This is a genomic window from Lentzea pudingi (assembly GCF_014646255.1).
In the GTDB taxonomy this organism is placed as follows: Bacteria; Actinomycetota; Actinomycetes; order Mycobacteriales; family Pseudonocardiaceae; genus Lentzea; species Lentzea pudingi.
In genome coordinates this window covers 1,157,971-1,215,641 of sequence record NZ_BMNC01000001.1, presented here as the reverse complement: position 1 = coordinate 1,215,641, position 57,671 = coordinate 1,157,971, and the positions used below count along the sequence as shown (strand labels likewise).

The following is a 57,671-nucleotide window of genomic DNA, read 5'->3' as shown; positions in this document are numbered from 1 at the left end:
GGAGAACGAGTCCGTCACCGTCAACGGCCGCAACGTGCTCGCGTTCGACAGCACGCTCCAGTGGGACATCAACCGCACCGAGGGCGCCTCGATGCTCAGCGGCGGCCTGTTCAACACGACGTTCACGGGCACCGGCGCTCTGGCCGTCACCGCCTACGGGACGCCGGTCGTGCTGAACGTGGACGTGCCGACGTTCGTCGACATGCAGTCCGCGGTCCTGTGGTCGACCTCGCTGCAGTCGTCGGTCCGCAAGACGGCCAAGATGGGCGCCATGATCGGGCGCGGGTCGGGCGAGGCGTACCAGCTCGCGTTGCAGGGCAACGGCATCGTGGTCGTGCAGGCGTCGGAAGGGCACCCGGTGCCGACCGCGCAGTGACGCCCGCCGAACCGTCCGGGCGGCCTTCGCCCGGACGGTTCTCCGTCCTCAGCGGACCAGCCGGTGCCGGCCAGCGGCGAGCACGCGCCGGACCTCGGCCGCCGTCTGCTCCGCGTCGAGACCCCCGCTGTCGACCACGTGCCCTTCGAGGTCGCCGAGGTCCGCGAACGCGGTGTGCAGGCCGGTGATCGCCTCGACGTTCTTCAACTCGTCGCCTACGCGTTCCCGCGCTCGCGCCAGCGTGATGTCCAGGTTCGGCCTGAGCACGACGTACGACACCGCGAACTCGTCCGCCAGCGCACAGAACGGCGGCAGGAACCACGGCCCCACGATGCCGTCGACCACGACGTCGTACCCGCCGCGCGCGAACGTCGCGGCCGTTGCCACGATCGCGTCGACGACGACCTCGTTCTGCCCGTGCGCCTCCGGCAGGAACGGCAGCACGAAACCCGTGCGGATCGAGCGGTAGAACTGGTCGGTCACGAGGTGCACCGTCGGCACGTCGGCACCAGTGGCGAGAAGCCCGGCCACCGACGTCTTCCCCGCCGCGGGCGGCCCGGTCAGGATGATCACTTGGCCAGTCACGGCCCGGAAGGTAGCGACGGCCCGGCCGGACGGACAAGTCCTGTGTTCGCGGCGCGGCAGGACGCCGTAAATCGACCGCAGGAGCATGATCCTCCCGCCGGGACCGATGAGTTCGCACGGCCACCGCGGTCCACCTCTCGACCAAGAGTGGAAGGAAGCTCCATGACCCAGCTGGTGAAGGTGCAGAACTTCGTCGTGTCCCAGGACGGGTTCGGCGCCGGTGAGGACCAGACCCTCGAGAGGCCGTTCGGGCACGCCGACCCCGGCGCCCTGTTCGCGTGGGCGGGCGCCACGGCGAGCTGGCCCAACCGCACCGACCCCGGCGGCACGCGCGGGCTCGACGACTACCTGACCCGCGACTTCGCGCACAACATCGGCGCGGAGATCATGGGCGCCAACAAGTTCAGCCCGCACCGCGGCCCTTGGGAGAACCACGACTGGCAGGGCTGGTGGGGTGACGAACCGCCGTTCCACACGCCGGTCTTCGTCCTGACCCACCACGAACGGCCGTCGTTCACCCTCTCCGACACGACGTTCCACTTCGTGAACGGCGCCCCGGCGGACGTCCTGCGGCGCGCGAAGGAGGCCGCGCGGGGCAAGGACGTGCGGATCGGCGGCGGCGCCACCACGATCCGGTCGTTCCTCGACGCCGATCTCATCGACACGATGCACGTCGCGGTGTCGCCGGTGGAACTCGGGCACGGGGTGCCGTTGTGGAAGTCGCCCGACGAGCTGCTCGACCGGTTCTACGCCGATGTCGTGCCCAGTTCGAGCGGCGTGACCCACCACCTGTTCTGGCGGAAGTGACAGCGGAGGAGGGCTGACGTCCGTCTGGTGGACGGACAGCACCGGGTTGGCGAAGGTGATCTTTTTCGGTCTCGCCGCGGTCAGCTCTCCAGTTCGAACCCGGCCGCCATCCAGGTGGTTTCCCTGCGCCCAACCAGGAGCGGAGTTGGTTGGTCGTTGACAGACGCGGCGGGACCTCGACACGCTGCACCTCCCTGTGATCGAAAGGTGCGCCTGTCATGAAACTCCGTTTCGTCTTACCGGTGCTGGCCCTGCTGTCCGGCATCGTCACCGCCGCTCCTGCCGCGGCGCAGGCGGATCCCTCGGCGGCGGACGCCTGCTACACGTGGGGCCGCACGCTCTCCCAGGGGGCGTCGGGCGAGGACGTGCGCCAGCTGCAGATCCGGGTCGCGGGTTACCCGGGCTACGGCGCGGTGCTCGGGCTCGACGGGCAGTTCGGGGCCGGCACGAAGGCCGCGGTGACCCGGTTCCAGCAGGCCTACGGTCTCGGGGCCGACGGCATCGCCGGGCCCGCGACGTTCGCGAAGATCTACGCGTTGCAGGACAACGACTGCACGCCGGTCAACTTCACCTACGACGAGCTGAACAACTGCAACTCGGACTGGTCGGGCGGCAACGTGTCGGCGGCGACCGCTCGTGCCAACGCCCTGGTGTCGATGTGGAAGCTGCAGGCCATGCGGCACGCCATGGGCGACCGGCCGATCGACGTCAACGGCGGCTTCCGCAGCGTGTCGTGCAACAACGCCGTCGGCGGCGCGGCCGGCAGCCGGCACCTCTACGGCGACGCCGTCGACCTGGGCGCCGGTCCGCAGGGCTTCTGCGCGCTCGCGAAGCAGGCGCGCAACCACGGTTTCAACGAGATCCTCGGTCCGGGCTACACCGGGCACAACGACCACGTGCACGTCGCCCACAAGTCGTCGCGCTTCTGGTCCGCGCCGAGCTGCGGCATCTGAGGTGCTGACCGCGTCGGGGGCGGCGGCCCCCGACGCGGTCAGCGGGCTTCGAGCGGCAGCACGCGGGCCAGCACGGGCACCGTGGCCGCGGCGACGACGGTGTGCATCGCGATCAGCGCGAGCGAGTTCACGAGGCTGGCGCCTCCCGCGAGAATGCCCAGGTCCGGGATCCACGAGAGCACGACGACGACGGGCACCAGGACGCGCAGCACGCGCCGGGGGTCGCGGGCGAAGCGGCGCACGAGGTACCAGCCGAGCGTGCCGAGCGCGATGCCGATCACCGTGGCCGGCGCGTACTCCGCCACGGCCAGCCCCATGCGTTCGGTGCCGTCCGGGATGAACCTGCCCGCCACCAGCGCGATCAGCGCGTTGACCGCGATCGAGATCACCGCGGCGCCCAGCAGGCCGACGACGACCTCCGCGGTCGTGGGCGCGAGAGCTCCGGTGCGAGCGGTGGCGTCGGCCATGAGCCCCGTCCTTCGATAGACTTGAATGCAAGCGGTCACTTGCAATCCAACGTAGCCATCCCGGCGCGTTCATGCAAGTGTCCACTTGCATCAGCGTCCGTTCGGGGAGGGTGAGTGGCCAGCCGGGTGACCGACCAGGCGGTGTACGACGCGGCGCTGGAGGTGATCGCCGAGCAGGGGTACGAACGCGCGACCACCCGCGCGATCGCCGACGCCGCCGGGATCAACGAGGCGACGCTGTTCCGCCGGTTCGTCTCGAAGGAGAACCTGCTGCGGCAGGCCGTCCGCGGCAACTTCGCGGGGTTCTCGCTCGACCTCGACGCGCCGGGCGACGACGTGGCAGCGGACCTGCTCACGATCGTGGGCTACTACTCGTCGCTCTACGAGAGGCGCGGCGGCGTGGTGCTGACCCTCATGCGGGAGGCCAAGTTCAGCCCGGAGGTGGCCGCCGTGCTGGCCGAACCGGAGTCGCTGCTGGAGAAGGTCGACGCCGTCATCCTGCACCACCAACGACGCGGCGCCCTCGTCGTCGAACCGCCGCGGCACACGTTCTTCGCCCTCATCGGACCGGTGATGATGCGCGCCCTCGCCCGCCGCGTCGACCGGCGGGCCACCCAGGCACCCGCCGATCCCGAGGCCGTCGTGCGGCGGTTCCTCGACGGGCACCGTTCATTGGAACGCTGACAGGATCTGGTGGTTCCACCACAGGTCGAGCTTGTCGAGGACATCGACGTCACCGGGCTTCTTCAGCGCGCCGATCGTGAGGGTCTTGGTGTCGACCCACCAGACCTGCGCGTTGCCGTCGGCCAGGAAGCACGTGGTGAACTCCCCCTCCAGCGGGCCGGAGACGTTGCGGTAGTAGAGCGCGTAGTGGATCGGGTCGGACTTGGGCCGGCAGCCACCGCGCTCGTCCATCCGCGGGATGCCCCTGCTCGTCACCAGCGCCTTGAAGTACGCGTCCTGGGCCGGGCGGTCGGCGAAGAGCCGGAACTCGGCCTCGGCCGGTGGCGGGAAGCCGAGCCCGTCGGGCTTCGCGCCGGTGCAGCGGACCGCCGCCACCACGCCGTTGTCCGGGGCGGCGGGCGCGCACGGCGGGCCGGTGCGGAAGACCTCCGGGAGCGCGGCGACCAGCTTGTCGTACTCCGGTGACCGCGTCGTGGTGGTGACCTTCGAGGCGGACGTGGTGGTCGTCGTCGTGGTGCTGGTCGGGGTGGTCGGGGTGCTGCTCGTCGTGCCGGAGCCGATGATCTTGCCGCCGTTTCCGATGATCACGATCGGGGTGGCGATGCCTGCCACGACCGCCAGGATTCCGGCGGCGATGGCGATCCGCTTGGCCCGTGAGGGCTGGACGCGGGTGGGCGGGTGCGGGTGGGGGCCGGTGGCGGCGGGGTGGAAGGCGGGCGGGGGGCCGTGCCGGGGTGTGGGTGAGGGCCCGTACTGGGGTGCGGGTCGCTGGGGGAGCTGCGCTGAGGTGGGTGCGGCGGGGCGTGGCCGGCTTCCCAGTGGGGTGACCGGCGGGGGCGGGCCGGCGGGGGATGCGGGCTGGCCGCCCGGTGGGGTTCCGGGCGGGGTCGCGGGTCCGAACAGCGCTGCGGGCTGGCCGCCTGGTGGGGTAGCAGGCGGGGTCGCGGGTCCGAACAGCGCCGCGGGCTGGCCGCCTGGTGGGGTGGCGGGCTGGGCCGCGGGCGAGACCACACCGCCTGGTGGAATGCCGGGCTGAGCCGCGGCCTGTCCTGCGGACGGGGTCGGCGGCTGTCCAGCGGGCGGGGTCGAGAGCGGAGCGGCGAGCGGGGCCCCGCTCGGAGTCGCGAGCGGGGTCGACGCCAGTCCAGCAGGCGGGGTCGAGAGCGGAGCAGGCATCGGCGCCGCCGCCAGTCCCGCGGGCGAGACCAGCGCCTGGGCCGCCGCCCGTGCCAACTCGCCCGCCGTGGCGTACCGGCCGGCCGGGTCCTTGGCCATGCCCTTGGCGATGACCTCGTCCAGCGCCGCCGGCACCGCCGGGTTCAGCGGCGAGGCCTTGGGCGGTGCCTCCTTCATGTGCGCCCAGATCTGGGCGGCGGTGCCGTCCGCCGTGAAGGGGCGGCAGCCCGACAGGCACGCGAACAGGACGCCGGCCAGGGCGTAGATGTCGGCGCGGCCGTCGACCGGGCCGCTCTCGAAGCGTTCCGGGGCCATGTAGTCGAGGGTGCCGACCACCGAGCCGGAGGCGGTGAGGCTGGTCGCGGCCGGGGAGACGCTGCGGGCGATGCCGAAGTCCACGAGGTACACGAAGTCGCTCGGGGTCACGAGGACGTTGGACGGCTTCACGTCGCGGTGGACGAGGCCGTCGGCGTGCGCGGCGTCGAGGGCGCTCGCCACCTGGTCGACGATGGCGACGGCCCGCGCCGGTGCGATGGTGCCCTCGCGGATCACGTCCGACAGGTCGGCGCCCTCGACGAGGCGCATGTCGAGGTAGAGGCGGCCGTCGATCTCGCCGTAGGCGTGGATGGGGATGACGTGCGGTTCGCGCAGCCGGGCGACGATCTGCGCCTCGCGGCGGAAGCGGGCCCGGTAGTCCTCGTCGTCGTGGTAGCCGGGCGAGAGCCTCTTGAGCGCAACGGACCTGTCGTGCGCCATGTCGTAGGCCCGGTGCACCTCGCCCATCCCGCCGCGACCGAGCAACTGCTCGATCCGGTACGGCCCGAACGTCTCTTCCGTCATCGTCCTCGTGTTCCCGAGCGCCTTGTCCGTTCGAGTCGACGCGCGCCGACCGCCCCGGGTTCCGCCGGGCAGCCTACGTCGGACGTCGCTCGCACGTGATCGACACGGTCAGCTCGGAGCGCTCCGCGACCTCGACGGCCTCGGGCGTCACGTCCCCGGCATGACAGAGGTCATCGCCGCGACCAACTCGTCGGGCGTCTCGACCTGTGGCAGGTGCCCGGTGCGCGGCAACAGGGTGAACGTCGCCGACGGGATCGCGGCCGCGAAAGCCTTGCCGTAGGCGGGATCCACGATCCGGTCGCTCTCACCCCACAGCACGTGCACCGGGATCGTCACCCCGGCGAGCCGGCCGAGGAGCGTGGGGTCCGACATGGACGGTCCGGCGTACCCGACGAGCGCCCGCACGTCCGGGCTCGGCCCCGCACCGGTCGGCGGCACCGGCAGCTTCGAGGGGTCGTGGAACGAGAACGAGCGGATCTCGGCGACGCTCAGGCCGCGCACGTCGGTCATGGGGTGGCCGTCGACCTCGACGCCGATCCCGTTGACGATCATGGCGCCGCTGACCCGCGGGCTCGCGAGCAACGCGATCTCGGCCGCCAGCCAGCCGCCGAACGAGTTGCCGACCACCACCACGTCCGTGAGGTCCGACGAGTCCAGCATCTCGACGTAGTACCGCGCCAGCTCGCGGACGCCGGTCAGCCCGGCGGGCTTCGGGGTGCCGCCGAACCCGGGATGGACGGGCGCGAGCACCTGGGTGCCGGTGCGTTCGGCCAGCAGCGTGGCGAACGAGGTCATCGTGGGGGCGCCGCCGCCACCGTGCAGCAGGAGATGAGTTCGGGTCATATAAACAACCTTAGGTAAGTATGCTTATATAAGCAAGGTTGATTACACTGCAACCTGTGAACCACCGCCCCGCCGACGTCGCGCTCGCCGTGAAGCGCCTGCAACACCGCCACCACCGGGCACTGACCCGCGCACTGGCCCCGCTCGGGCTGTCGCTCGCGCAGTGGGACACCCTGCGCCACCTGCACCGGCAGCCGGACGCGTCACTGCACGACCTCGCGGTGCTGACGTTCCAGACCGACCAGTCGTTCGGCTCGCTGGCGGTGCGCATGGCCGAACGCGGGCTCGTCGAACGGGTTCCGGGTCCCGGACGGGCCGTGCGCCATCGCCTCACCGAGGAAGGCGCCCGGCTGCGGGCCGAGGGACAGGGCCTCGCCGACCAGGTGATCGAGTCGTCGTTCAGCGGGCTGTCGGCCGCGCAGCTGGACCAGCTGGGCGACCTGCTGGAGGTCGCGCTCGGCAGCGACCTCTGACTTGGCTTGACCATAGTCAGGGTCTATCGTGCTGGCTATGTCCTCACATAGCCAGCACGCAGTCCTCGTCGATGCCGTCCGCACTCCGCTGGCCAAGGGCAAGCCCGGCGGCGCGTACTCCGAGATCCACCCCGTCGACCTGCACAGCGCCGTTCTCGCCGCACTCGTCGACCGCACCGGCATCGATCCCGCCGTGGTCGACGACGTGATCAGCGGTGCGGTCGGGCAGGTCGGCGAGCAGTCGGGCAACACCGCCCGCTGGGCCGCGCTCGCCGCCGGGTTCCCGGAGTCGGTGCCCGGTGTCACGGTCGACCGGCAGTGCGGGTCGAGCCAGCAGGCGCTGCACTTCGCGGCGCAGGGCGTGCTGGCCGGCGCCTACGACGTCGTGATCGCGTCCGGGGTCGAGTCGATGAGCCGGATCCCGATCGGTTCGCAGACGCTGGGCAAGGACTTCCTCGGCTCCAAGGTGGGCGCGCGTTATCCCGGCGGGCTGGTGCCGCAGGGCATCAGTGCCGAACTGATCGCGCACCGCTGGAACCTCTCGCGCGCGCAACTCGACGAGTTCTCCGCCGAGTCCCACCAGCGCGCCGCGACGGCGTGGAAGAACGGCTTCTTCGACTCGCAGATCGTGCGGGTCAACGACCTCGCCGTCGACGAGACGATCCGCCCGGACACCACCCCGGAGACCCTCGCAGGGCTGCGGCCCGCGTTCCGCGACGAACACTGGGAGCGGCGGTTTCCGGAGCTCGACTGGCGCATCACCGCGGGCAACAGCTCGCCGGTCAACGACGGCGCCGCGGCCGTCCTGGTCACGAGCGAGCAGGCCGCCGCACGCCTCGGGCTGACGCCGCGCGCTCGCATCCACTCGTTCGCCGTCGTCGGGGACGACCCGCTGCTGATGCTCACCGGCATCATCCCCGCCACGCACAAGGTGCTCGCCCGCGCCGGGCTGAGCGTCCACGACATCGACGTGTTCGAGGTCAACGAGGCGTTCGCGCCCGTCGTGCTCGCGTGGCAGGCCGAAACGGGCGCCGATCTCGCCAAGGTCAACGTCAACGGTGGTGCCCTCGCGATCGGTCACCCGCTCGGCGGCTCCGGCGCGCGGCTGATGACCACGCTGCTCGGCAACCTGGAGCAGACCGGTGGCCGGTTCGGGCTGCAGGTCATGTGCGAGGCGGGCGGGCTCGCGAACGCGACCGTCATCGAGAGGCTCTGACGCCTCAGCGGTTGATCCGCACCGCCAGGCCTTCCGGTTCCAGCGAGGCCGTGCCGGGCGGGGCGACGAGCACGCGGACCGGTTCGCCGGTCTCGGCGGACACGATCCGCAGCGGACCGCCGCCGGGCTGCAGGTACGCGTCGCCCCACTGCATCAGCGCGACGACCACCGGGAGCAGTGCGCGGCCCTTCTCGGTGAGGACGTACTCGTACCGCGTGCGCGCTCCGGGTTCCTGGTACGGCCGCTTCTCCAGCAGGCCGGCCTCGACGAGTTCCTTGAGACGCTTGGCGGCGACCGCCTCGGTGATGCCCACGCGGCGCACGAAGCCGTCGAACCGGGTCGTGCCGTAGAAGGCCTCGCGCAGCAGCAACATCGCCGACTTCGTGCCGACGACGTCCAACGCCTTCGCGATCGAGCACCCCTCCGGCTGCCACTGGTCCAGCGCGGCCAGTGGCCCGTTCATCCGCATGGCCATGGCGGCAGACTACTCCTGACTTGCGTCGAGCAAACCCAGCCTGCGGTCATGCGCGGATCGGCCCCGGATGCTTGGCTGGAGGCGTGCCGAGGAGAAGCGTTTCCGTCACCACCACCGTGCCCGCGCCCGCCGAGCGGATCTTCGACCTGCTGGCCGACCCGGCGAAGCACCCGCTGATCGACGGTTCCGGCTCCGTGCTCGCGCCGCGGCCGGACGCGCCGGACCGGCTCACGCTCGGCACCGCGTTCGGCATGGACATGAGGATCGGCCTGGCGTACCGGATCGAGAACACCGTCGTGGAGTTCGAGGAGAACCGGCTGATCGCCTGGCGCCACTTCAACGGGCACCGCTGGAGGTGGCGGCTCACGCCGCTCGGCGACGGCACCACCGAGGTGACCGAGACGTTCGACTGGTCGACCGCGCGCGTCCCGCTGCTGCTCGACCTCTCCCCCGTGCCGCGGCGCAACAAGGCCTCGATGCGACGCTCACTGGAGCGGTTGACCGCCCTGTTCGGCACCGCCGCCTGACGTCAGGGCGGCCTCCAGGACGTGGGCGAGGATCGCGCTGGGATCGCCGGCCGGGGCGACCGACTGGCGCAGCGCCAGCCCGATGCCCAGCGCGCCGAGCATCACGACCAGTTGTGGCAGTGGCAGGGTGGGCGTGATCCGCAGCCGCTCGGCGTGTTCGGCCAGCACGTCGACCACCCGGTCGTCGTGCCGCGCCTGGAGGGCGGCGATCCGCGCGGTGATCTCGGGTTGCTGTGCCGTCGCGGCGAGCACCTCGGCGGCTGCCTTGGGCCACGAATCGTCCGGCGTGCCACTCAGGACCGCGATCACGTCGTCACGGCAGGTGGTCCGCTCGAGCGCGGCACGCAGGCCCTGGAGGTGGAGGTCCGCGTCGGCCTCGACGATCGCCAGCCACAGCCCTTCCTTGCCGCCGAAGTGCTTGTAGACGGCGCCACGCGTGTAACCGGCCTCAGCGGCGATGTCCTCGACCGTCGCCTTGAGGAAACCCTGCCGCAGGAACACCTCGCGTCCGGACCGCAGCAGGTGCTCGTGGGTCTGCGCCTGCTGTTCTGCGCGCGTCAGCCTGGCCATTTCAGTAACACCGCGTTTCTGGAAACACAGTGTCACTGTACAGTCGGGCTCATGGCCGGTGTCCTGGCGTTCCTGAGCGTGCCGCTCACCCTCGCGGCGTTCACCTGGTACGCCCTGCGAGCGCGCCGCACCGGCAGCGGGCAGTCGCTGATGGCACCGTTCGAGGAGATCTGGGATCCCGTCTCCCACCGGACGAACATCGAGATCCAGGCCGAGGCCGAGCGCACGCCCGAGACGCCCTCGCCAGGAGATCCGCTGCGCCTCTGAACTACTCCCCCGACGCGCGCGGCGGGGCGACCGTGAGCCACTCCAGCTCCGCGGCGAGCGCGCCCAGCTGGAAGCGCGACTGCACGCCGAGCAGCGTCTGCAGGCGGGCGATGCGCCGGTTCAGCGTGCGGAGGCTGACGTCCAGCTCCCGGGCGATCGCGCGGTCGGTCGCCCCGGTGCGCATGAGCTGCAGCAGGTGTTGGGTCGCCGTCGTCGGCTCGTTGCGCGTCCACCCAACGGGGCGCGCGGCCACCACCGATGTCATGGGGGTCACAGTCATAGGGCGACGGTATGCCGGACTATTGGCGACTGTCAATCAAAAGTCGGTTCAGTTGCTGTCAAATGGCAGGCATCTTCAGGTTGAACGTCGCCGTTACTCCGGAGTTTTCGGGCATGCGAAGAGCGCGCCACGGCGGAACCCCGGCGCGCCCAGGGATCAAGTGATCTAGGTGGCGTGCGAGGAGAGCTGCAACTCGGCCGCGGCGGCGACCTCGCCCAGCCGCGCGTCGAGCACCTCCGGCGACAGCACGTGCCGCACCACCATTGCCGCCGCACCCAGGGCACCGGCGGTCACCCCGGCGCCCGACGCGACGATGCGGAGGTTCTCCGTGGCCAGCGGCAGCGAGCGGCGGTAGATCGACTCGCGCACGCCCGCCAGCAGCATTTCGCCCGCCTCGGCCAGGAGGCCGCCGATGACCACGAGCGACGGGTTGAACATGCTCACGCACCCCGCGAGCACCTCGCCGATGTCGCGGCCAGCCTGCCGCACGACGCGGCCCGCCTCGAGGTTGCCGGCCCGCACCAGGTTCACCACGTCGGCCGTCGAGTGCGCGGGATGGCCCAGGTCGCGGAGCTTCGCCGCCAGCGCGGGGCCGGCGGCCACGGCTTCGAGGCACTCGGTGTTGCCACAACGGCAGAGCGCCGAACCGCCGTCGGGCACGCGGATGTGCCCCAGGTCGCCCGCCGCGCCCGCCGCGCCGCGGTGCAGGACGCCGTTGCTGATCAGACCCGCGCCGATGCCGGTCGCCGCCTTCACCACGATCATGTGCGCCACGTCCGGGTGCGAGGCGGTGTGCTCGCCCAGGGCCATCAGGTTGACCTCGTTGTCCACGAGGACCGGCACGGCGAACTCCGCCTCGATCGCCGCCGGGACGTCGAACCCGTCCCAGCCCGGCATGATCGGCGGGTTGTTCGGGCGGCCGGTGGAGTGCTCCACCGGGCCCGGCAGGCCGATGCCGACGCCCGCGATCGCCGCGGGGCCGACAGTCTGCAGCAACGAGCGCCAGGTCGTGACCAGGAGCGGGAGTATCGCCGCCGGCCCGTCGGCCACGTCGATCTCCACCTGCTCGACCGCGAGCAGCCGGCAGGACAGGTCGGAGATCGCGACGGTGGCGTGGGTGGCGCCCACCTCGGCCGCGAGCACCAGGTGGGCGGTCGGGTTGAAGCCGAACCTGCCCGCCGGGCGCCCGCCCGTCGACTCCCCCGTACCGCTGTCGCTCACCAGGCCGGCGGCCACCAGGAGATCAAGCCGCGCGCGCACCGTCGACCGGGCGAGGCCCGTCGCGGCCACGATCTCCGCTCGGGTGCGCGGGCTGCCGTCCATCAGCATGCGCAGCACTGCTGCAGGCGAACCCGCCTCGACACCCAAGGTGCTCTCCATCGAACAATTGTCACATCGGAACCAGAAGGCACTGCGCGGGCTGGTCAGCCCCCGGAGCTGAACGCGGCGTCGAACGACGCCGACGGCGGGTCGAAGGCGTTGCGGCGGATGAACTCCAGCGCCTCGGGAGCCCCGATCAGCCGGTCCATGCCCGCGTCCTCCCACTCGACGCTGATCGGCCCGGAGTAGCCGATCGTGTTGAGCATCCGGAACGACTGCTCCCACGGCACGTCACCGCGTCCGGTGGAGACGAAGTCCCAGCCACGGCGCGGGTCGGCCCACGCCAGGTGCGAGCCCATCCGGCCGTTGCGGCCGTTGCCGACCTGACGGCGGGCGTCCTTGCAGTCGACGTGGTAGATCCGGTCGCGGAAGTCCCACAGGAACCCCACCGGGTCGAGGTCCTGCCAGACGAAGTGCGACGGGTCCCAGTTCAGGCCGAACGCGGGCCGGTGCCCGATCGCCTCGAGCGCGCGCACGGTCGTCCAGTAGTCGTAGGCGATCTCCGACGGGTGGACCTCGTGCGCGAACCGGACGCCGACCTCGTCGAACACGTCCAGGATCGGGTTCCAGCGGTCGGCGAAGTCCTGGTAGCCCGCGTCGATCATCGACTGGGGCGCCGGCGGGAACATCGCGACGGTCTTCCAGATCGACGACCCGGTGAACCCGACGACGGTGTCGACGCCGAGCTTCGCGGCGGCCCGCGCGGTCGCCTTCATCTCCTCGGCCGCCCGCTGCCGCACGCCCTCCGGGTCCCCGTCACCCCAGTTGCGGGCGGACAGGATGCCCTGGTGCCGCTCGTCGATCGGGTCGTCGCACACCGCCTGACCGGTGAGGTGGTTGGAGATCGCCCACACCTTCAGATCGTGCTTCGCGAGGATCGCGTGCCGCTCCGCGACGTAGTCGTCGTCCTCCGCCGCCCGCCACGGGTCGAGGTGGTCACCCCAGCAGGCGATCTCCAGGCCGTCGTAGCCCCAGCCCGACGCCAGCCGGCAGACCTCCTCGAACGGCAGGTCGGCCCACTGGCCGGTGAACAACGTGATCGGACGTGCCATCTCCGGTCTCCTCCTCGAACCTGCCGGACCCGAAACACTCGGACTCGAACTGCTCAGACCTGTTGCCACGTGCGGGACGACGCGCTGTCCTCGACGGCCGCCAGCACGCGCTGCACCAGCAGTCCGTCCGCGAACGTCGGCGCCGGGTCGACGCCGGAAGCCACAGCCTGCACGAAGTCCACGGCCTGGTGGGTGAACGCGTGCTCGTAGCCGAGCCCGTGCCCGGCGGGCCACCACGCGCCGACGTACGGGTGCGACGGCTCGGTGACCATGATCCGCCGGAACCCCGCCACCGACGGGTCCTCGGTGCCGTCGAAGAACTGCAGCACGTTCATGTCCTCGAAGTCGAACGCGATGCTGCCCTTCGAGCCGTTGATCTCGATGCGCAGCGCGTTCTTGCGGCCGTTGGCGAACCGCGTGGCCTCGAACGAGCCGAGCGCCCCACTGCCGAAGCGGGCCAGGAACAACGCGGCGTCGTCCACGGTGACGGGTCCGGTCTGCCCGGTCGCGGCGGTACCGGACAGACCGGAGTGCTTGGAGGCCAGGGGACGCTCCGGCACGAACGTGACCAGCGTCCCCATCACCTCGCTGATGGGGTCCCCGAGGATGAACTGGGTGGCGTCGACGATGTGCGCGCCGATGTCACCCAGAGCGCCCGACCCGGCCTTCTCCTTGTCGAGCCGCCACGACAGCGGCGACTCGGGGTCCACGATCCAGTCCTGGAGGTACTGGGCGCGGACGTGGTGGATCCGGCCGAGCCTGCCCTTCGCGACCAGGTCGCGGGCCAGCCCGAGGGCGGGCACGCGCCGGTAGGTGAACCCGACCATCGCCCGCACGCCGCGTTCGGCCGCGCGGGAAGCCGCCTCCGACATGGCCTCCGCCTCGGCGACGGAGTTGGCCATCGGCTTCTCGCACAGCACGTGCTTGCCCGCGTCGAGCGCGGCGATCGCGATCTCGGCGTGCGTGTCGCCCGGCGTGCAGATGTCCACCACGTGCACGTCGTCGCGGTCCAGCACGGACTTCCAGTCGGTCGACGCCTCCGCCCAGCCCAGGCGGTCGGCGGCGGCCTGCGTGCGGTCGGCGTCGCGGCCGCACAGCACGGACATCACCGGCCGCAACGGCAGGTCGAAGAAGCGCGGGGCGACCCGCCACGCCTGGGAGTGGGCTGCTCCCATGAACGCGTGGCCGACCATCGCGATGCCAAGTTCAGTCACGTGCGGTTCTCCTAGGACTCGAAGGCGGTCGGCAGGTAGCGGTCGACGTTGTCCTTCGTCACGACCGGGGCGTACAGCTGGACCTCGCGCGGGACCTCCACCTCGACCAGGTCGCCCATGGCCTTGCCCTGCACCGCGAGCCGGGCGAGCCGGATGCCGTCCGCGCCCTGGGTCGACGGGTAGATGACGGTCGCCTTGTGCGGGCCGTTGTCCGCCTTGATCTCGCGCATCACGTTCGCCGAACCCGCGCCGCCGACCATGAAGAACTCGTTGCGGCCGGAGTTCTTGATCGCGGCCGTGACGCCGACGCCCTGGTCGTCGTCGTGGTTCCAGATCGCGTCGATCTTGCGCGCGGCCTGCAGCAGGTTCGCCGCCGCCTTCTCGCCGCTCTCCACGGTGAACTCGGCCGCCACGCGGTTGCTGACCTTGAGGCTGCAGCCCGCGAGCGCGTCCGCGAAACCCTTGCTGCGGTCCTGCGTCAGCGGCAGCGAGTCGATGCCGGCGATCTCCGCGACCACGGCGTCGGTCTTGCCCTTGAGCCGCTCGCAGACGTACGTGCCGGCCGAGACGCCCATGCCGTAGTTGTCGCCCAGCACCGTGGACCGCGCGGCGAACGGGCTGTCGAACTGCCGGTCGACGTTGATCACGGTGATGCCGGCCTTCATGGCCTTGAGCGCGACCGGGGTGAGCGCCGCGCCGTCGAACGGCAGCAGGACGATCGCGTCCACCTTGTCGTTGATGAACGTCTCGACCTGGCTGATCTGGAGGTTGGGGTCGTTGGTGCCCTCGACGACGCGCAGCTCGACGTCGGAGTACTTGCCCGCCTCCTTCTTCGCGGCGTCGGTGATCGCGGCCATCCAGCCGTGGTCGGCGGCCGGCGCGGAGAAGCCGATGACGACCTTCTTGCCCGGCTCGTCGTTGGCGACCTTCACACCGCCGCCCTGGTTCCCGCCGCCCTGCGGCTCGGGCGTGTTGCCCGTGCACGCGGTCAGCACGAGCGCCGACGCGGCGGCGAGGAGCGCGATTCTCTTGATCTGCATGGGTTTCTGGTCTCCCTCAGGTGGCAGCGGTCGTGGTGGCGGCGTCAAGCGCCGCTGCGTCGGGCAAGCCGCTGCTGGAGGAGGACGGCGATCACGATGATCGCGCCCTTCGCGACGGCCTGGGCGGAGATGGAGAGGTTGTTGAGGGTGAAGACGTTCGACAGCGTCGTGAAGATCAGGACGCCGAAGACGGTGCCCGCGATCGTGCCGCGCCCGCCGGACAGCAACGTGCCGCCGATGACGACCGCCGCGATCGCGTCGAGCTCGTAGAGACCGCCGTGCGTCGCGCTGCCGGTCGTGGTGCGGGCGATGAGCATGACGGCGGCCAGACCGCAGCACAGACCGAGCAGCGAGTAGAGCATCACGGTGTGGCGGCGCACGTCGATGCCGGCCAGCCGCGCCGCCTCGGGATTCCCGCCGACGGCGAACGTGCGCCGCCCGAACGTGGTGCGGTTGAGCAGGACCCAGCCGCCGGCCGCGACCAGCGCGAAGATCACGACCAGCACCGGCACGCCCAGGACCGACGCGTCGAAGAACGCGGCGAAGCCCGGCACGTTGACGATCTGCGTCTTGCGGTTGGAGATGATCTCGGCGAGCCCTCGTGCGGCAGCGAGGCTCGCCAGGGTCGCGATGAACGCCACGACCCGCCCGTAGGCGATGAGCGCGCCGTTGACGAGCCCGCACGCACCACCCACCAGCAACGCCGTGAACACCATCACGATCCAGTGCGTGTCGTTCGCGATCCCCTGCGTGGCAAGGGTTGTCGCCCACACCGAGGACAACGCGACGATCGCGCCGACGGACAGGTCGATCCCGCCGCCGGTGATCACGAACGTCATGCCGATGCTGACCACACCGATCACCGCGGCAAGCCGCAGGATGGTGAGCAGGTTGTCGACGTCGGCGAACCGGTCGCCCGCGGTGATCACACCGCCCAGGCACAACAGGACCAGGGCGACCACGAGACCGGTGTTGCGGCCGGCCGCCGAGCCGAGCAACGCCGAGACGCTCGACTCCTTCTTCGCGACCGGGGCGCTCTTCTGCGCGGACAAGGCGGTGTCCTCGCTCATGCGGGTTGTCCTTCCATGACCAGGTCGAGGACCCGGGACTCGTCGATCTCGTCGGCGGGGCCGTCGTGGACCACCCGGCCCTCGCGCACCACCAGGACCCGGTCGGCCAGGCCGAGGACCTCCTCGACGTCGCTCGACACGACGACCACGGCCACCCCGGAGTCCGCCAGCCGGCGGATCAGTTCGTAGATCTCGCTGCGAGCGCCCACGTCCACGCCGCGGGTCGGTTCGTCCAGCAGCAGCACCCGGCACTCGCGCAGCAACCACCGCGCGAGCACGACCTTCTGCTGATTTCCTCCGGACAGGCCGCGCACCAGGCGGTCCACCCCGGCCGGACGCACGTCCAGCGACTCGGTGAGCTTGGTGGAGCGCGCCCGTTCGGCGCGGTCGTCGAGGAACCCGAACTTCGCGAACGCCGACATCGACGAGACGGTGATGTTGCGGTAGACGGCCTGGTCGAGCAGCAGCCCCTGGCTCTTGCGCTCTTCCGGGCACAGCCCCATCCCGGCGCGCACGGCCGCGCCGACACTCCCCCGCCGCAGCGCCTTGCCGTCGACCTCGACGGTGCCCTCGGCCGCCTTCCGCGCGCCGTAGATGGTCTCGAGGATCTCCGAACGGCCGGACCCGACGAGTCCGGCGAGCCCGACCACCTCACCGGCGCGGACGGTGAGGTCCACGCCGGCGAAGCGGTCGCCGTCGGCCAGTCCGCGGACCACCAGCACCTCGGGAGCGGCCGGATCGACCGGAGAGCGTCGCGGATACACGTTGTCCAGCACGCGGCCGGTCATCAACGCGATCAGCTCCGAGGTCTTGACCTCGCGGGCGGGCAGACCCGTCGCGACCGTGCGGCCGTCCTTGAGGACGGTCACCCGGTCGCCGATCTCCCGGATCTCCGCCAGCCGGTGCGAGATGTAGATCACCGCCACCCCCTGGGCGGTGAGCTCCCTGATGATCCCGAACAGGACCCGCACCTCGTCCGGGTCCAGCACGGCCGAAGGCTCGTCCATGATCAGCAGCTGCCCGTCCAGCGACAGCGCCCGCGCCATGCTGACGATCTGCTGGTGCGCCACCGACAACCGGCCGACGTCGCGGTCGGGCGAGATGTCGCGGTGCCCCAGCCGGTCGAGCAACGCACGGGTCTGGCGCCGCGCCTCCGCCCTGCGGCTGAAGCCCGCGGTGGACAGCTCGTGACCGAGGAACACGTTGTCGGACACCGACAACCCGGCCACGAGGTCGAGCTCCTGGTAGATGGCGGCCACGCCGCTGCGCATCGCGGAGGTCGGGTTGCCGAACTCGACGACCTCGCCCCGCCAGCGGATGACGCCCTCGTCGGGGCGGTGCGCTCCGGCCAGGACCTTGATCAGCGTCGACTTGCCGGCGCCGTTCTGCCCGAGCAGGCAGTGCACCTCACCCGCGCGGACGTCGAAGTCCACCCCGCCCAGGGCCGTGACGCCGGGAAAGCGCTTCACCACGCCCTCGACCGACAGCAGCGCGCTCTCACGCGCGGGCGAGCTCACCATTGAGTCCTCCGAGGCCCGGCAACCGTTGTGCCAGAAAGGAATTCGGCCTTACGAAGAATCACGCTAATGAGACGCTCCTGGCCCGACAAGACTGTCGGGGTGGCACATAAACGCCAACATTTCCCTTGACCGGCGGCACTTCGGCGACGTGTCGTCCGTCGGGGTTCCGGGCCGCGTTCAAGGTCACCACACGCTCAAGGGTGTGACAACCCGATGAGATTTATTTTGGTCAACACTGAAGTCACTGTGCTTGATGAGCATGCGGCCGAACGGCCTCCTGTCGCCCGCGCCCCGCCGCTAGTAGCGTCCCGGTCATGAGACGACTGCTCACCGTCGCGTTGTCGTTCCTCCTCGTCACCGTCGCCGCGCACCCCGCGGCCGCCACCGGTGGCTCGCAGCCGCTGCCCGGCTACACGATCGTCAACCCGCCGCTCGCCCCCGCCACGGTCGGCGGCAAGCCGACGAGGGTCATCCAGGGCGTGCACAGCCACGCGGGCTACATCATCGAGGTACCGCCTCGCTGGAACGGACGGCTGGCGCTGTGGGCGCACGGCTACCGGGGCGATGGGAAGGTTCTCACGGTCGACGCCCCGCCGTTCGGCCTGCGGCAGCGCTGGCTCGACGAGGGGTACGCGTGGGCCGCGTCCTCCTACTACAGCAACGCCTACGACGTCCGGGCCGGCGTCACGACCACCCGCGAGCTCGCCACGTTGTTCGGCCGGAAGGTGCAACGGCCGTCGAAGGTCTTCCTCGCCGGGGTGTCGATGGGCGGGCACGTCATCGCGCGGTCGCTGGAGCAGTACCCGGGGTTCTACGCAGGCGCGTTGCCGATGTGCGGCGTGATGGGCGACCACGAGCTGTTCGACTACTTCCTGAGCTACCACCTCGTCGCCCAGACGCTGACCGGCATCAAGGCCTACCCGCTGCCGGCGGACTACTCGACCGTCGTGGTGCCGCGGATCAAGCAGGCGCTGGCCGGCCGCGACGACCAGTTCAAGGCCCTCGTCGCCACTCTGTCCGGCGGCGCGCGCCCCGGTACCGACGCGGCATACGCCTACTGGCAGGACTTCTTGTTCGGTCTGGTCACCAACTCGGCCAGCAGCAACCTGGCGGAGAACCCGTTGCAGCTCGCCACGAACCTCTCCACGCGCTACCGGCCGAACTCGCCGGTCGACGTCAACGCCGCGGTGCAACGCGTGAAGGCCGCCAATCCCAAGGCGCGCAACACGTGGGCGCTGACGGAGATCCCCGCCGTGCAGGGCTTCCCGACGGCTCCCGTCGTCTCGCTGCACGGCATCGGCGACCTGTTCGTGCCGTTCTCGATGGAGCAGGACTACCGCGATGACGCCGCCCGGTTCGGCCGCACCGACCGGATCGTGCAGCGCGCCATCCGCACGGTCGACCACTGCGAGTTCTCCCCCGCCGAGGTCGGCACCGCGTGGCGCGACCTGACGACGTGGGTGGACCGCGGCAAGCGGCCGGCCGGTGACGACGTGCGCCGCACGGACGACCCGCGGTTCGGCTGCCGGTTCAGCGACCGGCAGGCCACCGGCGGCACCAGGGCGTTCTTCCCCGCCTGCTGAACACCGCCCAGGCAGACACTCGGACCCGCCTCCGAGTGCCCGTCTGGGCACCAACGCCGCGGACGTGCCGCCGTCCTACAACTCACGGTCGTCAACGTGTCCTCGGTGCGTGCGAGCCGTTCGCACCACGGCAGGCGCGGTACGTCCGGCTGAACGTCACCACGCCCACCAACAACGGCAACACCGCCGCACGGATCTACGAGTTCGAGGTCTACTAGTGGACCTCGCCTGGCCAGGCCTCAGGGCTTGGTCAGGCGGACCAGGAAGCCGGGGTGGTCGGTGTAGCGCAGGCTGTACTTCTGCGTGCTGACGAACGCGATGTCGTTGGAGAACACCACGTGCTGCACGCTTCCGTCGCCCTTGCGGACGTGGCCGGGCGGCACGCAGTTCTGCGCGTTCTCCGGGTCGGACGTGTCGTACTCCAGGTTGAAGTCGCCGCCGACGACGGTCTTGCCGGTGAACCCTTCCGCAGTCCTGATCTGCGGGATCACATCGAACAACAACGACCGGCACTGGGCGAGCGCGAGCGGTTCGCTGGACGCCGACAGGTGCGTCGCGCACCCCAGATGGTCACCGATCGCGTACACGCACGCGTAGGTGCGCTGTTCGTTGCCGGTGTCCTGGCTCGCGTACTTCGCGGTCCACGTCCTCACGCCCTGGTAGCTCGCCGCCGACACGCGACCGATCACGGCGTTGCCGTAGTCCTGGCCGTTGGTGCACTTCACCGGCGCGCCGGTGTCCTTGCGCAACGCGGGCGCGAAGAACTGGTAGACCCGGTCGCCGGGCCAGGCCGTCACCATCGCCGGAGCCAGGCGGTCCGGGACGTCGTCGCGGCAGATCTCGTTCACCGTCACGAGGTTCGGTCGCAGGCGGACGATCAGGTCCGCGGCCTCCGGAACCGAACGGCCCTGCTGGTAGCAGCCCGCGATCCCGCTGTTGCACAGGTTCAGCTGCAGCTCCCAGAACCGTTCGGCCGCCGCCGCGCCCGGTGCGGGCACCACCACGCCCACCACCGCCAGTACCGCCGTCATCAGCTTCCACATGCGGCCGACGCTAGGGATCCGATGGCGGTGGCGACACCCATTGCGGGAGAACGCAAAGCCTCAGGCCGGTGGTGCCAGCACCACCACCGAGTTGTGCCCGCCCATCCCGAGCGACGACTTGATCGTCAGCCCGTCCCGCATCCGAGTCGGTCCGTCCAGCAGCGACGGATGTCCGGGAGCGACGACCGGGGGCGCCGGAATCATCGCGGTGTCGTACCCCATCGCCGTCACCGCGACCTCGATCGCCGACGCCGCACCCTGGCAGTGGCCCGTCAACGGCTTCACGGAATAGATCCCGGTCTCCGGACTGAAGAGCTGCTCCAGCACTGCGGCCTCGGCGGTGTCGCATTGGGCCGTTCCCGGTCCGTGCGCGTTGAGGTAGCGCACGTCGGCCGCGCTCACGCCAGCGTTGTCGAGGGCGTCGGTGAAGCAGGCGGTGACCTGGTCGAGGCGCGGGTCGATCGACGTCACGTGGTAGGCGTCGTGCGACATCGCGCCGCCGAGCGTGAGGGCGTACGGGTTCGTGGCGTCGCGCGAGAGGACGAACGCGACTGACGCCTCGCCCATCACGAAACCCCTGCTGCCCTGCTGGAACGGGCGGCACGCGTCGAGCGGTTCGGCGTCCACGATCGCCACTCCCAGGCGGACGAAGTGGGAGACGTTCTCCGGGGTGAGCGAGAGATCGGTCGCGACGAACACCACGTCGTCGACGATTCCGGCGTCCAGCCAGGCTTTCGCCGTGATCAGTCCGGCGTTGCCCGACGCGCACATGGCCGAGACGTTCATGGCCGGGCCGTGGAAACCGTATTCCTGCATGAACGTTGACATCGGAGTGGACGGCATCAACGCCAGGTAGTCGTGCACGGGTAAGTGGCCACCGCGCGTGACGTAGAAGTCGCGCCACAGGTCCACCTCGCCCAGCACCACGGCGTGCAGCAGGCCGACCCTCCGGCCGGGACGCCAGCCCCGCGCGCCCGCGTCCTCGATGGCCTCCCGGGCGGCGGCTCGCATGGCACGCGCGAAGCGGCTCGGTCCGTCGACCGGGTCACCGCCCTGCGCGACGTACGCGGCCCAGACCGTGTCACCGGGGAACCGGCCCAGTTCCGGGACGATCGACGCGGCGGGTTTGCCGCTCATCAGTCCCTCCCAGAGTGACCGGCGGTTCCACCCGTACGCGCTGACCACGCCGATTCCGCAGATACCCATGCTTCGAGCGACCATATCCAGCTCCCCCACACCGAGGGCCGACACCTCTTACCGGAAGGATAACGGTGTAAACCGACTTGCGGAACGACGCCTGAGCGTCCACAGTGGACAGTAAGAAGCGAACCCTGATCATCGGGCGATCGGAGCGACCGGATATAACGGCTCACCATGTTCACGCCAGACGGATGCGGCTCTGGTCGAGTGTGTAGTAGGACTTCACAGTGCCAACACCCGGATCTGGGGGCCGAGACGTGAGCGGCCTGACCGGCGACGCCGGGTTCGACCAGGAGATGCTGGTCGAACTCGCGCTCTCGGTCGGCGCCGCCGTCGTGTGGTGGCTCGACCTCGGCACCGGCCGCCTCGGCTGGATGCCGGGACTCGACGCGGTCATCGGCGTGCCCGGCGCCGACGAGGACACCGTGCGGGCCAGGCTGGGCGAACTGGCCGCACCGCTGATCGTGGCGGTGAACACGGCCGCGTGGCAGGACTTCGAGCTGGAGCAGCCGCTCGAGACGCGGCTGGGCACGCGCTGGCTCCAGTTCCGCGCCCGCGTCTCGACCCACGACTCCGCACAGGCCCTGGTCGGCGTCGTCGCCGACGTGACCCGGCGGCACACCCAGCAGCAGGAGCTCGCCGACCTCGCCGACCGCTACCGGTTGCTGGTGGACCTCGCGCCCGAGGCGATCGTGGTCCACGAGGCCGGCCTGCTCGTGTACGCGAACCCGGCCGCCGTGCGGTTCGTGGCGGCCCAGGCCGAGTCCGACCTCCTCGGGCGGCCGATCACCGACTTCGTGCACCCGGACTCGCAGACCGACATGTTGCAGCGGATCTCGAAGCTGACCGAGCCGGGCGCGACGAGCGATCCCGCGGACGCCGTGCTGGTCCGGTTCGACGGCGGCACCACCGACATCGAGTCGGTCTCGGTGCGCACGACGTGGGAGGGCAGGCCCGCGTTCCAGGTGATCATGCGGGACGTCACCGAGCAGAAGGCGGCCGCGGCGGCCCTGCGCTACCAGGCCGCGCTCGCCGCGCACGTCAGCGACGCGCTCATCGCGACCACCTCCGACGGTGTCGTCACGAGCTGGAACCGCAGCGCCGAGAACGTCTACGGCAGGCGGGCGGGCGAGGCCATCGGGCAGCCCATCGGCGCGGTGGTGGGGGCGCCGCTCGACCCGCTGGAGGTCCTGGAGGCGGGCGGCGTGGTCCACGCCGTGCATCGGCGCTCCGACGGGGCGACGCTGGCGGTGCGCGTGTCGGTGGCCCGCATGGACGCCGGTTACGTGCTGATCTGCGCGGACGAGACCGCGCGACGCCGTGCCGAGCACCACTTCACGTCGGTCGTCGCGGCCATCGAGGAGGGCGTGCTGGTCGTCGGTTCCACGGGTCTGGTGGAGTCCGTCAACCCCGCGGCCGAGCAGATCCTCGGCGTGCGCGCGCAGGAGGTGATCGGCCAGCCGGCGTCGCTGGCCGAGCTGTACGACGAGTCCGGCCAACCGGTCCCGCAGGAGCAGTACGCGTCGGCTATCACCCGCGCCACCGGCAGGGCGCAGCACGGCCGGATCCTCCGCGCGTCGCGGCCCGACGGGACCCACGTCTGGCTGTCGCTGAGCGCCCGCGCGCTGACCCAGGACGGGGTGACGCCCTCGGCGACGGTCATCTCGTTCACCGACATCACCGAGCGCCGCATGATCGACAGCCAGCTGGAGCACGAGGCGACGCACGACGCGTTGACGGGCCTGTGCAACCGCACGGTGACGATCAACCGGCTCAGCCCGGCCGCGCGCGCCCACCGCTCAGGACTCACCGCGGTGCTGTTCATCGACCTCGACAAGTTCAAGGTCATCAACGACTCCCTCGGCCACGGCACCGGGGACGAGGTGCTGCGCGTCGTCGGCTCGAGACTGAGCCGCAGCTCGCGGCGCGGCGACGTGGTGGGCAGGCTCGGCGGCGACGAGTTCACCGTCATCGCGTACGGCGTGACCAGCCCGGACGAGGCCGAGGCGATCGCGGGCCACGTCCGCGCCGAGCTCAACCGCCCGATCACCGTGGACGGACGGCAGCTGCACGTCGACGCGAGCGTGGGCATCGTGCTCGCCGAGGCGGGCGACCCGCGCGACGGCGCCGACCTGCTGCGCGACGCCGACGTGGCGATGTACCACGCGAAGACCAGGGGCCGCGGCCGCATCGCGTTCTTCGACGTCGAGCTGCGCGAACGCATCCAGCGCCACCTGCAGCTGGAACAGGACCTGCGCACGGCACCGCTGGGCGACCAGCTCTGGGTCGCCTACCAGCCGATCGTCGACCTCCGCACGGACGAGCGCACCGCCGTCGAGGGCCTGCTGCGCTGGACGCACCCGCGCTACGGCCTGATCTCCCCCTCGGAGTTCATCACGCTCGCCGAGGAGAGCGACCTCATCAACATCATCGGCGCGCACATGCTGCACACCGCGACCCGCGAGATCGCCGAGCTCGCGCCCGGCCTAGAGCTGACGGTCAACCTGTCGGCCCGCCAGCTCGACGACCCGTGGCTCGTGTCCGCCGTCCGGCACGCCACCCACAAGGCGGGCCTCGACCCCAGCTCGTTGTGCCTGGAGATCACCGAGAGCGCCCTGACCCGCGACCCTGCCCTGGCCGCCCGCACCCTGGCGGCGCTGCGCGACCTGGGCGTGCGGCTGGCGATCGACGACTTCGGCACCGGCTACTCGTCGCTCGCGCAGCTGCTCACCCTGCCGCTGGACACGCTCAAGATCGACCGGTCGTTCACGGCGGGGCTGGGGCGTTCGGACGAGGCGGAGGCGATCGTCACGAGCATCATCGCCATGGCCCACGCGGTCGACATGACCGTGATCGCGGAGGGGGTGGAGCAGGTGGAACAGCTGGACATCCTGCGGGCGCTCGGGTGCGACCAGGCGCAGGGGTTCCTGCTGGGCCGGCCGATGCCTCCCGGCGACCTGTGACGGCCCGCCGAGGCGGGCCGTCCCGGCGTCACACCAGCGGGGCGAAGAAGAACGTGTCCCGGCGGGCGAAGTGGCCGTCCTCGGTGAACTCGAAGAAGTCGGAGAACCTGAGGTCCACCTGCCGGCCGTCGTGCAGGACGCCGTTGAACGTCCCGTAGACCGCGACCTCCTCCGCGCTCTCGACCACCTTGTCGACGGTGTGGCGGCCCTCGCGGATCACGCGGGCGCCGCCGTAGAAGGCGCTCATCTCCTCGTGGCCGACCATCGGCGCGTAGCCGGGGCGGCGGTAGGTGGCGTCCGGGCTGAACATGTTGACCAGGCCGGTGACGTCGCCCGCGTCGACGAGCTCGTAGTAGCGGTGGACGGAGGTGACGTGGCCGGTGGTGTTCAGGATGGCGGTCATGAGCGGGGCTCCTCGCTGGAGAGGTGGGCGGACAGGACGGCGCCGATGGACGCCAGGTGTGCCGGGGCGGTGAGGCCGCCGTGGGTGCTGTGCACCTGGTGGACCTCGACGCGGCCGGAGAAGTGCGGCAGCCACGAGGCCGGGGTGGGGTCGGACGGGGACTTGCCGCGCGTGGCCTCGAAGACGTGCGCGCCGGCGGCGAGCAGGGTCGGCCGGTGGCGGTTGTGGAGGTTGACGTTGGCCGCGAAGACCTCGGGCAGCGCGGCCTCGCTGAAGCCCGCGAGGGGCCCGGCGTGGTCGCGGATCGCCGCGTCGAACTCGGCGCGGGAGCGGACGGGCTGGTCGAGCCGGTAGCCGAGGGACTCGAGCAGCGGGGTGAGCAGATCCGGGTCGTCCGGTGACACCGGCGGTTGCTCCTCGGTCTCCGGGTAGCCGTCGAGCAGGGCCAGGAGGCCGACGTCGGACGGGTCGAGCAGCGTGGCCATCTCGTGCGCCACGACCGCGCCGAACGACCAGCCGAGCAGGTGGTACGGGCCCTCCGGCTGGACGCCGCGGACCAGGTCCAGGTAGTCGGCGGCCATCTCCGCGAGGGTCTGCGGCATCGAGGACGGGTCGGTCAGGCCGCGCGCCTGCAGGGCGTAGACCGGACGGCGCGGGTCGAGGTGCGGCAGCAGACCGAAGTACTCCCAGCCGATGCCCGCGCCGGGGTGCACGCAGAACACCGGTGCGAGATCCCCGTTGGTGCGCAACGGGATCAGCACGCCCAGCGGGTCACCGGCGGCCGACGTGCCGAGCTGGCCGGCGAGAGCGGCCGGGGTCGGCGCGTCGAACAGCAGGCGCAGCTCGGGGCGCACGCCCAGTTCCGTCCGGATCCGGGAGACGAGCTTCGCCGCGAGCAGCGAGTGGCCGCCCAGGTCGAAGAACCCGTCGTCCGGTCCCACCTCCCGGCCGAGCACCTCGGCGAACAGCCGACAAAGCGTCGCCTCCAGCGCCGTGGCGGGCGGACGGGCCTGCGCGGACACGACCTCCGGGGCCGGCAGGGCACGCCGGTCGAGCTTCTCGTTGGGGGTCAACGGCAACGCGTCCAGCACCACGAACGCCTCGGGCACCATGTACCGCGGCAGGAACTCCGCGAGCTTGCGCCGCACCGCCACCGGGTCGATGCCGTCCGGTGCGACGAGGTAGGCGATCAGCCGGTCGTCGCGCACGATCACGGCGGATTGCGCGACCTCCGGCAGTGCGCACAGCGCCGCCTCGATCTCGCCGGTCTCGATCCGCAGGCCGCGGATCTGCACCTGCTGGTCGGCGCGCCCGTGGAACGCGAGCCTCCCGTCCGGGAGCCAGCGCACGAGGTCGCCGGTCCGGTACATGCGACCACCCGGCGAGGCGACGAACCGGGTCGCGGTCAGGGCCGGGCTGCCCAGGTAGCCGCGTGCGAGGCCGGCGCCGGCGATGTACAGCTCGCCGACCACGCCGGGCGGCACGGGCCGCAGGTGGTCGTCCAGCACGTAGGCGACGTAGTTGTCGATCGGCGTGCCGATGCACGGCAGGTCCGCGTCCGCGCCTGGCAGGACCAGGCCGCACGTCGAGTTCACCGTGCACTCGGTGGGGCCGTAGGTGTTGTAGAGCTCGAACGGCATGCCGGTGGGTGGGCGGCGGCGCAGGACGTCGCCGCCGGTGTGCAGGACGCGGACCGAGGACGCGGCCAGCGCCGGTTCGTCGAGCATCGCCTCCAGCCGCGGGGTGGCCAGGGACGATACGGTGACGCGGCTGTCCCTGATCCACTCGGCCAGTGCCTCGGTGTCCTCCAGGACCTGCTGGGAGGGCAGGTGCAGGGCGGCGCCGGACACGAGCGTCGGCCAGATCTCCGCGACGGCCGCGTCGAAGCCCTGGGCGGACAGGTGGCTGGAGCGGTCGGTCGGCACGAGGCCGAGAGCGGCGACCAGCCAGGCGGTTTGGGTTGTGAGGGCACGGTGTTCGACGACCACGCCCTTGGGGCGACCGGTGGAGCCCGAGGTGTAGATGACGTACGCGGCGTCGCGCGGGTCGGTGGCGACGGCCGGTGGAATCGGGGGGTGGTCCAGGGACTTCTCGGCCGGCAGCGGCGGGGCCGCGGGAAGGTCCGGGGCCTCACCGGCCAGCGCCGGCAGGGCAGCGGAAAGACCCAGGGCCTCACCAGCCAGCACCGGCGGAGCCGCGGGAAGACCCAGGACCCCACCGGCCAGCGCCGGCGGCACCGCGGAAAGGCCCACGACCCCACCAGCCAGCGCCGGCGGCACCGCGGAAAGGCCCGAGGCCTCACCGACCAGCGCCGGCGGTGTCGCCGCAAAGCCTGCCGCTCCCCCGTCCAGCACCACCTTCGCCGCGTCGCTCGACGCCACCAGGTGCGCCAGCCCGGGTTGCGTCACCACGACCGGCGTGCCCGCGTCGGCCAGCATGTAGCGCAACCGCTCCGGTGGGTAGGTCGGGTCGACCGGCAGGTACGCCGCTCCGGTCCTGAGCACCGCCAGCAACGCCGTGATGCTGGCGGTGTCCCGGTCCGTGCAGACCCCGACGACGGTGCCGCGGCCCGCGCCGAGGGCGATCAGGTGGTGTGCGAGCCGGTTGGCCCGTTCGTCCAACTCGCGGTAGGTGAGCGTGCCGTCGTGCGCCACCACCGCCGGAGCGTCCGGGGTGCGTGCGGCGACCTCGGCGATCTGCTCCTGCACGGATCGGGTGAGGTCGTGGGCGACGGCGGTGTCGTTCCACTGGCGCAGAACGGTTTCCCTCTCGGCCGAGGTCAGCACGTCGATCCGGCTCAGGGGAGCCGAGGGGTCGGCGACGAGCGTCTCGATCAGACGGACGAGCCTGGTCAGCAGGTTCTGCGCGGTGGCGCGGTCCCACAGGTCGACGGCGTACTCGAGGCACACCTCCAGCCCGCCTGCGGTCTGCCCGAACCCCAGGGACAGGTCGAGCTTCGCGCCGCCGGTGGTGGTCCGGACGGTTCGCACGTCCAGTCCGGGCAGGTCCAGCGCGTCGTCCTCGACGCCGTCCACCCCGTCCTGCAACGCGAGCGACACCTGGAACAACGGGTGCCGGGAGCTGGAACGCTCCGGGTTGACCCGTTCCACGACGCGGTCGAACGGCACGTCCTGGTGTGTGTACGCGGCCAGGTCGGCCTCGCGGACGCGCTGCAGGACCGTGGTGAAGTCCGGGTCGCCGGAGAGGTCGACGCGCAGCGCGAGCGTGTTCACGAACAGGCCCACCAGGTCGTCGAGGTCCTCCGGGCCGCGGCCGGCGACGACGGTGCCGAGCACGATGTCCGTGCCCGCGCCCAGCTTGGTCAGCAGCGTCGCGACGGCCGCGTGCAGCGCCATGAACACCGTCGCGTTGCCGGCCCGTGCCAGCGAGACCAGCGCCTGGTGCGTTCGAGCGTCCACCTGTGCGCGGACCTCGTCGCCGACGTTGTCCGACACCAGCGGACGCGGCCGGTCGACCGGCAGGCGCAGCTCGTCCGGGACGCCGTCCAAGGTCTCGGCCCAGAACGCGAGCGAGTCGTCGGACAGTTCCTGGCGCAAACTGTGGTCGGCGTACTGGATCGGCAGCGGCCGCCAGTCCGGTGCCGTGCTCAGAACGCGAGCGCGGTAGGCCTCGGCGAGGTCGCGCAGCAGGACGCCGGTCGACCAGCCGTCCGTGGCGATGTGGTGCAGCGCCAGCAACAACACGTGGTCACGCGGGCCGAGGCGCAGCACGTGTGCTCGCAACGGGATGTCCGCGGCGAGGTCGAACGGGCGCGCCACCAACGCCGCCAGCGTGCTGTCCAGGTCCGTGCAGTCCTCGACCTCGAACACCAGCTCGTCCGCCGGCAGCACGACCTGGTGCCACCCCAACGCGTCCTCGGGGAACACCGTCCGCAACGCCTCGTGCCGTTCCACCACGTCCAGCAACGCCGTCCGCAGGGCCGTCAGGTCCAGGTCGCCTTCCAGCCGCAACGCATGGGGCGCGGTGTAGGCGTGGTCGGCGACCTCCATCGCGAGCCGCACGCCCAGTTGCGCGGACGACAGCGGCACCCGTTCCGGCCGGTGCCCCGGGCGTGGTGCGGTGCGCACCGGTGCCGTGGAGTCCAGGTGACCGTCGAGGCCACGGGGAGTGGGGTCGCGGAACAGCACGCGGATGCCCAGCTCGACGCCGAACACCGTGCGGATCGACGCGAGCAGCCTGGCCGCGAGCAGCGAGTGCCCGCCGAGGTCGAAGAACCCGTCGTCGAGACCGACCGCGTCCAGCCCGAGCACCTTCGCGAAAAGGCCGCAGAGGATCTCCTGCCGAGGCGTGCGCGGCTGGCTGCCACCAACCAGGTACGACGGCGCGGGCAACGCTCGGCGGTCGAGCTTTCCGTTGGGCGTCAACGGGAACTCGTCGAGCGCTACGAACGCGGCGGGCACCATGTGTTCGGGCAGCCGGTCCACCAGGTAGGCCCTGAGGTGCTGGGCATCGCCGACGACGTAGGCGACGAGCCGCTTGCCGCCGGGTCCGTCCTCACGCGCCACCACGGCCGCCGCGGTCACGTCCGGGTGCGTGATCAACGCCGACTCGACCTCCGCGGGCTCCACCCGGAACCCGCGGATCTTCACCTGGTCGTCGGCACGGCCCAGGTAGGTCAGCGTGCCGTCGGCGCGGCGCCGCACCAGGTCGCCGGTCCGGTACAACCGTGCCCCGACGCGGAACGGCGAGGCGACGAACCGTTCGGCGGTCAGGCCCGGCCGGCCGAGGTAGCCGTGCGCCAGGCCCTCCCCACCGACGTACAACTCCCCCGTCGCACCGGTCGGCACGGGCGAAAGCCGGTGGTCGAGCACGACCGCGCTCTTGCCCTCCAGGGGAGAACCGATCGGCACCACCGCGCCGTCCCAGTCCTGCGGCACGGCGAACGACGTGGTGAATCCCATGCTCTCGACAGGTCCGTAGCCGTTGACCACACCGATGCCCGGCACGGCGGCCAGTACCGCGCGCACGTGCCCGGCGGAAGCGGCCTCACCGCCGGTCAACGCCCAGCGCAGTCCGGTGAAGATGTCCGGGTAGGTGTCCCAGAGGTGGTTGAAGAGGCTGGCCGACGCGTCCAGCACCGTCACCCCGTGCCGCACCACGAGCCGTGCGATCACCGCGGGCTCCGGCCGTTGTCCTGGGTACAGCACCGACGTGCCGCCCGCCAGCAACGGGCCGAACAGCTGGGTCGCGAAGGCGTCCCACGACACCGACGCGCACTGCAGCCACACCTCGCCGGGACCGAACCCCGCGTACCGCTGCCCGGCGAGCGTGCCGGTCAACGCGCGATGCGGTGCGCCGGCGGCCTTCGCCGCACCCGTGGAGCCCGAGGTGAACATGACGCACGCCAGGTCGTCCGGGCCGGTTTCCGGTGCGGTGAAGGGCATCGGCCGGACGTAGTCGAGCGCGATCACGGGCACGTCGGTCGAGAACGGCCGATCGGTGAGGACGAGCCGCACCGGCAGGGACGCGACCATCGACGCCAGCCGCGCGACCGGGAAGTCGACGTCGAGCACCAGGTAGGCCGCGCCTGCCTTCAGCACCGCCAGCAAAGCCGTCGCCATGTCCACGCCGCGTCCGATGTGGACACCCACGACGTCGCCGCGCCGCACTCCCCGCGACACCAGGAAACCAGCGAGAGCACCGGACTCGGCGTCCAGCCGCGCGTAGGTGATCTCGGTGTCGCCCGACACGAGAGCGACGGCCTGCGGTGTGCGAGCGGCCTGGCGGGAGAAGAGTTCGTGCACGGTCGTGGCGGGCTCGGGGGGCTCCGTCGTGGCCAGCACGGCGGCGCGTTCCTCAGAAGACAGCACTTCCAGGTCCCACAACGGCCGGTCCGGGTCGGCCGCGGCCTGGTCCAGCAGCCGGACCAGCCGTGCCAGCAACATCTCGGCGGTCGCCTCGTCGAAGAGGCGGGTGAGGTACTCCAGCGAGCACCGCACCCCGTCGCGCCCCTCCCGCAGCGACAGCGTGAGGTCGAACTTCGCCGCGCCCTGCCCGAGCGGCTCGACCGTCGCGGTGAGGCCGGGCAGAACCAGACCGTCGTCGGAGTCGCTGTCCGCGAGCACCATCACCTGGAACAGCGGGTGCCTGCCCGCCGCCCGCACCGGGTTGAGCTCCTCCACCAGCCGCTCGAACGGCAGGTCCTGGTGCCCGTAGGCGTCGAGCGACTCCTCGCGCACCCTGGCCAGCAGCCCGCGGAACGACGGGTCGCCGGACACGTCCACCCGCAGCACCAGCGTGTTCACGAAGAACCCGACCAGGTCCTCCAGCGCCTCCTCGCCACGGCCGGTCACGACGGTACCGATCGGAACGTCCTCGCCCGCACCGCTGCGCGCCAGCAACGCGGCGAATGCGGCCTGCGCCACCATGAACAGCGTCGCGCCGGACTCCTCCGCCAGCGCGGCCAGCCCGCGTGCGGTGCCGGGGTCGAGCAGCGTGGCCACGGCCGAGCCCGCAGTGCCCGTGTCGCCGTCACGCGGACGGTCGACCGGCAGCGGGATCTCCTCAGGCAGACCGGCCAGTCTCGTGCGCCAGTGCGCCAACTGGGCGCTGATCAGACTGCCCGGGTCGTCCGCCGAGCCGAGCAGGTCCTGTTGCCACAGCGTGTAATCCGCGTACTGGACGGGCAACGGCTCCCAGGCCGGCGCCTCCCCTGCCAGCCGCGCGGTGTAGGCAGTGGTGAGGTCGCGGAGCAGCGGGCCGAGCGACCAGCCGTCGCTGACGATGTGGTGCATCACCAGCAGCAGCACGTGGTCCTCGGGTCCCTGCTCGAGCAGGTGCGCCCGGAACGGCGGGTCTGCGGCCAGGTCGAACGCCTCTCGTGCCGCGCGGCCCAGCACGACCGCAGGATCGCCCGGTTCGAGCACGGCCAGCACGACCTTCGGGTCGTCCAGGATCTCCTGGTGCGGCAGGCCTTCCCGGCTCGGGAACGTGGTGCGCAGCGCCTCGTGCCGTGAGACGACGTCGGTGAGGGCGAGTTCCAGTGCCTCGGCGTCGAGGACGCCGCGCAGCCGGACGGCGAGCGGGATGTTGTAGGCGGCGCCGGTTCCCTCGTGCCGATCGAGGAACCACAGCCGTTGCTGGGCGAACGACAGGGGGATCACAACGTCTCCTTGGACCTCGGACGGGCCCGCAGCACGGGCCGTGGGGCGGGACGGGCGGCCACCGGCAGATGACCCGCCAGGCCCGCGACCGTCGGGTTCTCGAACACGGTCCGCACGCCCAGTTCCGCGCCGAAGACCGACCGCACACGGCTGACCAGGCGCATCACCAGGATCGAATGGCCGCCCAGCGCGAAGAAGTCGTCGTCGACGGTTACCTCGGGCACGTTCAGCAGGTCGGCGAACAGACCGCAGAGCAGTTCCTCGTGCGGGGTCTGCGGCGCGCGACCGGCGACGCGCTGAGCGTCGGGCACGGGCAGTGCGGCGCGGTCGAGCTTGCCGTTGGGCGTGCGCGGCAACGACTCCAGCGCGACGACCGCGGCCGGCAGGAGGTAGTCGGGCAGGTGCTGCGCGGCGAACTCCCGCACACCTTCAGCGACGCCAACGACATACGCGACGAGCCGCTTGTCGCCGGGGCTGTCCTCGCGGACGACGACCTCCACCTGCCGCACACCCGGATGGCGGGCGAGCACCGCCCGCACCTCGCCGGGTTCCACCCGGAAGCCGCGGATCTTGACCTGGTCGTCGGCGCGGCCGAGGAAGTGCACGACGCCGTCGCGGTCCTGGCGCACCAGGTCGCCGGTGCGGTACATGCGCCCGCCGAACGGGTTGGCGACGAACCGTTGCGCCGTCACGGAAGGCTGGCCGAGGTACCCGTGCGCGAGACCGTCGCCGGCCATGTACAGCTCCCCCGGGGTGCCCGGCGGCACCGGCCGCAGCCAGCGGTCGAGCACGTACACCTGCTTGCCCGCGAGCGGACGTCCGACCGGGATGCTCACTCGGTCCAGGTCCCGTGGTTCGACGGCGTGGCAGAGCGTGAAGATGGTGTTCTCGAGCGGCGAGTAGCCGTTCACGACCCGCAGGAACGGGTGCCTGTCGAGCAGCGTGCGCAGATGCGGGATCGAGGCGGGTTCGCCGCCGGTCATCACCTCGCGGACGCCGTCGAACACCTCGGGCATCTCGTCGATCAGGAAGTTGAGGAGGCTGGCCGACACGTGCAGCGTGGTGACGCCGTGCCGTGCGGCCAGCCGCGCGATCCGCGCCGGCTCCGGGGTCTGACCGGGTTGCAGCACGCAGGTCGCGCCGGACAGCAGCGGACCGAAGAGCTCCAGCGCGAACGCGTCCCAGGACACCGGCGAGCACTGCAACCAGACCGCGTCCGGGGTGAAGCCGACGTAGTCCTGGCCGGTCAGCGTCGTGACCAGCGCCCGGTGCGACACGACGACGCCCTTGGGGCGGCCCGTGGAGCCGGAGGTGAACATGACGCACGCCGGGCTGTCCGCGCTGATCACGCGGGTGAACTCGTCCGACGGGTAGTGGCCGCCCTCGACGTCCTCCAGCACGAACACCGGTCCGGCCTGGTCGAGCAGGGCCTGCCTGCGCTCGGCCGGGTGGTCCGGGTCGAGCAGGACGTACGCCGCGCCGGCCTTCAGTACCGCGAGGATGGCGACGACCAGGTCCACACCGCGCGGCAGGCACACCGCGACCGTGTTCCCGGCCTCGGCGCCCTGCGCCACCAGCCGCCGGGCCAGCCGGTTCGCCCGAGCATGCAGTTCGGCGTAGGTGACGGCCTCGCGGTCGTCGATCAACGCGATGGAATCGGGCCGTCCGTTCATCAGTTGCGGCAGCGTGGCGTCCCGACAGACGTTGGTGTCTGAGGCGTTCCACTCCTCCGTGACGGTGCGCAGCTCGTCCGCGTCCATGATGTCCACTGTGGACAGCGGCGCACCGGGGTTCTCGGACACCGCGGCCAGCAGCCGGGCCAGCCGGGTCACCACCGTCTCGGCCGTCGCGCGGTCGTAGAGCTCGGTGGCGTACTCCAGTTCACCGGTCAGTCCGGCCGGCGTGCCGTCGCCAGCGAAGGACTCCCGCAGGCCGAGGGTGAGGTCGAACTTGGCCGCCCCGGTCGACCCGGGCAGCGTCTCGACCTCCAGGCCCGGCAGGGTCAGCTCGCCCTCGGCGTTGTTCTGCAGCACGACCATCACCTGGAACAGCGGGTGCCTGGCCGTGGTGCGGGCCGGGTTCAGCGCCTCCACCAGCCGTTCGAACGGCAGGTCCTGGTGGTCGTAGGCGGCCAGATCAGCGTCCCGGACGCGGCCGAGGAGCTCGGCGAACGTCGGGTCGCCGGACAGGTCGGTCCGCAGCACGAGCGTGTTGACGAAGAATCCGACCAGGTCGTCCAGCGCCTCGTCGGCCCTCCCCGCGACGGGCGTGCCGAGTGGGATGTCCGTGCCCGCACCGAGCCGGGACAGCAGGGCGGCGAAAGCGGCGCGCAGCACCATGAACGGCGTGGCACCGGCGGCCCGCGCCAGAGCCGTGAGGCCCTGGTGGACGTCCGCGCCGATCGCGAACGGCACGACGTCGCCCTGGTGAGCGGGCCGGGCCGGACGGGGCCGATCGACCGGCAGCGTCGCCTCCTCCGGCAGACCGGCGAGGGCCTGCCGCCAGTGCGCGAGCTGGTCGTCGGCCGGGAACCTCCGCTGCCACAGGGTGTAGTCGGCGTACTGGACCGGCAGCGGAGTCCACTGTGGAGCTTTGCCGCTGGTCCGGGCCGTGTAGGCGTCGGCGAGGTCGGTCAGCAGCGGTCGCATCGACCAGCCGTCGGCCGCGATGTGGTGCACCACGACCAGCAGCACGTGTTCGCGATGCGCGACGCTGATCAGCCGTACCCGCAACGGGCTCCTGGTCAGGTCGAACGGCCTGCGCGCCTCCTCCTCGACGGTGCTGTGCGACTCGGCGAAGTCGACCACCGCCGGCAGGACCACCTGGCACACCACGCCGTCGCGCTGGCGGAACACCGTCCGCAGCGCCTCGTGCCTCTCCACCACGTCCTCGAGCGCCGCGCGCAGGGCCGGCACGTCGACCACACCGGTCAGCCGCAGAGCGATCGGGACGTGGTAGGCGGCGCCGGGTTGCTGGACCTGTTCGACCGTCCACAACCGTTGCTGCGCCGAGGAAAGTGGCAGCAGGTCCGGCCGTTCGACCGGCGCGATCCGGTCCCTGGCGCGGCGTCCGGTGTCGAGGCGTGTTTCCAACGCGGCGACGGTCGGTGCGTCGAACACCTCGCGCAGCCCGATCTCGGTGTCGAACGTGGCACGGATCCGTGCCACCAGCCGGGCGGCGAGCAACGAGTGGCCGCCGAGTGCGAAGAAGTCGTCGTGCGGACCGACCTTCCGCGCGCCCAGCAGGTCCGCGAAGATTCCGCACAGCACTTCCTGGCGTGCGGTGCGCGGTGCGCTCGCTCCGGCCGTGACGACCGGGGCGGGCAGGGCCCGGCGGTCGACCTTGCCGTTGTGCGTCAAGGGAAGCGCGTCCAGGACCACGACCACCGCGGGCACCATGAACGCCGGGAGCAACGCGCCGACGTGCTCGCGAGCCTCCTCGGGCGTGATCGACCCCACGACGTAGCCGACGAGGCGCTTGCCGGTCGCCGGGTCGTCGTGCACGACGACGACGGCGTGGGAGACGCGGTCGTGGCGGGTCAGCGCCGCCTCGATCTCGCCCGGCTCGACCCGGAAGCCCCGGATCTTGACCTGGTGGTCCGCGCGGCCGAGGAACTCGATCACCCCGTCCGCGCGCCACCGGCCCAGGTCACCGGTCCGGTAGAGGCGGCCGCCGGCGCAGGCGACGAACCGTTCCGCGGTCGCGCCCGGCCTGTTCAGATAGCCGAGGGCGAGGCCGTCGCCGCCGACGTAGATCTCCCCCGCGACGCCGGGCGGCACCGGGTTGAGGTCGCCGTCGAACAGGTGCACGGTGGTGTGGGCGATCGGCGACCCGATGGGCACCGGCCCGTCGACCTCGGTGATCTGGTGCGTGGTCGCGAAGACCATGCTCTCCACCGGCCCGTACCCGTTGACCAGCCGGACGTTCGGGTACTCGCGCAGGACGCGGGCGACGTGGGCACCGGACGCGGCGTCGCCACCGGTGACCACCTCGTCGACCTGCCCGAACACCTCGGGATGCGTGTCCACCAGCGCGGCGAACAGGCCCGCCGACAGCCACAGCCGGTCGACGCCGTGCCGTTGCACCTGCTCGGCGATCAACGCCGGGTCGGGCACCTGTCCGGGGGCGAGCACGCACGTGGTGCCGTGCAGCAAGGGCTGCCACAGCTCCAGCGCCGCCGCGTCCCAGGCCACCGGCGCCGCCTGCAGCCAGACACCTCCCGCGCCGGCGAACCGCTGGCCGAAGAACATCCGCACGGCCGCGCGGTGCGTCGTGACGACCCCCTTCGGCACGCCCGACGAGCCGGACGTGAACATCACGCACGCCACGTCACCGCCACCGACCGGGAACCCGGGCAGGGTCGCGGACTCCCCCGCGACGTCGTCCACCCGCACGACGTCCACGTGGTCCGGCAGCAGGCCCGCGACGGACGGGTGGCTGACCACCAGTTCCAGCCCGGCTTCGTCCACCACGCGCTGGATCGGGTGCGTCGGGTCGAGCGGCACGTACGCCGCGCCGGTCTTGAGCACCCCCAGCAGTGCGACGACGAACGCCGGTGACCGCTCGACCAGCACGCCGACCAGATCACCGCGGCCGACGCCGTGCTCGAGGACCTTGTGCGCCACCTGGTTCGCCCACGCGTCGACCTCGGCGAACGTCAGCCGTTCGTCGCCGGAAACCAGGGCCACCGCGTCCGGACGGGTCTGCGCCTGCTCCTCGAACAGGTCGGCCAGCGACCGGTCGCGCGGGTAGTCGACGGACGTGTCGTTCCAGCCGGCAAGCTGTGCATGCTCTTCGGCGGAGAGCACGTCCACTCGCGACACACGGGTCTCCGGGTCGATCGCGGCGGCGACGCGTTCGAAGCGCGCGATCAGCGACTGCGCCGTGGCGGGGTCGAACAGGTCCGCCGCGTACTCCAGCGTGCCGGTGATCCCCGCCGGACCGTCCTCGTCCACCGTCTCGTTCAGCATCAGGGCGAGGTCGAACTTGGCCGCGGTCACCTCGATGGCGACCGGTTCGCCGCCCAGTCCGGTGCCCGGCGTCGCGGGCTGCACCGTGACGAACACCTGGAACAGCGGGTGCCGGGCGGGCGAGCGGACCGGGTTCAGCTCCTCGACGACCTGGTCGAACGGCAGGTCCTGGTTCGCGTAGGCGGCCAGGTCGGTCTCCCGGACCCTCCCGACCAGCTCGCGGAACGTCGGGTCGCCGGCCAGGTCGGTGCGCAGCACCAGCGTGTTGACGAAGAACCCGACCAGGTCGTCCAGCGCCTCGTCGGTGCGGCCGGCCACGGCCGTGCCCAGCGGGACGTCCGTGCCCGCGCCGAGCCTCGACAGCATCAGCGCCAGGGCAGCCTGCACGACCATGAACAGCGTCGCGTCGCACTCCCGTGCGATCGCCAGCAGCCGGCGGTGCGCCTCGGCGTCGAGGGACACGGCCAGCTGTTCGCCGCGGTGGCTCGGGGTCTCCGGGCGCGGCCGGTCGGCCGGCAGCGTGATCTCCTCCGGCAGGCCGGCCAGTGCCGTCCGCCAGTGCTCGGCCTGGGCGCTCGTGTCGAGTTCCTGCTGCCACAGCGCGTAGTCCGCGTACTGGACCTCCAACGGCGGCAGGTCCGGCTCGGTGCCGCGGCTTCGGGCGTCGTAGGCGGTGCCGAGGTCGCGCAGCAACGGACCCCAGGACCAGCCGTCGGTGACGATGTGGTGCATCACCACCAGAAGGATGTTGTCCTCTTCGGACAGTCGGAGGAGCTTGGCCCTGATCGGGAGGTCTGCCGCGAGGTCGAACGGGCGCGCCGACTCAGTGGCCAGCAGCGCGTCCAGTTCGGTCGCGTCGCACTCGACGACGTCCAGTGCGACCTCGGCGTGGGGCAGGACGACCTGCTCGGGTACGCCGTCGCGGTCCGGGAAGACCGTGCGCAGCACCTCGTGCCGCGCCACGACGTCACCGAGTGCCGCGTGCAGCGCGTCGGTGTCGAGTGGTCCGCGCAGCCGTTGCGCCAGCGGCACGTGGTAGGTCGTTCCCGGGCCCTGCAAGCGGTTCAGGAACCAGAGCCGGCGTTGGGCCGCGGACAGCGGGAGGCGGTCGGGGCGTTCCGTGGCGCGCACGGACGGCCTGGCTTCGGCGAGGGAGTCCACGCGGGCGTCCAGGCCGCGCACGGTCGGTGTGCGGAAGACCTCGCGCATCGCCAGTTCGACACCCAGCACCGCGCGCACCCTGCTGACGAGCCTGGCCGCCAGCAGCGAATGACCGCCCAGCGCGAAGAAGTCGTCGTCCGGTGAGACCTCCGGCAGGTCCAGCAGGCCGGCGAAGATGCCGCAGAGGATTTGCTGGCGCGGCGTTCTGGCCGTGTCTCCGGTGGAGGTGGTTTCAGGAGCGGGCAGGGCGGCGCGGTCGAGCTTGCCGTTGGCGGTGCGGGGCAGTTCGCCGAGCACCACGAACGCCGACGGGACGAGGTGGTCGGGCAGCCTGGTCGTGGCGAACGCCCGCAGTACCGCCGAGTCCGCCGTGCCGACGACGTAGGCGACCAGTCGTGGCCCGTCGAGCACCACGACCTCCGCCTGCCGGACGTCCGGGTGCGCGGTCAGCACGGCCGCCACCTCGCCCGGTTCCACCCGGAACCCGCGGATCTTGACCTGGTCGTCCGCGCGGCCCAGGAACTCGACCGTGCCCTCGGCGTCCTGGCGTACCAGGTCGCCGGTCCGGTACATCCGCCCGCCGAACGGGCTGGCGACGAACCGTTGCGCCGTCACGGAAGGCTGGCCGAGGTACCCGTGCGCCAGGCCGATGCCGGCCATGTAGAGCTCGCCGGGCGTGCCGGGCGGGACCAGCCGGAGGTGCTCGTCGAGCACGTGGACCTGCTTGCCCGCGAGCGGGCGGCCGACCGGGATGCTGCGGCGTTCCGAGTCCTCCGGCCGGATGCGGTGGGTGAGGGTGAAGATCGTGTTCTCGAGCGGTGAGTAGCCGTTGACCAGCCGCACGTCCGGGTGCCGTTCCAGCAGCGTCCGCACGTGGGCCTTCGACGCGGCCTCACCGCCGGTCATGACCTGCCGGACGCCGTGGAGCGCGGCCGGGTACTCGTCCAGCACGAAGTTGAGCAGGCTTGCGGACAGGTGCACGGTCGTGATGCCGTGGGCGGCGATCAGCTCGACGATCCGCGCGGGCTCGGGCGACTGGCCCGGTTGCAGCACGCAGGCCGCGCCGGAGAGGAGTGCGCCGAACAGTTCCAGCGCGAACGCGTCCCACGAGACCGGTGCGCACTGCAGCCACACCTCGTCGGGGCCGAACTCGGCGTAGTCCTGGCCGGTCAGCGTGGCGACGACCGCGCGGTGCGAGGTCAGCACGCCCTTGGGCCTGCCGGTCGAACCCGACGTGAACATCACGCACATCGCGTCGTCCGGGCTCACCGGGCGGTGGAACGGTTCGGTGCTCAGGTCCGGGAGCGCGCTGATCTCGGCCAGACGGGTCGTCAGCCGTGACGGGCCGTTCACCACTGTGACAGCAGGATTTGCCTGCTCCACCAGCGCGGCCAGCCGTTCGGCCGGGTGGTCGGGGTCGAGCAGCACGTAGGCCGCGCCGAGCTTGAGCACGGCGAGCACGGCCGCGACCAGTTCGGGGCCCCTGGGCAGGCAGATCGCGACGAGGCTGCCCCGCGGTGCGTCGAGGTGGCGCGCGAGCCGGTTCGCCTGGGCGTCCAGTTCGGCGTAGGTCGTGCGTCCGGCTTCGTGGATCAACGCGGTCGCGTCCGGCGTCCTGCGTGCGTGCACCGCGAAGATCTCGTGCAGGCAGTCGTCCGCCTCGGCTTCGCCCTTGTTCCACTCCACTGCGATCGTGTGCCGCTCGGCCGGCGTCAGCAGGTCCACTTCGGACACTCGCGCGTCCGGGTTCTCCGCCACGGCGGTGAGGAACCGCACGTACCGGTCGAGGAGTGCGGTGGCCGTGCAGCCGGTGAACAGGTCGGTCGCGTACTCCAGGTGGCAGGTCAGGCCGTCACCGGTGTCGTGCAGGGTCAGCGTGAGGTCGAACTTGGCCGTGTGCCGGTCGACGTCGAAGAGCGCGGTCTCGCAGCCGGGGAACGCGGCGCCGGCCTGGGCGTTGTTCTGCAGCACGACCATCACCTGGAACAGCGGGTGCCGGGCCAGGGTGCGCGTGGGGTTCAGTTCCTCGACGACGCGGTCGAAGGGCACGTCGGCGTTCGCGTAGCCGGCCAAGCCGGTCTCCCGAACCCGGTCGAGCAGTTCGCGGAACGTCGGGTCGCCGGAGACGTCGTTGCGCAGCACCACCGTGTTGACGAAGAGTCCGACGAGGTCGTCCAGCGCCTCGTCACCCCGTCCGGCGACCGGCACGCCCACCGGGACGTCCGTGCCCGCGCCGAGCCGGGACAGCAGCGCGGCGAACGCGGCCTGCACGACCATCGCCTGCGTCGCCTGGCCGGACCGGGCGAGCCCGGCGACGTCGGCGTTCACGTGGGCGCTCACCAGTTCGCCCTGGTGGCTGGGCGCGGCGGGTCGCAGGTGGTCGGCGGCCGGACTGGCCTCGTCGGGCAGGTCTTCCAGCGCCGTGCGCCAGTGGCCGAGTTGCTCGGTGAAGTCCTGGTCGTGCTGCCACAGCACTTGGTCGGCGTACTCGACGGGCAGCGCTTTCCACTGTGGCTGGGCGCCCTCACGACGTGCGGCGTACGCCGTGGACAGGTCGCGCAGCAGAGGCGCGACCGACCAGCCGTCGGCGGCGATGTGGTGCAGGACCAGCAACAGCACGTACTGGTCGGGCGCCTCCTCGGCGAGGTAGGCCCTCAACGGCGGTTCGGTGCGCACGTCGAACGGCCGGGTGGCGGCCTCTTCGAGTTCGTTGGGGTCCAACGGGATCAGGTCGACGTCCGCCGGCAGCGCCACCTGGTACGGCTCGCCGTCGTGCGCGGGGAAGATCGTCCTCAGGGGCTCGTGTCGCTGCGCCAGGTCGATCAAGGCGACGCGCAACGCGTCCCGGTCGAGCGATCCGTTGAGGCGCAAACCGATCGGGACGTTGTAGGCGGCGCTCGGGCCGTGCACGTCCTCGAGCAGCCACAGCCTGCGCTGGGCGTGGGACAACGGCATCCGTTCCGGGCGTGGCCTCCGCTCCACCGCATGCCGCGCATGGCCGAGCGAGTCGAGCAACACGTCCAGCGCCGCCGGCGTCGGCCGGTCGAACACGTCCCGCAACGCCATCTCGACGCCGAACGCGGTGCGCGCCCTGGCGACGAGCCGTGCCGCGAGCAGCGAATGCCCGCCCAGTGCGAAGAAGTCGTCGTCCAGCGACACCTGGCCGGCGCCGAGGAGGTCCGCGAAGATCCCGCAGAGCACCTCCTGCCGCGCGGTCCGCGGAGCCCGACCCTTCGTCTGGACGCGTTCGGGCTCGGGCAACGCGCGCCGGTCGAGCTTTCCGTTGGGGGTCAACGGGAACGCGTCGAGCACCACCACGGCGGCCGGCACCATGTAGTCGGGCAGCCGTTCCGCCAGGTACTCCCTGACGCCTTCGGCGTTGCCGACGACGTAGGCGACCAGCCGCTTGCCGGTGCTCCCGTCCGCCCGCACCTCGACCGCCGCGCGTTCGACGCTCGGATGACTCAGCAGCGCGGCCTCGACCTCACCGGGCTCGACCCGGTAGCCGCGGATCTTGACCTGGTCGTCCGCGCGGCCCAGGAACTCGACGGTCCCGTCCGGCCGCCACCGCCCCACGTCACCCGTGCGGTACATCCTGTGCCCGGTGGCGCACGCGACGAACCTCTCGGCCGTGGTGCCGGGCCGGTTCAGGTACCCGTGCGCGAGCCCGTCACCCGCGAGGTAGATCTCCGCCGCGACCCCCGGCGGCACCGGGTTGAGGTCCCCGTCCAACAGGTGCACGGTGGTGTTCGCGATCGGCCCGCCGACCGGTACCGGCCCGTCGACCTCGGTGATCTGGTGCGTGGTGACGAACACCATGCTCTCCACCGGCCCGTAGCCGTGCACGAGGCGTACAGCCGGGAACTCCCGCACAACCCTGGCGAGGTGCGCGACCGAGGGGCTCTCACCGCCGGTCATCACCTCACGGACGACGTCGAAGACCTCGGGATGGGTGTCCAACACGGCCGCGAACAGACCCGCCGACATCCACAGCGTGGTGACGCCGTGGCGTGCCACGAGCCGTGCGATCACCGCGGGGTCGGGCACCTGGCCGGGGGCGAGCACGCAGGTGCCGCCGTGCAGCAGGGGTGGCCACAGTTCCAGGGTGAGGCCGTCCCAGGAGACCGGCGCCGACTGCAGCCACACGCCGTCGAAGTGCACGTACGACTGGCCGAAGAAGGTGCGGACCGTGGCGCGGTGCGAGGACATCGCGCCCTTGGGCACGCCGGAGGAGCCGGACGTGAACAGCACGCACGCCACGTCGTCCGCGGTGATCGCCACGGTGGGGCGGGTGGTGGGTTCGTCGCCGGGGCCTGCCGGCACCGGTAGCCAGGCGCCAGGCTTGCCGCTCAGGCCTGCCGATGCCGGCGGCGCCAGCGCGCCACCTAGTACCGCCACCGCGCCGCCGGGCTCTGCCGACGCGCCGCCCAGCCCCGCCGACGCACCGGCCAGCCCGGCCAGCACCTCCACCCCGGCCACGCGGCCCGGGTCGTCCGTCACCACCAGTCCCAGTCGCGCCTGCCCGGCCACCGAGGCGATCCGGTCGTCCGGATGCCCCGGGTCGAGCGGCACGTACGCCGCCCCCGCCTTCACCACCCCGAGGATCGCCGCCACGAAGTCCGGCGACCGCCGCACCAGCACACCGACCAGATCCCCGCGCGAGACCCCACGGGCGATCAGCCGATGCGCGACCTGGTTCGCCAGCGCGTCCAACTCACCGGCCGACACCTCCAAACCGTCGAACACGAGCGCCACAGACCCCGGATCGGCGTCCACCCGCTCCTCGAACAGCTCCACGAGCGTCCGGTCACGCGGGTAGGCGACGTCGGTCGCGTTCCACTCCGCCAGCGCGGTCCGCTCCTCCGCCAGCAGCACACCGACCTGTGACAACGGCACGTCCGGCTGCTCCGACCACGTGGCCAGCAACGCCGTGAACCGGCGCGCGAGCAGCGCCGCGGACGGTTCGTCCCACAGGTCCAGGGCGTAGGTGAGCCAGCCGCGCACGCCGTCGGCGGTCTCGGCGAGGTCGACGGTGAGGTCGAACTTGGCCGGGTGCAGCTCGACCGAACCGGTCTCCACGGTCAGGCCGACGAACTCCGGCGCGTCGTCCGGGGCGTTCTGGAGCACGAGCATCGTCTGGAACAGCGGGTGCCGCGACCGCGAACGTTCCGGGTTGAGCTCCTCCACCAGACGTTCGAACGGCAGATCCTGGTGGGCGAAGGCGGCGAGATCGGTCGAGCGGACTCGGCCGATCAGCTCGCGCAAGGTCGGGTCGCCGGTCAGGTCGGTGCGCAGGACCAGGGTGTTGACGAAGAACCCGACCAGGTCGTCCAGTGCCTCGTCGGTGCGGCCGGCCACCGCCGTGCCGAGCGGGATGTCGGTGCCCGCGCCCAGCCGTGACAGCAACGCCGTCAGACCGGCCTGCAGCACCATGAACAGGGTCGAACCGGTGTCTGCGGCGAGCGCCGAGAGCCTGCCGTGCACAGCGGAGTCGAGGGAGACCTCCACCGCCGCGCCTCGATGGGTCGCCGCGGCCGGCCGGGGGTGGTCGGTGGGCAGGTCGATCTGCTCGGGCAGGTCGGCGAGCGTCTCGCGCCAGTACGCCAGCTGGCCGGCCATCTCGCTGTCCGAGTCGTCGGCCGAGCCGAGAACTTCCTGTTGCCACACCGTGTAGTCGGCGTATTGGACCGGCAGCGGCTCCCAGTCCGGCGCATTCCCGTTAAGGCGCGCGGCGTAGGCGGCGGAGAGATCACGAGTCAGCGGGCCCCACGACCAGCCGTCGGTGGCGATGTGGTGCATCACGAAGAGCAGCACGTGGTCCTGTTCGGACACTTGATAGAGCGTGGCGCGCCAAGGGTGTTCGGTCGCGAGGTCGAAGTCGTGAGCCGACGCCTTGGTCATCGCCTCCCACAAGTTCGCGGCCGACACCGTCTGGAGTGCCGGGACGGTGTCGAGCACCAGCTGGTGCGGTTCGCCGTCGATCTCCGGGAACACCGTGCGCAACGTTTCGTGGCGGCCGGCCACGTCGGCCAGCGCGGATTCCAGTGCGGTCACGTCGAGCGGGCCGCGGAACCGCAGGGTGTAGGTGGCGTTGTACAGAGCGCCTGCCGGGTCGAGGCGGTGCAGCAGCCACAGCCGACGCTGGGCGAAGGACAGGGGGCTCACAACGTCTCCTTTTGCCGGGCCCGCGCCCGCAGAGCGGGTCTGGCCTTCTTCGCGAGTACGAGTCGGTCGGCCAGGTCGGCCACGGTCGGTCCGTCGAACACGGTGGCGACGGACAGTTCGGCGTGCAGTTCCCGGCGGATCCGGCCGAGCAGCCGCATCACCAGCAGCGAGTGGCCGCCCAGCCGGAAGAAGTCGTCGTCGATGGACACCGACGGCACGCCGAGGACTTCGGCGAACAACGAGCACAGCGCGCGTTCGTTCGCGGTGCGCGGGGCACGGCCCTCCACGACCACCGCGCCGGGTGCCGGGAGCGCCCGCCGGTCGAGCTTGCCGGTGTCGGTGCGGGGCAGGGCGTCCAGCACCACGAACGCCGACGGCACCAGGTGCTCGGGCAGTCGCGCGCGGGCGTGCTCCCGCAACCTTTGCGCGCCACCGACGACGTAGGCGACGAGCCGTTTGTCACCCGGCTTGTCCTCCCGCACCACGACTTCCACCTGCCGCACGTCCGGGTGGCCGGCCAGGACGGCGCGCACCTCGCCCGGTTCGACCCGGAAGCCGCGGATCTTGACCTGGTCGTCCGCACGGCCCAGGAACTCGACGGTGCCGTGCGCGTCCTGACGGGCCAGGTCGCCCGTGCGGTACATGCGTCCGCCGAACGGACTGGCCACGAACCGTTCGGAGGTGGCGGCGGACTGCCCGAGGTAGCCGTGCGCCAGCCCGTCACCCGCCATGTACAGCTCACCGGGCGTGCCCGGCGGCACCGGTCGCAGCCACCGGTCCAGCACGTGGACCTGTTTGCCCGCCAGCACTTTGCCCACCGGGATGCTGCGCCGCCCGGTGTCCTCGACAGCGATGCGGTGGCAGAGCGTGAAGATCGTGTTCTCGACCGGGGAGTAGCCGTTGACCAGGCGGAGGTCCGGGTGGCGCTGCGACGCCGTCCGCACGTGCGCCGGTGACGCCGCCTCGCCGCCGGTCATCAGCTGCCGCACGCCCGTGAACGCGTCCGGGTGTTCGTCCAGCATGTAGTTCAGCAGGCTCGCGGACACGTGCACGGTCGTGATGCTGTGCTTGGCGATCAGCTCCGCGATCCGTTCGGGCTCCGGCGACTGACCGGGTTGCAGGACGCAGGTCGCGCCGGACAGCAACGCTCCGAACAGTTCGAGCGCGAACGCGTCCCACGACACAGGCGAGCACTGCAGCCACACCTCGTCCGCGCCGAACTCGACGTAGTCCTGGCCGGTCAGCGTGCCGGCCAACGCGCCGTGCGAGGTCAGCACGCCCTTGGGGCGGCCGGTGGAGCCGGAGGTGAACATGACGCACGCCGAGTCCGCCGGTGTGACGGGGATGCCAGGCGGGGAGTCCGCGGTGCCGTCGGGCACGGTCGTGATGACGGCGCGGACGCCGGCGAGCGCAATCACCGCCTCCAGCCGGGCGGCGGGGAAGGCGACGTCGAGGACGGTGTACGCGGCACCGGCCTTGAGCACCGCGAGGATCGCCACGACGAGCGGGATGCCGCGTTCCAGGCGCACGCCGACGACATCACCCCGGCGGACGCCCTCGGCGACCAGCTGGTGCGCCAGGTGGTTCGCTCGCAGGTCGAGCTCGCGATAGTCCACTGTGGACGTCTCGTGAATCAGCGCGGTCGCGTGCGGGGCGGCCGCGGCGACGCGTTCGATCAACCCGTGCAAGGTGTCGCCTGGTCGCTTCGCCTCCGACCTGACCACACCCTCACCGGGCAGCAGCAGATCCACGTCCGCGACCGGCGTGTCCGGTGCCTCGGCGACCGCCTCCAGGAAGCGGACCATCCGGGCGGCCAGCGCGCGGGCCGTCTCGGCGTCGAACAGGTCGGTGGCGTACTTCAGCGTGCCGCGCAGCCCGTCGCCCTCGCTGAAGTCGAACACCAGGTCGGCCTTCGCCGCCGGCGTCTCCATCGGCACGTCCACACAGGACAGTCCGGGGAACTCCGGCGCGGTCGCGGGCGGCTGGAGCACGAGCAGCGTCTGGACCAGCGGGTGCAGCCCCTGCGAGCGCGCCGGTTGCAGCTCCTCCACGAGCCGGTCGAACGGCAGCTCGCTGTGCAGGTGCGCGGCGCCGTCCTGTTCCCGCACCCTGGCCAGCAGTTCCCGGAACGTGGGCCGCCCGGACACGTCGGTGCGCAGCACGACGGTGTTGACGAAGCACCCGACGAGGCCGGCCAGCGACTCGTCCTCACGACCGGCGACGATCCCGCCGATCGGCACGTCCTCCCCCGCGCCGAGCCGCGAGCACAGCCCGGCCAGCGCGGCGCGGAGAATCATGAACAGCGTCGTCCTCGACTCGCGGGCCAGCGCGACCAACGCACCGTGCGCGTCCACCTCGAAGTCGACCGCGCCCGCCTCGCGGACCCCGGCGGACCGGACGGACCGGTCCGCCGGCAACGCGATCTCCTCGGGCATGCCCGCGAGCTCGGCCGTCCAGTACGCCAGCGATTCGCCGTCCGACGCCAGCAGGTCGCGGTGCCAGCTCGTGAAGTCCAGGTACCGCACCGGCAACGGATCCCAGTCCGGCGCACGGCCCTCGAGCCGTGCCGCGTAGGCCCTGGCCAGGTCGCGCCACAGGGGCGTGATCGACCAGCCGTCGACCGCGATGTGGTGCACGACCAGGACCAGCAGGTCCTCTCGCAGAGACGCCCTGATCGGGATCTCCGTCTCGAGGTCGAACGGTCGCGCGATGTCCTCCACTGTGGACAGTTCCAGAGTCGGCGCGTCGAGGACCCGTTGGTACGGCTCGTCCTCGAACACCGGGAAGATCGTGCGCAACGGCTCGTGCCTCGCCACGACGTCGGCAAGTGCCTGAGTGAGCGCCGGGACGTCCAACGGCCCGCGCAGACGGATCGCGCACGGCACGTTGTAGGCGGGCCCGCGTTCCGACTGCTGCACGAACCACATCCGCCGCTGAGCTGCGGACAACGCCGGCCGTGCGGGGTGCTCGACCGGAACCGGACCGGTCCGGGCGGCCCCGGCCTTCGCCATCACCTCGGCCAGCAACGCGGGCGTGGAGGACTCGAACACCGCGGGCGCCGGCACCTCGATCCCCGCCACCACCCGCAGCCTGCCGACCAGTCGCGCCGCCGCGAGCGAGTGCCCGCCCAGCGCGAAGAAGTCGTCGTCCACGCCGATCGGCGCGATGCCCAGCACCTCGGCGAACAACGCGCAGACCGTCTCCTCCGCCGCAGTGCTCGGTGGCCCACCAGCGGGGACGCGTTCGCGAACCGGCGCCGGCAGCGCACGCCGGTCGAGCTTCCCGTTGGGCGTCAACGGCAACGCGTCGAGGAACACCACGTCCGACGGCACCATGTAGCCGGGAAGGATCGACGCGCAGTGCTCGCGCACCTCGGCCTCGGTGGGCGCCGGCCCGTCCGGCACCGCGTACGCCACCAGCGACTTCTCCCCCGCCGGGGTCGTCAGCACGGTCACCGCCGCCTGCCCGACCCGCAGGTGCGCCGCGACCACACCGGCCACCTCGGCGGGTTCGATCCGGAAACCGCGGATCTTCACCTGGTCGTCGGTCCGCCCAGCGAAGTCGACGTCCCCGTCCGGCCGCACCCGCCCCAGGTCACCGGTGCGGTACATGCGCTCACCCGGCGCCCCGAACGGATCGGCGACGAACCGCACCGAGGTCTCCCCCGGCCGCCCGAGGTACCCGCGGGCGAGCTGCACACCCGTCAGGTACAGCTCACCGACCTCCCCCGCCGGCACCGGCCGCAACTCGGCGTCCAGCACCCGGATGCCGGCACCGGGCGTCGCCTGCCCGATCGGCATGAGACCACTGCCGTCGACGGCCCGGCACGGCAGGCAGGTGACGCCGACGGACACCTCGGTGGGCCCGTACTCGTTGTAGAGCACCACGTCCAGGCTCTCGCGGAACCGGTCCGCGACCGCGATCGGCAGTCCTTCGCCCTCGGACGCCACCAGCCGCAACGGCCCGTCGGCGCCGTCCCGCAGGTACTCGTCCAGGAACAGCGGGATCATCGACGCGACGAACCGGATCATCGTGATCCGCTCGGCCCGCACGGTCCTCGCGAGGTAGGCGGGGTCCCGATGGCCACCGGGGCGGGCCATGACGAGCGTCGCCCCGGCGGCCAGGGTCAGGAAGACCTCGATGACGGACGGGTCGAAGCCCGACGGCGTCTTCTGCAGCACCCGGTCGCCCGGCGCCAGGCGGTAGTGCGCCTGGACGTCGGCCATCCGCCGCAGGATGCCGCGGTGGGTGATCACCACGCCCTTGGGTTTGTTGGTGGTGCCGGAGGTGAACATGACGTACGCGGGGTGGTCGGGCAGCGGAGGGGTGGGCCGGCCACCTGTGGCATCGGGGCGCGAGCCGCCCGCCGACCCGCCCGCCACCTCCGCGTCACCGACCAGCGACCACTCGGCCACCTCGTCCAGCCCGAGCGTGAGCGCCGGCCGCGCCACCTCCACCATGTGCGCGGTCCGCTCCGCCGGGTAGTCCGGGTCCAGCGGCAGGTACGCCGCCCCCGCCCGGACGATCGCCAGCAACGCGACGACCAGCTCGGCCGAGCGCGGCACGGCGACCGCCACCACGTCCTCCGCGCCCACACCCCGGGACCTGAGCGCGGTGGCCAGGACATCGGCGCGGGCGGAGAGTTCGGCATACGTCAGGACCACGCCGTCGCACTCGACGGCGGGTGCGTTCGGTGCCGAGCGCACGGCTCGGTCGACCGCGGACGGCAGGTTCTGGAGATCGGCGAGCACGGCGGCACCCCCTTGGCGGGTCGGAAGGTCAGGACATCGAGGCGATGAGGCTGGCCGGACGCAGGTCCGTCCAGTTCTCCTCGACGTAGGCGAGGCAGGCGTCGCGGCCGTCCGGGCCGAAGGTCCGGGTCCAGCCCTCGGGCACGGGGATGCGCTCGGGCCACAGCGAGTGCTGGTTCTCGTCGTTGACCAGCACCAGGTACACGCCGTCGGCGTCCTCGAACGGGTTGGTGGTCATGACTCGTCTCCTCGGTGGGTTCGGGCGTCGTGCTGGTGCGCGACGCGGTGCAGTGCGGCGAGCAGGTGGGTGGAGCTCGTGGTGGTGCCGGAGCGGTCCACGGCGGAGCGCGGGATCGGCATGGCGCCGACGGACGACCAGCGCAGCCGGCCGGTGTCGTCGATGTGGCTGCGGGCGTGGCCCGCGTTGTCGGGGTGCAGGCAGTACGGCACGTCGAGCAGGCCGCGCCGGAACGCGGCGAGCAGCGCCGTGCCTGGGTCGCCGGGCAGCTCGAGCACCGCCTCGACGAGTGCCGTCGCCTCGGCGAGCACGCCGTTGTCCTCACAGGACGACACGAACGAGACCGAAGAGGCAGCGGCCGCCGCGTTTTCCAGGGCGGCGACGTTCTCGGCGACGGTAGGGATGCGGTGCGCCTCCGCCACGGTCTTGACGATCAGGCGTTCGGCGCCGGCCCGGACCGCGAGCCGGGCGGCGTTGTCGTTCAGCAACCGGGCGCCGGACGGCGTGCGCGGGAACACGCCCATGTAGGCGTAGACCACGACGTGCCAGTCCACATCGGACAGGAAGCGGGCGGCGAGCGTGCGCAGGGCGTGGATCGCCTCGGCGTCCTGGTCCGCGTTGGTCTGCTGGGCGTAGCTCAGCGAGACGCTCTCCACGCCGTGGAAGCGGAAGAAGATCGCCTCCAGGACGCTGAGCGCGACCAGCAGGCTCGGCGGGCAGAGCTGGCCCATCATGCAGCCGCCGAACGTCTCCAGGTGCCCGGAGAACTCCTCGCACGCCTCGGACCAGTGGCCGACCGAGTCGCGCAACGGCTTCCGGCTGTAGGGCAGGCAGTACGACACCGGACCGCCCTCGGTGGCGTCCAGTCCCGCCTCGGCCAGCGCGGCGAAGATGGCCCTCGGGTCGGCGGACCCGTGCCGCACCTGCACCGGGAACCCGCTGAGCCCGTCCAGCACGGCCCGCGTGGTGTCGGGGTGGTGCGAGACGATCGGGTAGCCGTTGAGCCGGGCGCCGTCGTGCAACGCCTCCAGCGCCGCGCGGTGGTCGCCGACCCTCGTGTAGCTGTCGACGGTGAGGGTGCCCACGGTGGTGGCACGAGCGCCCCTCACCGCCAGCAGGCCCGCCCGCATCTCCAGCGGGGACGCCATGCCCATCCTGGGCTGCACCACGAGCCTGCCGTGGGCCGCCGCCAGCGCGACCGCGTCCGCGAAGCCCGTCACGACACACTGTCCGCGGTGCTGGCCAACACGAACGCGGCGATGAACTCACGGAACCGCGTGATGGCCGTGTCGTCGTCGAAGACCTCGGTGAAACCCGCTGCCCGCAACGCGTCTGCCTGCGCGGGTTCCGGGCCGCCCGTGCCGAGCTTGCCGCCGATGACGACCGGGACCGCCGCCAGACCGGGCCGGCCCCGCACCTCGGCGAGCGCACGCGGCCCGTCCTGGTAACCGTGCCCGTTCACCGTGCTGAGCACGACGAGGTCGGGCTGTTCGGCCTCGCACTCGTCCGCGAGCAGCACGGGCGGCACGCACGCCCCGAGGTTGACCACGCGGTACCCCTCCTCCTCCAGCAGCAGCTGGAGGTAGACGAGGTTCCAGGTGTGCGAGTCCGACGCGGTGCCGGACAACAGGACCAGGTTGTTCATGTCAGGTCAGGCTTTCTCGATGACGGGGTGCGGGGTCGGCGGCACCGGTCCGGCCGGGGAACCAGACGTCCTCGCTGCCCAGCGCCGCAGGGGTGTACTTGCCCAGAGCGCTGGTCAGCAGCCGCACCTCGAACGCGAGGCACTCGACGAGGCGGCGCAGACCGTGCTCGGGATCGGCGTCCACGGCGGTGAGCGCGGCACGGCCGAGCCCGACGGCGGTGGCACCGAGCGCCAACGCCTTGACGGCGCGCACGCCCTCCCAGACGCGGCCGGTGGCGAGCAGGCAGCCGGACGGCGTGCCGATCCGCCGCAGGCACTCGGCGAGCGGCAGGCCGACGTGGTCGAGGAACGCGCGGGGCGCCCAGCCGGTGCCACCCTCGGCACCGTCGACGGTCACCGCGTCCGCGCCGGCCTCCCACGCGCACGCCGCGGCCTGGGCCACGTCCCGGCCGGGGTGCAGCTTCACCCAGATCCGGGCGCGCGGGAAGTTGTTGCGCATGAACCGGATCTGCTGGCGCAGGATCTCGTCGGTGAACGTGCCGGGGCTGCCTGAACGCAGCACCCCGGCGCCGGACCACAGGTCGTCGATCGCGAACTGGTCGGACACCCGCGCGGCCGTGGCGCGGTCGAGCACCGTCAGGCCGCCGAGTCCGGGCTTCGCGCCCTGGCCCACCTTCAGTTCGAAGCCGAGCCTTCCGCTGGCCAGCAACGGTTCCGCGGCCGGATCGCTGTAGACGAGGTTCCACACCTCGGCGTCGGCGTCCTCGGTGCTCTGCTGCACCACGACTCCGCCCAGCGACGGGCCCGCCTCGTCGAGGTAGGCCCGGACGCGGGCGAGCATCCCGGTGGTGGCGTCCGGTTCCTGCCGGTACCCGGTGACGGGGACGACGTTCTCGCCGATCACCATCGGGATGCCGAGCGCACCCGCCTGCCTGCTGGCCGCGACCGACACCTCGGAGCTGCCGATGCGCGTGGAACCGAAGGCGGACAGGAACACCGGCAACGCGGAGGAGAACCCGCCGACCGTCGTCGCCAGGTCCACATCGGACTGCAACGGCTCCCGGCCGAGGTCGATCAGCTTCTCCAGCCGCAACGGCATGAACACCGGCGGCACCAGCCTGGCCGCGTCGAGCTCGTCGGCCGGGCGCTCGTCACCGAACGCCCGAGCACCGAACACCTCGTGGCCGTAGGACTCCACGGGCGGGAACGCCTCCGCGGTGCCGTTCAGCGCCCGCGCCCGCACCTGTTCCTCGGGGAAACCGGCCGCCCTCACGGTGCCATCTCCCCGGGCACCTTCGGGTAGGCATTGACCTGCCACACCGCGTCCAGCCCGGTGAGGAACCGGATGAGACGCTCCAGGCCCATGCCGAACCCGGCGCTGCGCGGCACGCCCTGGCGCATGACGTCGAGGTACCAGCGGTACTTCGCCGGGTTCTCGCCCGTCTCGCGCATCCGCGTGACGATCGTGGCGTAGTCCGACTCGCGCTCGCTGCCGCTGACGAGCTCGCCGTAGCCCTCGGGTGCGAGCAGGTCGAAGTTGCGCAGCCGGCCCGGTTCCGTGGTGCTCTCGCGGTCGTAGAAACCGCGCGAGCCCTTCGGGTAGTCGGTGACGAAGAACGGGCGGTCCTTCTGCCGCGACAGCAGTTCCTCGCCGGTCCAGGCGATCTCGGCGTCGGGGCTCTGCGGGTGGCCGAGCAGGTGCAGCTCGTCGACCGCCTCGCGGTGGCTGAGCACGCCGAACGGCCCGGACAGCAGCCAGGCGAACGCCAGCGGGTCACGTCCGAGGAGCTCGAACTGCTCGGGCACCGCGGTCAGCGCGTGCCGCACGACGTAGGTCAGCAGCCCTTCCGCGATCCGCATGGAGTCGGCGCGGGTGCCGTGCGCCATCTCCACGTCGATCTGGTGGAACTCCGCGAGGTGGCGCTGGGTGTTGCAGGTCTCGACCGGTTCGGCCCGCACGTTCGGCGCGACGTAGAAGATCTTGTCGAACGTCAGCAGCGACGCCTGCTTGTAGAGGATGCCGCTGCTCATGACCTTGTACTTGTGGCCGTAGTAGTCGACGTCGACCTGCTTGGAACCACGGGCGCCGGGGTCGGTCACCGGGCCGATCACCGGCGGCAGCATCTCGACGAAGCCCTCACCGCGCAGGTACGTCCTGGCCGCGCCCAGCACCTCCTGCTGGATCAGCATCGCGGCCCTGGTGGTGTCCGAGTCGAGGTGCTCGGCCAGCGGCGGCGGACGGCGATCGGCGGCGGGCTCGATCGCGACGGTCGTTGCGTGCTCCATGTTCTTTCCCACCCTTGGTTTCGCTGGTCGGGGCTGTCAGAGGCCGGACGCGGGGACGATCACGCGCCGCCAGCCGCCGGGGTCGGGCAGGACGCCGCGCTGGGTGTCGATCAGCGCCTGGCGCAGCTCGCGGGTCACCGGTCCGGCGGTGCCGTCGCCGATCACCCAGTCGCCGTCGCGGTCGCGCACCGTGCCGACCGGCGTGACCACGGCCGCCGTGCCGCAGGCGAAGACCTCGGTGATCAGTCCGGCCTCGCACTCCGAACGCCACTGGTCCACGGAGATCCGCTCCTCGCGGACCGTGTGGCCGAGCCGGTCCGCCAGCACCATCAGCGACTCGCGGGTGACGCCGGGCAGCAGCGTCCCGGTCAGTCCGGGCGTGACGACCTCGGTGCCGGAAGCGGTGCGGCGCACGAAGAACAGGTTCATGCCGCCCATCTCCTCGACCCACCGGTGCTCGGCGGCGTCGAGCCACACGACCTGCTGGCAGCCGGCCTCGCGGGCGAGGTTCTGCGCGACGAACGACGGGCCGTAGTTCGCGGCGCACTTCACGTCGCCGGTTCCGCCCTGCACCGCGCGGCTGTGCTCACGGCTGACAAGCACCGACACCGGCTCCAGCGCCTTGTCCCCGAAGAACCCGCCGGCGACGAACGCCATCAGCAGGAACCGGTACTCGTCGGACGGGCGCAGCATCAGGTTCGGGTCGGTGGCGAACATCAGCGGCCGCAGGTAGAGGCTGATCGACGGGTCGTCGGGCAGGCCCGCGCCGTCGAGGAGTACCAGGTCGTCGATCGCGGTGAGGAAGTCCTCGACCGGCAGCTCCGGCATCGCGAGGCGGCGGGCGGAGCTCTGGAACCGCAGGGCGTTGCGGTCCGGGCGGAACACCGACACCGAGCCGTCGGGGCCGCGGTGGGCCTTGAGCCCCTCGAAGATCACCTGGGCGTAGTGCAGGCCGATGGTCGCCGGGTGCAGCGGCAACGGCTCCAGCAGGCCGACGCGGCGGTCGTGCCAGCCGTCGACGGCGTTCCAGGTGAGGCTGACCATGTGGTCGGTGAAAGCGTCGCCGTGGCCAGGGTTGCTGGTGGCGGGCGAGCTCAGCTGCGTGGTCATCAGGAGTTCCTTTCGTCCGGGATCCGCAGGTCCCGCACGTGTGGGCGGGAGATGGCGTAGAGGAGCAGCGCGGCGAAACCGCCGGCGAACAACGCGGCCGCGGTGCCGAGGCCGAGAACTTGGGCGAGGAGACCGAAACCGACCATGGTGAGAGGCGTCAGCGCGTCGTCGGTGAGCGTGAGCACGGAGCCGACGCGGCCGATGTACTCCTCGTCGACGGTCGCCTGGAACGCGCCGGACAGCATCGGTGAGGCGAGGCCCGCGACGATGCCGACCACGGTCATCCCGGCGAGCGTCGCCGCGTACCCGGCGTTGCCGACGAGACCGAGTGACGCGGCCTGGCCGAACAGCAGCAGCACGGCGGCCCGCAAAGGCCGTTCCGGGCGCCACTTCAGCGCGATCAGGGTGCCGATCGCGGCGCCACCGCCCATCGCGGCGGTCAGCCAGCCGAGCCCGACGCCGCCCCAGCCCCTGCCGACGGCGTGCAGGGCGAGACCGACCGCGACCACCGGGCTGACGAAGACGTTGAGGCCGGACAACGTGATCACGAGGTCGCGGACCTTCGGTGTGAGCCGCAGGTAGTTGAGCCCGTCGCGGATGTCGGCACGGACCGTGCCGCCGGTGGAGCGCGCCAGTGGCCAGCGCGGCCGGACCGCGATCAGCACCACGAGGACCACCGCGAACGAGATGAGGTCCAGCAGCATCGCGCCGCCGAGGCCCCACGCCACGAGCACGAGACCGCCCAGTGGCGCGCCGAGCACGCCGGCCAGCCGGTCGAGCAGCTGCCGCAACGCCGACAGCCTGACGAGTTCCGTCCTGCGCACCAGTTGCCGGGGGAACGCCCCGGAAGCCGGTCCGTAGAACGCGTCGGCCACACCGAACAGCAGGCCCACGACCATGAGCAGGCCGGCGGACACACCACTCGCCGCGAGCATGGTCAAGGCTCCGGCGAGCACGACGATCCGTGCGATGTCGGCGCCGATCATCATGCGGCGGGCGTCGAACCGGTCGGTGAGCGCGCCGCCGAGGATCGTCAGCAGGGCCCGCGGGATGGTGGCGCAGGCCAGCACCAGGCCGGCCAGTCCGGCGTTGCCGAGCTGCGCGGCGGTGAACGCGAGGGCGACGAACCAGATCTCGTCGCCGACCGACGAGACGCCGGTGGCGAACGCCCAGCCCAGTGCGCGGCGGTCCCGCCACAGACTGCGCGGGGCCTCGGCCGTCACGCCGGGGTCGTCCACCTGGGGCACCGCGGTCACCGGGGGATCCCGGCGGGGACGGTCGGTCGATGACTGCTGGCGGACATCATTCCTCCGAGACGGTTTTCCGGGCTGCCGTTGGCTGGACAGGAACCAATCTCGGATATCGCGCTATCGCGGTGGCATCTCAGAGCAATCCGCATCGAAAGATACGGCTGGAACCTCACCAAATCGGACGATCGCAGGCCTTTGAGCTGCGGTTATCCCGGTCGCTATCTCGTGCTGGACGGAACTGCCGGTCGTGATAGCGCCGGGATTGCCGACGGGATAGGGGTGGGATTCCGGCGGTCAATAGCGTTTTGGACATCAGCCGGAAATAGCCGCTGATAATCCGAATCGCGAGGAGAATCCCATGAAGCACGCCGCGTTCACCCGGATCGCCACCACCGTCGCCGGCGCCGCGCTCGTGTTCGGTCTCGGCGCGGCGATCATCGGCGCGGACGTGCGGGCCGGCTCCGCGGTCGTCGCGGCGGAGAGCAACCCGTGGAACGGCGCGGCCGAGGACAGCAACCCCTGGAACGGCACGCAGGACGACAGCAACCCGTGGAACGCCGCTCCCGCGAGCAGCAACCCCTGGAACTAGAGCGCCGCCGACAGCCCGGTGAGCGCCTGCTCCGCCGCCACCCGTTCGCGTTCCATCCCGCGGGCGCCGAAGATCCGCACCGCGTTCAGCACCAGCTCCGACGCCCGGTTCGACTCGCCGAGGCGGGCCAGCACCGGTGCCAGATCCACCCGGATCGCCGCGGCGCCCACGTGGTCCATGATCCGTTCCCGCGCCGCCAGCGCCTGCTCGAAGTACGCCAGCGCCTCGCGGTCCTGACCGAGCGCGGCGCTCACCTCGCCGAGGTTGCGCAGCAGGTGCCCCTCCCCGATCACGTCCCGGCTCTCGCGCACCATCCCGAGCACCCGCGTGAACGTGGCCAGCGCGTCGCGGTGCTGCCCGGCCCGCACCTGCACCTGGCCGATCCGGCGCAGCGCGTGCGGGATCCCGTTGCGGTAGCCCGCCCCCTCGAAGATCATCAGCGCCTCGAGCAGCTGCGCCGTGGCCTCGTCGGTCCGGCCGCGGCGGCACAGGACGTCCGTCCGGTGGGTCAGCACGATGCCCCTGCCGACGAGGTCCTGCGCCCGGTCGAGGTCGCGCATCGCGGCCGCGTACAGCTCCAGCGCCAGGTCGTCGTCGCCCGACCAGCGCGCCAGCAGCCCGAGGTCGCGGCGGCAGAGCGCGAGGCCGCGCGGGTCGTCGAGTTCCTCGAACGTCGCCAGCGCCGTCGTCAGCGCCTCGTGCGCGCGGGTGGTCTGGCCGCGGTTGATGTGCAGCGTGCCCATCGAGCTCAGCACCGCCGCCGTGCCGCGGACGTTCCCGGCGGCTTTGGTGGCCTGCAACGCCTTCTCGTGCGTCTTCTCCCAGTCGTCCAGGTAGCCGTGTGACTCGAACAGCGTCGCGGCCGTGACGGCGAGGTCCCAGCACGCCTCGTCGAACCCGGCGTCGGCGGCCTGGCTGATCGCCGCGCACAGGTTGGCCTGCTCGCCGTCCAGCCACTCCAGCGGATCACCCGCGACCTGCTGGACGTACGTCGCGGGAGGCAGCCAGCGCAGCGCGGTGCCGTGCAGCACGGCGTAATCGCCGCCATAAACAGAGCGGTGGGCCTGTTCCGCGAGGGCGAGCCATCCGCCGAGAACGCGTTCCACGGCACGGCGGCGCATGTCCGGCGCCACTTCCGCGTGCAGCTTCTCCAGCGCGAACAGCCGCACGATGTCCTGGTAGCGGTAGCGGAACTCGCCGGTGCGTTCGACCGTCGCCACGTCGAGCATCTGCACGTCCACCAACGGTTCCAGCAGATCCGACGGATACCGGGAGTCGTCGTCGAGCACCGCGCCCGCGACCCAGCCGGGCAGTTCCGGGCCCTCGGCGAGGCCGAGCAGTCCGAACAGGGTGCGCGACCGCCGGTCCATTCCGT

Annotated in this window: 38 protein-coding genes (2 of these 38 only partly in view); 11 read left to right on the top strand and 27 right to left on the bottom strand. The window is 71.7% G+C overall.

Annotated elements, in window-relative coordinates:
- Positions 1–376, top strand: partial view of an AIM24 family protein gene (locus IEY88_RS05490; protein ID WP_189153401.1) — the 3' portion only. It extends 296 nt beyond the left edge of the window; only the last 376 of its 672 coding nucleotides appear in the window; its start codon lies off the left edge, out of view; it ends in the stop codon at positions 374–376.
- Between the two features lie 48 nt (positions 377–424).
- Here IEY88_RS05490 and IEY88_RS05485 read toward each other — a convergent pair whose 3' ends face one another.
- A complete protein-coding gene (locus tag IEY88_RS05485) occupies positions 425–961 on the bottom strand; it encodes a phosphotransferase-like protein (protein ID WP_229693094.1) in 537 nt (178 codons plus the stop codon).
- A gap of 162 nt (positions 962–1,123) precedes the next feature.
- Between IEY88_RS05485 and IEY88_RS05480 the strand changes: the two genes are divergently transcribed.
- On the top strand, positions 1,124–1,768 hold the full coding sequence (locus IEY88_RS05480) for a dihydrofolate reductase family protein (RefSeq protein ID WP_189153399.1): 645 nt from the start codon (positions 1,124–1,126) through the stop codon (positions 1,766–1,768).
- Between the two features lie 218 nt (positions 1,769–1,986).
- Positions 1,987–2,721, top strand: coding sequence for a D-Ala-D-Ala carboxypeptidase family metallohydrolase (locus IEY88_RS05475; RefSeq protein WP_189153398.1), 735 nt, complete (start codon positions 1,987–1,989; stop codon positions 2,719–2,721).
- A gap of 38 nt (positions 2,722–2,759) precedes the next feature.
- Here IEY88_RS05475 and IEY88_RS05470 read toward each other — a convergent pair whose 3' ends face one another.
- Positions 2,760–3,188, bottom strand: coding sequence for a DUF6069 family protein (locus IEY88_RS05470; RefSeq protein ID WP_189153397.1), 429 nt, complete (start codon positions 3,186–3,188; stop codon positions 2,760–2,762).
- Positions 3,189–3,302: 114 nt separating this feature from the next.
- Here IEY88_RS05470 and IEY88_RS05465 point away from each other — a divergent pair, with 114 nt between their 5' ends.
- The gene (locus tag IEY88_RS05465) at positions 3,303–3,872 is read left to right on the top strand and encodes a TetR/AcrR family transcriptional regulator (RefSeq protein ID WP_189153396.1); all 570 of its coding nucleotides are present in this window, start codon (positions 3,303–3,305) and stop codon (positions 3,870–3,872) included.
- On the opposite strand, the gene IEY88_RS44055 is transcribed toward IEY88_RS05465, so the two are convergent.
- The gene (locus IEY88_RS44055; protein ID WP_229693093.1) at positions 3,858–5,888 is read right to left on the bottom strand and encodes a serine/threonine-protein kinase; all 2,031 of its coding nucleotides are present in this window, start codon (positions 5,886–5,888) and stop codon (positions 3,858–3,860) included. The two genes, IEY88_RS05465 and IEY88_RS44055, sit on opposite strands and share 15 nt — an antisense overlap.
- A gap of 147 nt (positions 5,889–6,035) precedes the next feature.
- Positions 6,036–6,731 carry an alpha/beta fold hydrolase gene (locus IEY88_RS05455; protein ID WP_189153395.1) on the bottom strand — a complete coding sequence of 232 codons (696 nt, stop codon included), beginning with the start codon at positions 6,729–6,731 and terminating at the stop codon, positions 6,036–6,038.
- Between the two features lie 56 nt (positions 6,732–6,787).
- Here IEY88_RS05455 and IEY88_RS05450 point away from each other — a divergent pair, with 56 nt between their 5' ends.
- Both IEY88_RS05450 and IEY88_RS05445 read left to right on the top strand, forming a co-directional pair.
- Positions 6,788–7,204 carry a MarR family winged helix-turn-helix transcriptional regulator gene (locus IEY88_RS05450; RefSeq protein WP_189153394.1) on the top strand — a complete coding sequence of 139 codons (417 nt, stop codon included), beginning with the start codon at positions 6,788–6,790 and terminating at the stop codon, positions 7,202–7,204.
- Positions 7,205–7,241: 37 nt separating this feature from the next.
- On the top strand, positions 7,242–8,420 hold the full coding sequence (locus IEY88_RS05445) for a thiolase family protein (RefSeq protein WP_189153393.1): 1,179 nt from the start codon (positions 7,242–7,244) through the stop codon (positions 8,418–8,420).
- A gap of 4 nt (positions 8,421–8,424) precedes the next feature.
- Here the strand turns inward: IEY88_RS05445 and IEY88_RS05440 are convergent, their stop codons facing one another.
- Positions 8,425–8,895: a winged helix-turn-helix transcriptional regulator gene (locus IEY88_RS05440; RefSeq protein WP_189153392.1), complete on the bottom strand. Its 471-nt coding sequence runs from the start codon at positions 8,893–8,895 to the stop codon at positions 8,425–8,427.
- An 83-nt stretch (positions 8,896–8,978) separates the two neighbouring features.
- Between IEY88_RS05440 and IEY88_RS05435 the strand changes: the two genes are divergently transcribed.
- Entirely contained in the window at positions 8,979–9,422 is a 444-nt protein-coding gene (locus IEY88_RS05435) for an SRPBCC family protein (RefSeq protein WP_189153391.1), read from the top strand.
- On the opposite strand, the gene IEY88_RS05430 is transcribed toward IEY88_RS05435, so the two are convergent.
- Positions 9,381–9,992, bottom strand: coding sequence for a TetR/AcrR family transcriptional regulator (locus IEY88_RS05430; RefSeq protein ID WP_189153390.1), 612 nt, complete (start codon positions 9,990–9,992; stop codon positions 9,381–9,383). The two genes, IEY88_RS05435 and IEY88_RS05430, sit on opposite strands and share 42 nt — an antisense overlap.
- Positions 9,993–10,043: 51 nt before the next feature.
- Between IEY88_RS05430 and IEY88_RS05425 the strand changes: the two genes are divergently transcribed.
- Positions 10,044–10,259, top strand: coding sequence for a hypothetical protein (locus IEY88_RS05425; protein ID WP_189153600.1), 216 nt, complete (start codon positions 10,044–10,046; stop codon positions 10,257–10,259).
- Position 10,260: 1 nt separating this feature from the next.
- On the opposite strand, the gene IEY88_RS05420 is transcribed toward IEY88_RS05425, so the two are convergent.
- The 7 genes from IEY88_RS05420 to IEY88_RS05390 all read right to left on the bottom strand — a co-directional run bounded on the left by IEY88_RS05420 (position 10,261) and on the right by IEY88_RS05390 (position 17,815).
- A complete protein-coding gene (locus IEY88_RS05420; RefSeq protein WP_189153389.1) occupies positions 10,261–10,539 on the bottom strand; it encodes a LuxR C-terminal-related transcriptional regulator in 279 nt (92 codons plus the stop codon).
- Between the two features lie 165 nt (positions 10,540–10,704).
- On the bottom strand, positions 10,705–11,919 hold the full coding sequence (locus IEY88_RS05415; RefSeq protein ID WP_189153388.1) for an ROK family transcriptional regulator: 1,215 nt from the start codon (positions 11,917–11,919) through the stop codon (positions 10,705–10,707).
- A 44-nt stretch (positions 11,920–11,963) separates the two neighbouring features.
- Positions 11,964–12,971 (bottom strand): sugar phosphate isomerase/epimerase family protein, encoded by a 1,008-nt coding sequence (locus tag IEY88_RS05410; RefSeq protein ID WP_189153387.1) that lies wholly within the window; start codon positions 12,969–12,971, stop codon positions 11,964–11,966.
- Positions 12,972–13,024: 53 nt separating this feature from the next.
- A complete protein-coding gene (locus IEY88_RS05405; protein ID WP_189153581.1) occupies positions 13,025–14,164 on the bottom strand; it encodes a Gfo/Idh/MocA family protein in 1,140 nt (379 codons plus the stop codon).
- 32 nt (positions 14,165–14,196) lie between these two features.
- Positions 14,197–15,225: a substrate-binding domain-containing protein gene (locus IEY88_RS05400; RefSeq protein WP_189153386.1), complete on the bottom strand. Its 1,029-nt coding sequence runs from the start codon at positions 15,223–15,225 to the stop codon at positions 14,197–14,199.
- 44 nt (positions 15,226–15,269) lie between these two features.
- A complete protein-coding gene (locus IEY88_RS05395; protein WP_189153385.1) occupies positions 15,270–16,295 on the bottom strand; it encodes an ABC transporter permease in 1,026 nt (341 codons plus the stop codon).
- Positions 16,292–17,815 carry a sugar ABC transporter ATP-binding protein gene (locus IEY88_RS05390; protein WP_189153384.1) on the bottom strand — a complete coding sequence of 508 codons (1,524 nt, stop codon included), beginning with the start codon at positions 17,813–17,815 and terminating at the stop codon, positions 16,292–16,294. Before IEY88_RS05390 ends, IEY88_RS05395 begins: the two co-directional genes overlap by 4 nt.
- A 314-nt stretch (positions 17,816–18,129) precedes the next feature.
- On the opposite strand from IEY88_RS05390, the gene IEY88_RS05385 reads away from it, so the two are divergent.
- The gene (locus IEY88_RS05385; protein WP_189153383.1) at positions 18,130–19,398 is read left to right on the top strand and encodes a hypothetical protein; all 1,269 of its coding nucleotides are present in this window, start codon (positions 18,130–18,132) and stop codon (positions 19,396–19,398) included.
- A gap of 239 nt (positions 19,399–19,637) precedes the next feature.
- On the opposite strand, the gene IEY88_RS05380 is transcribed toward IEY88_RS05385, so the two are convergent.
- A complete protein-coding gene (locus IEY88_RS05380) occupies positions 19,638–20,441 on the bottom strand; it encodes an endonuclease/exonuclease/phosphatase family protein (RefSeq protein WP_189153382.1) in 804 nt (267 codons plus the stop codon).
- A 60-nt stretch (positions 20,442–20,501) separates the two neighbouring features.
- The gene (locus IEY88_RS05375) at positions 20,502–21,647 is read right to left on the bottom strand and encodes a beta-ketoacyl synthase N-terminal-like domain-containing protein (RefSeq protein ID WP_373294030.1); all 1,146 of its coding nucleotides are present in this window, start codon (positions 21,645–21,647) and stop codon (positions 20,502–20,504) included.
- A gap of 290 nt (positions 21,648–21,937) precedes the next feature.
- Between IEY88_RS05375 and IEY88_RS05370 the strand changes: the two genes are divergently transcribed.
- Positions 21,938–24,604, top strand: coding sequence for a sensor domain-containing protein (locus tag IEY88_RS05370; protein WP_189153580.1), 2,667 nt, complete (start codon positions 21,938–21,940; stop codon positions 24,602–24,604).
- Between the two features lie 28 nt (positions 24,605–24,632).
- On the opposite strand, the gene IEY88_RS05365 is transcribed toward IEY88_RS05370, so the two are convergent.
- From IEY88_RS05365 to IEY88_RS05315, 11 genes are read right to left on the bottom strand one after another with little or no spacing between them, the layout of a single operon-like run.
- Complete coding sequence (locus tag IEY88_RS05365; protein ID WP_189153380.1) at positions 24,633–25,007, bottom strand: nuclear transport factor 2 family protein; 375 nt, start codon at positions 25,005–25,007, stop codon at positions 24,633–24,635.
- Positions 25,004–32,131 carry a non-ribosomal peptide synthetase gene (locus tag IEY88_RS05360; protein ID WP_189153379.1) on the bottom strand — a complete coding sequence of 2,376 codons (7,128 nt, stop codon included), beginning with the start codon at positions 32,129–32,131 and terminating at the stop codon, positions 25,004–25,006. The genes IEY88_RS05365 and IEY88_RS05360 overlap by 4 nt, the downstream gene beginning before the upstream one ends.
- Positions 32,128–44,427 (bottom strand): non-ribosomal peptide synthetase, encoded by a 12,300-nt coding sequence (locus IEY88_RS05355; RefSeq protein WP_189153378.1) that lies wholly within the window; start codon positions 44,425–44,427, stop codon positions 32,128–32,130. Before IEY88_RS05355 ends, IEY88_RS05360 begins: the two co-directional genes overlap by 4 nt.
- Complete coding sequence (locus IEY88_RS05350) at positions 44,424–49,178, bottom strand: non-ribosomal peptide synthetase (protein WP_189153377.1); 4,755 nt, start codon at positions 49,176–49,178, stop codon at positions 44,424–44,426. The genes IEY88_RS05355 and IEY88_RS05350 overlap by 4 nt, the downstream gene beginning before the upstream one ends.
- A gap of 28 nt (positions 49,179–49,206) precedes the next feature.
- Entirely contained in the window at positions 49,207–49,416 is a 210-nt protein-coding gene (locus IEY88_RS05345) for an MbtH family protein (RefSeq protein ID WP_189153376.1), read from the bottom strand.
- Complete coding sequence (locus IEY88_RS05340; RefSeq protein WP_189153375.1) at positions 49,413–50,636, bottom strand: methylaspartate mutase; 1,224 nt, start codon at positions 50,634–50,636, stop codon at positions 49,413–49,415. Before IEY88_RS05340 ends, IEY88_RS05345 begins: the two co-directional genes overlap by 4 nt.
- Positions 50,633–51,061, bottom strand: a complete 429-nt coding sequence (locus IEY88_RS05335) for a cobalamin B12-binding domain-containing protein (RefSeq protein WP_189153374.1) — start codon at positions 51,059–51,061, stop codon at positions 50,633–50,635. Before IEY88_RS05335 ends, IEY88_RS05340 begins: the two co-directional genes overlap by 4 nt.
- Position 51,062: 1 nt before the next feature.
- A complete protein-coding gene (locus IEY88_RS05330; protein WP_189153373.1) occupies positions 51,063–52,334 on the bottom strand; it encodes a glutamate synthase-related protein in 1,272 nt (423 codons plus the stop codon).
- Positions 52,331–53,347: an asparagine synthetase A gene (locus tag IEY88_RS05325; protein WP_189153372.1), complete on the bottom strand. Its 1,017-nt coding sequence runs from the start codon at positions 53,345–53,347 to the stop codon at positions 52,331–52,333. Before IEY88_RS05325 ends, IEY88_RS05330 begins: the two co-directional genes overlap by 4 nt.
- Positions 53,348–53,383: 36 nt before the next feature.
- A complete protein-coding gene (locus tag IEY88_RS05320) occupies positions 53,384–54,457 on the bottom strand; it encodes a branched-chain amino acid aminotransferase (protein WP_189153371.1) in 1,074 nt (357 codons plus the stop codon).
- Positions 54,457–55,713, bottom strand: coding sequence for an MFS transporter (locus IEY88_RS05315; protein ID WP_189153370.1), 1,257 nt, complete (start codon positions 55,711–55,713; stop codon positions 54,457–54,459). Before IEY88_RS05315 ends, IEY88_RS05320 begins: the two co-directional genes overlap by 1 nt.
- Before the next feature lie 352 nt (positions 55,714–56,065).
- Here IEY88_RS05315 and IEY88_RS05310 point away from each other — a divergent pair, with 352 nt between their 5' ends.
- Complete coding sequence (locus tag IEY88_RS05310) at positions 56,066–56,296, top strand: hypothetical protein (protein ID WP_189153369.1); 231 nt, start codon at positions 56,066–56,068, stop codon at positions 56,294–56,296.
- Here IEY88_RS05310 and IEY88_RS05305 read toward each other — a convergent pair.
- On the bottom strand, positions 56,293–57,671 hold the 3' portion of the coding sequence (locus IEY88_RS05305) for an AfsR/SARP family transcriptional regulator (protein WP_229693091.1). Its footprint extends 1,579 nt past the window's final position; only the last 1,379 of its 2,958 coding nucleotides appear in the window; the start codon falls outside the window, past its right edge — the gene reads right to left on this strand; the stop codon is at positions 56,293–56,295. The two genes, IEY88_RS05310 and IEY88_RS05305, sit on opposite strands and share 4 nt — an antisense overlap.

Excerpts from the sequence above, each read along its gene's own strand:
- IEY88_RS05380 (WP_189153382.1), bottom strand. The coding sequence starts at position 20,441 with ATGTGGAAGCTGATGACGGCGGTACTGGCGGTGGTGGGCGTGGTGGTG.
- IEY88_RS05335 (WP_189153374.1), bottom strand. The coding sequence starts at position 51,061 with ATGAACAACCTGGTCCTGTTGTCCGGCACCGCGTCGGACTCGCACACC.
- IEY88_RS05325 (WP_189153372.1), bottom strand. The coding sequence starts at position 53,347 with ATGGAGCACGCAACGACCGTCGCGATCGAGCCCGCCGCCGATCGCCGT.
- IEY88_RS05410 (WP_189153387.1), bottom strand. The coding sequence starts at position 12,971 with ATGGCACGTCCGATCACGTTGTTCACCGGCCAGTGGGCCGACCTGCCG.
- IEY88_RS05400 (WP_189153386.1), bottom strand. The coding sequence starts at position 15,225 with ATGCAGATCAAGAGAATCGCGCTCCTCGCCGCCGCGTCGGCGCTCGTG.
- IEY88_RS05425 (WP_189153600.1), top strand. The coding sequence starts at position 10,044 with ATGGCCGGTGTCCTGGCGTTCCTGAGCGTGCCGCTCACCCTCGCGGCG.
- IEY88_RS05430 (WP_189153390.1), bottom strand. The coding sequence starts at position 9,992 with ATGGCCAGGCTGACGCGCGCAGAACAGCAGGCGCAGACCCACGAGCAC.
- IEY88_RS05365 (WP_189153380.1), bottom strand. The coding sequence starts at position 25,007 with ATGACCGCCATCCTGAACACCACCGGCCACGTCACCTCCGTCCACCGC.
- IEY88_RS05375 (WP_373294030.1), bottom strand. The coding sequence starts at position 21,647 with ATGGGTATCTGCGGAATCGGCGTGGTCAGCGCGTACGGGTGGAACCGC.
- IEY88_RS05440 (WP_189153392.1), bottom strand. The coding sequence starts at position 8,895 with ATGGCCATGCGGATGAACGGGCCACTGGCCGCGCTGGACCAGTGGCAG.
- IEY88_RS05475 (WP_189153398.1), top strand. The coding sequence starts at position 1,987 with ATGAAACTCCGTTTCGTCTTACCGGTGCTGGCCCTGCTGTCCGGCATC.
- IEY88_RS05480 (WP_189153399.1), top strand. The coding sequence starts at position 1,124 with ATGACCCAGCTGGTGAAGGTGCAGAACTTCGTCGTGTCCCAGGACGGG.
- IEY88_RS05445 (WP_189153393.1), top strand. The coding sequence starts at position 7,242 with ATGTCCTCACATAGCCAGCACGCAGTCCTCGTCGATGCCGTCCGCACT.
- IEY88_RS44055 (WP_229693093.1), bottom strand. The coding sequence starts at position 5,888 with ATGACGGAAGAGACGTTCGGGCCGTACCGGATCGAGCAGTTGCTCGGT.
- IEY88_RS05405 (WP_189153581.1), bottom strand. The coding sequence starts at position 14,164 with ATGGTCGGCCACGCGTTCATGGGAGCAGCCCACTCCCAGGCGTGGCGG.
- IEY88_RS05390 (WP_189153384.1), bottom strand. The coding sequence starts at position 17,815 with ATGGTGAGCTCGCCCGCGCGTGAGAGCGCGCTGCTGTCGGTCGAGGGC.
- IEY88_RS05310 (WP_189153369.1), top strand. The coding sequence starts at position 56,066 with ATGAAGCACGCCGCGTTCACCCGGATCGCCACCACCGTCGCCGGCGCC.
- IEY88_RS05395 (WP_189153385.1), bottom strand. The coding sequence starts at position 16,295 with ATGAGCGAGGACACCGCCTTGTCCGCGCAGAAGAGCGCCCCGGTCGCG.
- IEY88_RS05415 (WP_189153388.1), bottom strand. The coding sequence starts at position 11,919 with ATGGAGAGCACCTTGGGTGTCGAGGCGGGTTCGCCTGCAGCAGTGCTG.
- IEY88_RS05420 (WP_189153389.1), bottom strand. The coding sequence starts at position 10,539 with ATGACTGTGACCCCCATGACATCGGTGGTGGCCGCGCGCCCCGTTGGG.
- IEY88_RS05470 (WP_189153397.1), bottom strand. The coding sequence starts at position 3,188 with ATGGCCGACGCCACCGCTCGCACCGGAGCTCTCGCGCCCACGACCGCG.
- IEY88_RS05320 (WP_189153371.1), bottom strand. The coding sequence starts at position 54,457 with ATGACCACGCAGCTGAGCTCGCCCGCCACCAGCAACCCTGGCCACGGC.
- IEY88_RS05385 (WP_189153383.1), top strand. The coding sequence starts at position 18,130 with ATGAGACGACTGCTCACCGTCGCGTTGTCGTTCCTCCTCGTCACCGTC.
- IEY88_RS05345 (WP_189153376.1), bottom strand. The coding sequence starts at position 49,416 with ATGACCACCAACCCGTTCGAGGACGCCGACGGCGTGTACCTGGTGCTG.
- IEY88_RS05370 (WP_189153580.1), top strand. The coding sequence starts at position 21,938 with ATGCTGGTCGAACTCGCGCTCTCGGTCGGCGCCGCCGTCGTGTGGTGG.
- IEY88_RS05455 (WP_189153395.1), bottom strand. The coding sequence starts at position 6,731 with ATGACCCGAACTCATCTCCTGCTGCACGGTGGCGGCGGCGCCCCCACG.